Source organism: Alkalibacterium pelagium (genome assembly GCF_900109325.1).
Taxonomy (GTDB): Bacteria; Bacillota; Bacilli; order Lactobacillales; family Carnobacteriaceae_A; genus Alkalibacterium; species Alkalibacterium pelagium.
In genome coordinates, this window is sequence record NZ_FNZU01000002.1 from 57,672 (window position 1) to 115,342 (window position 57,671).

The 57,671-nt window shown below is 42.6% G+C and carries 55 protein-coding genes, 1 tRNA gene and 1 pseudogene (2 of these 57 cut by a window edge); 3 read left to right on the forward strand and 54 right to left on the reverse strand.

All coding sequences use genetic code 11. The annotated features are described in order from the left end of the window. The 10 genes from BMX79_RS01985 to rpsB all read right to left on the reverse strand — a co-directional run. Positions 1 to 3,709: the 5' portion of a PolC-type DNA polymerase III gene (locus BMX79_RS01985; RefSeq protein ID WP_091478680.1), read on the reverse strand. Its footprint begins 623 nt before the window's first position; only the first 3,709 of its 4,332 coding nucleotides appear in the window; its start codon is at positions 3,707 to 3,709; the stop codon falls past the left edge of the window. 91 nt (positions 3,710 to 3,800) lie between these two features. Beyond that, positions 3,801 to 5,513, reverse strand: coding sequence for a proline--tRNA ligase (locus tag BMX79_RS01990; protein WP_091478682.1), 1,713 nt, complete (start codon positions 5,511 to 5,513; stop codon positions 3,801 to 3,803). A gap of 24 nt (positions 5,514 to 5,537) precedes the next feature. After that, positions 5,538 to 6,803, reverse strand: coding sequence for an RIP metalloprotease RseP (gene rseP, locus BMX79_RS01995; RefSeq protein ID WP_281282333.1), 1,266 nt, complete (start codon positions 6,801 to 6,803; stop codon positions 5,538 to 5,540). Between the two features lie 22 nt (positions 6,804 to 6,825). Then, positions 6,826 to 7,605 carry a phosphatidate cytidylyltransferase gene (locus BMX79_RS02000; protein ID WP_091478685.1) on the reverse strand — a complete coding sequence of 260 codons (780 nt, stop codon included), beginning with the start codon at positions 7,603 to 7,605 and terminating at the stop codon, positions 6,826 to 6,828. 24 nt (positions 7,606 to 7,629) lie between these two features. Beyond that, positions 7,630 to 8,355, reverse strand: coding sequence for an undecaprenyl pyrophosphate synthase (gene uppS / locus BMX79_RS02005; RefSeq protein WP_371862053.1), 726 nt, complete (start codon positions 8,353 to 8,355; stop codon positions 7,630 to 7,632). 374 nt (positions 8,356 to 8,729) lie between these two features. Next, positions 8,730 to 9,251: a ribosome recycling factor gene (frr, locus tag BMX79_RS02010; protein ID WP_218025342.1), complete on the reverse strand. Its 522-nt coding sequence runs from the start codon at positions 9,249 to 9,251 to the stop codon at positions 8,730 to 8,732. A 32-nt stretch (positions 9,252 to 9,283) separates the two neighbouring features. Further along, positions 9,284 to 10,012 (reverse strand): UMP kinase, encoded by a 729-nt coding sequence (gene pyrH / locus BMX79_RS02015; RefSeq protein ID WP_091478689.1) that lies wholly within the window; start codon positions 10,010 to 10,012, stop codon positions 9,284 to 9,286. A gap of 116 nt (positions 10,013 to 10,128) precedes the next feature. Beyond that, complete coding sequence (locus tag BMX79_RS02020; RefSeq protein WP_091478691.1) at positions 10,129 to 11,523, reverse strand: flavocytochrome c; 1,395 nt, start codon at positions 11,521 to 11,523, stop codon at positions 10,129 to 10,131. Between the two features lie 97 nt (positions 11,524 to 11,620). Next, positions 11,621 to 12,505: a translation elongation factor Ts gene (gene tsf / locus BMX79_RS02025; RefSeq protein ID WP_091478692.1), complete on the reverse strand. Its 885-nt coding sequence runs from the start codon at positions 12,503 to 12,505 to the stop codon at positions 11,621 to 11,623. A gap of 45 nt (positions 12,506 to 12,550) precedes the next feature. Then, the gene (rpsB, locus tag BMX79_RS02030) at positions 12,551 to 13,309 is read right to left on the reverse strand and encodes a 30S ribosomal protein S2 (RefSeq protein WP_091478694.1); all 759 of its coding nucleotides are present in this window, start codon (positions 13,307 to 13,309) and stop codon (positions 12,551 to 12,553) included. Positions 13,310 to 13,547: 238 nt separating this feature from the next. Between rpsB and BMX79_RS02035 the strand changes: the two genes are divergently transcribed. Continuing rightward, entirely contained in the window at positions 13,548 to 14,144 is a 597-nt protein-coding gene (locus BMX79_RS02035) for a lysophospholipid acyltransferase family protein (RefSeq protein WP_091478695.1), read from the forward strand. 77 nt (positions 14,145 to 14,221) lie between these two features. Here the strand turns inward: BMX79_RS02035 and BMX79_RS02040 are convergent, their stop codons facing one another. The 5 genes from BMX79_RS02040 to BMX79_RS02065 form a co-directional block, all read right to left on the reverse strand. Continuing rightward, entirely contained in the window at positions 14,222 to 16,009 is a 1,788-nt protein-coding gene (locus BMX79_RS02040; RefSeq protein ID WP_091478697.1) for an ABC transporter ATP-binding protein, read from the reverse strand. Next, entirely contained in the window at positions 16,009 to 17,760 is a 1,752-nt protein-coding gene (locus BMX79_RS02045) for an ABC transporter ATP-binding protein (protein ID WP_091478698.1), read from the reverse strand. Before BMX79_RS02045 ends, BMX79_RS02040 begins: the two co-directional genes overlap by 1 nt. 103 nt (positions 17,761 to 17,863) lie before the next feature. Further along, positions 17,864 to 18,106: a YneF family protein gene (locus BMX79_RS02050; RefSeq protein ID WP_091478700.1), complete on the reverse strand. Its 243-nt coding sequence runs from the start codon at positions 18,104 to 18,106 to the stop codon at positions 17,864 to 17,866. Positions 18,107 to 18,487: 381 nt separating this feature from the next. Further along, positions 18,488 to 20,485: a transketolase gene (gene tkt, locus BMX79_RS02060; RefSeq protein WP_091478703.1), complete on the reverse strand. Its 1,998-nt coding sequence runs from the start codon at positions 20,483 to 20,485 to the stop codon at positions 18,488 to 18,490. Between the two features lie 106 nt (positions 20,486 to 20,591). Next, on the reverse strand, positions 20,592 to 20,837 hold the full coding sequence (locus BMX79_RS02065; protein ID WP_091478704.1) for a DUF896 family protein: 246 nt from the start codon (positions 20,835 to 20,837) through the stop codon (positions 20,592 to 20,594). A 200-nt stretch (positions 20,838 to 21,037) separates the two neighbouring features. Between BMX79_RS02065 and lexA the strand changes: the two genes are divergently transcribed. Further along, positions 21,038 to 21,670, forward strand: a complete 633-nt coding sequence (gene lexA / locus BMX79_RS02070) for a transcriptional repressor LexA (protein WP_091478706.1) — start codon at positions 21,038 to 21,040, stop codon at positions 21,668 to 21,670. Positions 21,671 to 21,708: 38 nt separating this feature from the next. Here the strand turns inward: lexA and BMX79_RS02075 are convergent, their stop codons facing one another. The 30 genes and pseudogenes from BMX79_RS02075 to BMX79_RS02215 form a co-directional block, all read right to left on the reverse strand. Continuing rightward, a complete protein-coding gene (locus tag BMX79_RS02075; protein ID WP_091478707.1) occupies positions 21,709 to 22,221 on the reverse strand; it encodes an adenine phosphoribosyltransferase in 513 nt (170 codons plus the stop codon). A 29-nt stretch (positions 22,222 to 22,250) separates the two neighbouring features. After that, complete coding sequence (recJ, locus tag BMX79_RS02080; RefSeq protein ID WP_091478709.1) at positions 22,251 to 24,560, reverse strand: single-stranded-DNA-specific exonuclease RecJ; 2,310 nt, start codon at positions 24,558 to 24,560, stop codon at positions 22,251 to 22,253. A gap of 97 nt (positions 24,561 to 24,657) precedes the next feature. Next, on the reverse strand, positions 24,658 to 25,521 hold the full coding sequence (locus tag BMX79_RS02085; protein ID WP_091478710.1) for a DegV family protein: 864 nt from the start codon (positions 25,519 to 25,521) through the stop codon (positions 24,658 to 24,660). Positions 25,522 to 25,538: 17 nt separating this feature from the next. Beyond that, the gene (locus BMX79_RS02090; protein ID WP_170230948.1) at positions 25,539 to 25,844 is read right to left on the reverse strand and encodes a LapA family protein; all 306 of its coding nucleotides are present in this window, start codon (positions 25,842 to 25,844) and stop codon (positions 25,539 to 25,541) included. Positions 25,845 to 25,922: 78 nt separating this feature from the next. Further along, a complete protein-coding gene (locus tag BMX79_RS02095; RefSeq protein ID WP_091478713.1) occupies positions 25,923 to 26,714 on the reverse strand; it encodes an SDR family NAD(P)-dependent oxidoreductase in 792 nt (263 codons plus the stop codon). Further along, the gene (rnz, locus tag BMX79_RS02100) at positions 26,707 to 27,654 is read right to left on the reverse strand and encodes a ribonuclease Z (RefSeq protein WP_091478715.1); all 948 of its coding nucleotides are present in this window, start codon (positions 27,652 to 27,654) and stop codon (positions 26,707 to 26,709) included. The genes BMX79_RS02095 and rnz overlap by 8 nt, the downstream gene beginning before the upstream one ends. A gap of 19 nt (positions 27,655 to 27,673) precedes the next feature. Further along, complete coding sequence (gene obgE / locus BMX79_RS02105; RefSeq protein WP_091479035.1) at positions 27,674 to 28,969, reverse strand: GTPase ObgE; 1,296 nt, start codon at positions 28,967 to 28,969, stop codon at positions 27,674 to 27,676. Positions 28,970 to 29,160: 191 nt separating this feature from the next. Beyond that, on the reverse strand, positions 29,161 to 30,285 hold the full coding sequence (locus BMX79_RS02110) for a glutamyl-tRNA reductase (protein WP_091478717.1): 1,125 nt from the start codon (positions 30,283 to 30,285) through the stop codon (positions 29,161 to 29,163). Then, positions 30,282 to 30,887: a ribosome biogenesis GTP-binding protein YihA/YsxC gene (yihA, locus tag BMX79_RS02115; RefSeq protein ID WP_091478718.1), complete on the reverse strand. Its 606-nt coding sequence runs from the start codon at positions 30,885 to 30,887 to the stop codon at positions 30,282 to 30,284. The genes BMX79_RS02110 and yihA overlap by 4 nt, the downstream gene beginning before the upstream one ends. A 194-nt stretch (positions 30,888 to 31,081) precedes the next feature. Further along, positions 31,082 to 32,335: an ATP-dependent Clp protease ATP-binding subunit ClpX gene (gene clpX / locus BMX79_RS02120; protein WP_091478720.1), complete on the reverse strand. Its 1,254-nt coding sequence runs from the start codon at positions 32,333 to 32,335 to the stop codon at positions 31,082 to 31,084. A gap of 95 nt (positions 32,336 to 32,430) precedes the next feature. Next, positions 32,431 to 33,741 (reverse strand): trigger factor, encoded by a 1,311-nt coding sequence (gene tig / locus BMX79_RS02125; RefSeq protein ID WP_091478722.1) that lies wholly within the window; start codon positions 33,739 to 33,741, stop codon positions 32,431 to 32,433. A 147-nt stretch (positions 33,742 to 33,888) separates the two neighbouring features. Further along, positions 33,889 to 34,839: a hypothetical protein gene (locus tag BMX79_RS02130; protein WP_091478724.1), complete on the reverse strand. Its 951-nt coding sequence runs from the start codon at positions 34,837 to 34,839 to the stop codon at positions 33,889 to 33,891. Between the two features lie 96 nt (positions 34,840 to 34,935). Then, a complete protein-coding gene (locus tag BMX79_RS02135; RefSeq protein ID WP_091478726.1) occupies positions 34,936 to 35,718 on the reverse strand; it encodes an acetyl-CoA carboxylase carboxyltransferase subunit alpha in 783 nt (260 codons plus the stop codon). Beyond that, the gene (gene accD / locus BMX79_RS02140; RefSeq protein ID WP_091478728.1) at positions 35,715 to 36,584 is read right to left on the reverse strand and encodes an acetyl-CoA carboxylase, carboxyltransferase subunit beta; all 870 of its coding nucleotides are present in this window, start codon (positions 36,582 to 36,584) and stop codon (positions 35,715 to 35,717) included. The genes BMX79_RS02135 and accD overlap by 4 nt, the downstream gene beginning before the upstream one ends. Further along, on the reverse strand, positions 36,571 to 37,956 hold the full coding sequence (accC, locus tag BMX79_RS02145; protein WP_091478730.1) for an acetyl-CoA carboxylase biotin carboxylase subunit: 1,386 nt from the start codon (positions 37,954 to 37,956) through the stop codon (positions 36,571 to 36,573). Before accC ends, accD begins: the two co-directional genes overlap by 14 nt. A gap of 40 nt (positions 37,957 to 37,996) precedes the next feature. Beyond that, positions 37,997 to 38,419: a 3-hydroxyacyl-ACP dehydratase FabZ gene (gene fabZ / locus BMX79_RS02150; RefSeq protein WP_174760381.1), complete on the reverse strand. Its 423-nt coding sequence runs from the start codon at positions 38,417 to 38,419 to the stop codon at positions 37,997 to 37,999. 21 nt (positions 38,420 to 38,440) lie between these two features. Next, the gene (gene accB, locus BMX79_RS02155; RefSeq protein ID WP_091478734.1) at positions 38,441 to 38,932 is read right to left on the reverse strand and encodes an acetyl-CoA carboxylase biotin carboxyl carrier protein; all 492 of its coding nucleotides are present in this window, start codon (positions 38,930 to 38,932) and stop codon (positions 38,441 to 38,443) included. Next, a complete protein-coding gene (gene fabF, locus BMX79_RS02160; RefSeq protein WP_091478736.1) occupies positions 38,929 to 40,173 on the reverse strand; it encodes a beta-ketoacyl-ACP synthase II in 1,245 nt (414 codons plus the stop codon). Before fabF ends, accB begins: the two co-directional genes overlap by 4 nt. A gap of 19 nt (positions 40,174 to 40,192) precedes the next feature. After that, complete coding sequence (gene fabG / locus BMX79_RS02165; RefSeq protein ID WP_091478737.1) at positions 40,193 to 40,924, reverse strand: 3-oxoacyl-[acyl-carrier-protein] reductase; 732 nt, start codon at positions 40,922 to 40,924, stop codon at positions 40,193 to 40,195. Between the two features lie 10 nt (positions 40,925 to 40,934). After that, a complete protein-coding gene (gene fabD / locus BMX79_RS02170; RefSeq protein WP_091478739.1) occupies positions 40,935 to 41,864 on the reverse strand; it encodes an ACP S-malonyltransferase in 930 nt (309 codons plus the stop codon). Between the two features lie 82 nt (positions 41,865 to 41,946). After that, entirely contained in the window at positions 41,947 to 42,900 is a 954-nt protein-coding gene (gene fabK / locus BMX79_RS02175) for an enoyl-[acyl-carrier-protein] reductase FabK (RefSeq protein ID WP_091478741.1), read from the reverse strand. Between the two features lie 22 nt (positions 42,901 to 42,922). Continuing rightward, the gene (locus BMX79_RS02180; protein ID WP_091478742.1) at positions 42,923 to 43,153 is read right to left on the reverse strand and encodes an acyl carrier protein; all 231 of its coding nucleotides are present in this window, start codon (positions 43,151 to 43,153) and stop codon (positions 42,923 to 42,925) included. 51 nt (positions 43,154 to 43,204) lie between these two features. After that, on the reverse strand, positions 43,205 to 44,191 hold the full coding sequence (locus BMX79_RS02185; protein ID WP_091478744.1) for a beta-ketoacyl-ACP synthase III: 987 nt from the start codon (positions 44,189 to 44,191) through the stop codon (positions 43,205 to 43,207). Continuing rightward, positions 44,191 to 44,646 (reverse strand): fatty acid biosynthesis transcriptional regulator FabT, encoded by a 456-nt coding sequence (gene fabT, locus BMX79_RS02190; protein WP_170230946.1) that lies wholly within the window; start codon positions 44,644 to 44,646, stop codon positions 44,191 to 44,193. The genes BMX79_RS02185 and fabT overlap by 1 nt, the downstream gene beginning before the upstream one ends. A 319-nt stretch (positions 44,647 to 44,965) precedes the next feature. Continuing rightward, complete coding sequence (locus BMX79_RS02195) at positions 44,966 to 45,322, reverse strand: DUF2187 family protein (RefSeq protein ID WP_091478745.1); 357 nt, start codon at positions 45,320 to 45,322, stop codon at positions 44,966 to 44,968. A gap of 86 nt (positions 45,323 to 45,408) precedes the next feature. Further along, positions 45,409 to 45,852, reverse strand: a complete 444-nt coding sequence (locus tag BMX79_RS02200) for a MarR family winged helix-turn-helix transcriptional regulator (RefSeq protein WP_091478747.1) — start codon at positions 45,850 to 45,852, stop codon at positions 45,409 to 45,411. Positions 45,853 to 45,902: 50 nt separating this feature from the next. Next, positions 45,903 to 46,118 (reverse strand): hypothetical protein, encoded by a 216-nt coding sequence (locus BMX79_RS12570; protein WP_218025338.1) that lies wholly within the window; start codon positions 46,116 to 46,118, stop codon positions 45,903 to 45,905. Then, positions 46,115 to 46,477 (reverse strand): annotated as a pseudogene (locus BMX79_RS12645) (NADPH-dependent FMN reductase). The gene BMX79_RS12570 and the pseudogene BMX79_RS12645 overlap by 4 nt, the downstream one beginning before the upstream one ends. Before the next feature lie 65 nt (positions 46,478 to 46,542). Continuing rightward, the gene (locus tag BMX79_RS02210; protein WP_091478748.1) at positions 46,543 to 47,100 is read right to left on the reverse strand and encodes a CDP-alcohol phosphatidyltransferase family protein; all 558 of its coding nucleotides are present in this window, start codon (positions 47,098 to 47,100) and stop codon (positions 46,543 to 46,545) included. A 238-nt stretch (positions 47,101 to 47,338) separates the two neighbouring features. Continuing rightward, positions 47,339 to 47,782: a hypothetical protein gene (locus tag BMX79_RS02215; RefSeq protein ID WP_091478750.1), complete on the reverse strand. Its 444-nt coding sequence runs from the start codon at positions 47,780 to 47,782 to the stop codon at positions 47,339 to 47,341. Positions 47,783 to 47,923: 141 nt separating this feature from the next. Between BMX79_RS02215 and BMX79_RS02220 the strand changes: the two genes are divergently transcribed. Continuing rightward, a tRNA-Arg gene (locus BMX79_RS02220) sits at positions 47,924 to 47,997 on the forward strand. Positions 47,998 to 48,130: 133 nt separating this feature from the next. Here the strand turns inward: BMX79_RS02220 and glnA (BMX79_RS02225) are convergent. The 9 genes from glnA (BMX79_RS02225) to BMX79_RS02265 all read right to left on the reverse strand — a co-directional run. Further along, the gene (glnA, locus tag BMX79_RS02225; protein ID WP_091478751.1) at positions 48,131 to 49,474 is read right to left on the reverse strand and encodes a type I glutamate--ammonia ligase; all 1,344 of its coding nucleotides are present in this window, start codon (positions 49,472 to 49,474) and stop codon (positions 48,131 to 48,133) included. A 236-nt stretch (positions 49,475 to 49,710) separates the two neighbouring features. Further along, a complete protein-coding gene (gene glnA, locus BMX79_RS02230; protein ID WP_091478753.1) occupies positions 49,711 to 51,051 on the reverse strand; it encodes a type I glutamate--ammonia ligase in 1,341 nt (446 codons plus the stop codon). Between the two features lie 227 nt (positions 51,052 to 51,278). Further along, positions 51,279 to 51,554 carry a non-specific DNA-binding protein Hbs gene (gene hbs / locus BMX79_RS02235; RefSeq protein WP_091478754.1) on the reverse strand — a complete coding sequence of 92 codons (276 nt, stop codon included), beginning with the start codon at positions 51,552 to 51,554 and terminating at the stop codon, positions 51,279 to 51,281. 216 nt (positions 51,555 to 51,770) lie between these two features. After that, on the reverse strand, positions 51,771 to 53,084 hold the full coding sequence (gene der, locus BMX79_RS02240) for a ribosome biogenesis GTPase Der (RefSeq protein WP_091478756.1): 1,314 nt from the start codon (positions 53,082 to 53,084) through the stop codon (positions 51,771 to 51,773). Positions 53,085 to 53,195: 111 nt separating this feature from the next. Continuing rightward, positions 53,196 to 54,593 (reverse strand): 30S ribosomal protein S1, encoded by a 1,398-nt coding sequence (gene rpsA, locus BMX79_RS02245; protein ID WP_091478758.1) that lies wholly within the window; start codon positions 54,591 to 54,593, stop codon positions 53,196 to 53,198. A 97-nt stretch (positions 54,594 to 54,690) separates the two neighbouring features. Continuing rightward, positions 54,691 to 55,368, reverse strand: a complete 678-nt coding sequence (cmk, locus tag BMX79_RS02250) for a (d)CMP kinase (protein WP_091478759.1) — start codon at positions 55,366 to 55,368, stop codon at positions 54,691 to 54,693. 33 nt (positions 55,369 to 55,401) lie between these two features. Next, positions 55,402 to 56,064 carry an SAG1386/EF1546 family surface-associated protein gene (locus BMX79_RS02255; protein ID WP_091478761.1) on the reverse strand — a complete coding sequence of 221 codons (663 nt, stop codon included), beginning with the start codon at positions 56,062 to 56,064 and terminating at the stop codon, positions 55,402 to 55,404. A 61-nt stretch (positions 56,065 to 56,125) separates the two neighbouring features. Further along, the gene (locus BMX79_RS02260; RefSeq protein WP_091478762.1) at positions 56,126 to 57,571 is read right to left on the reverse strand and encodes a RecQ family ATP-dependent DNA helicase; all 1,446 of its coding nucleotides are present in this window, start codon (positions 57,569 to 57,571) and stop codon (positions 56,126 to 56,128) included. Continuing rightward, a protein-coding gene (locus BMX79_RS02265) for a helix-turn-helix domain-containing protein (RefSeq protein ID WP_143059407.1) crosses the window boundary here: on the reverse strand, positions 57,568 to 57,671 show its end. Its footprint extends 946 nt past the window's final position; only the last 104 of its 1,050 coding nucleotides appear in the window; its start codon lies beyond the right edge, outside the window; it ends in the stop codon at positions 57,568 to 57,570. Before BMX79_RS02265 ends, BMX79_RS02260 begins: the two co-directional genes overlap by 4 nt.

The following is a 57,671-nucleotide window of genomic DNA, read 5'->3' on the forward strand; positions in this document are numbered from 1 at the left end:
CTTTACGCACATGCTCCATTATTTTGAAGGCTATGTCATCTTCTAGCCCCTGGTGCTGAAGGTAGACCATGATGTCATCACGACACCCGATCACTTCAGCCAGAGGGATGTTATGCATTCTGATCAGTTCCTCAGCATTTCCCAGCCAGACATCCGTTCCGTGAGAGAGCCCGGAGATCTGAAGCAGCTCGGCAAAAGTCGTCGGGTTGGTCTGCTCGAGCATCTGTCGAACAAAACGGGTCCCGAACTCCGGAACACCCAAGGTCCCCGTTTTCGAGAAAATCTGTTCTTCAGTGACTCCGAGAACTTCTGTGCCGCTGAAGAGTTTCATGACGCCAGGATCATTGACAGGGATGTCCAGAGGATCGATCCCTGAAAGGTCCTGCAGCTTACGGATCATTGTCGGATCATCGTGTCCCAGGATATCCAGTTTAAGCACGTTATCATGAATGGAATGGAAATCGAAATGCGTCGTTTTCCATTTAGATTCCTGATCATCTGCTGGATACTGTACTGGACTGAAGTCATAGACATCCATATAGTCCGGAATAACAATGATTCCACCAGGGTGCTGTCCGGTTGTCCGTTTGACACCTGTCAGTCCTTTGGACAGACGGTCGATCTCGGCTGATCTATAATGCAGCTGATGATCCCGCTCGAATCCTTTAACGAATCCGAAGGCCGTCCGGTCTGCAATCGTACCGATCGTACCGGCTCTGTAGACATATTCTTCACCAAATAGCTCTTTTGTATAGTGGTGCGCTGTTGCCTGATACTCTCCTGAGAAGTTCAAATCGATATCGGGGACTTTATCCCCTTTAAAGCCAAGGAAAGTTTCAAACGGAATATCCTGTCCGTCTCTGTATAAGTCAGCTTGACAGTTCGGACAGGGTTTCTCTGGTAGATCGAACCCTGATCCAACTTCTCCTTCAGTAAAGAACTCAGAGTACTGACAGCTGTTACATCGGTAATGTGGGGGCATTGGATTAACTTCTGTGATCCCTGTCATCGTTGCCACGAAACTCGAACCGACCGATCCCCTTGAACCAACGAGGTACCCATCTTCGATACTCTTATGCACCAGTTTCTGAGAAATCAGGTAGATCACGGAAAACCCGTTCCCGATGATACTGTCCAGCTCTTTCTCAAGCCGTGCTTCGATGATTTCCGGCAACGGATCTCCGTAGAGACTGTGAGCTTTATCGTAGCTCATCTGTCTGATTTCTTCTTCGGCACCCTCCATTTTAGGAGTGAAGAGATCTTTCTTTACTGGTGTGATGCCCTCTTCGACCTGCAGGTTTAAAAGCTGCGGGTTTTCAATGACTACTTCACGTGCCTTGTCTTCTCCGAGGAAGCGGAACGCGTCCATCATTTCATCTGTTGTCCTGAAGTGAACAGCTGGATTGTTTCCTGGTGACGAAGCAACTGATGACTGTGTCTCCATCAGGATGTCACGGTAAACAGCATCTTCTGGATGGATGTAGTGGACATTCCCCGTCGCAATGACCGGCTTGTCCAGCTCTTCACCCAGTTTGATCATATTTGTCAGGATATCTTCCAGATCAGCATCACTTCTGACCAGCTCACGTTGAATCAGGTCACTGTATACTTCCTTAGGCATGATTTCCAGATAGTCGTAGAATTCTGCAACTTTTCGAGCTTCTTCATAGCCTTTCTGCATCATGGCTTCAAAGACTTCCCCTTTTGCGCAACCCGAACCGACAATAATCCCTTCCCGGTGTTTTTCCAGTACAGAACGAGGCAGTCTCGGAACTCTATAAAAATAGTCCACCAGAGACGTCGAGATCAGTTTGAACAGATTCTTCAATCCGGTCTGGGAACTTGCCCACAAGGTCACATGACTTGGCCGGGAGCGTTTATACGCGTCGCCTTCACCCATGAACTGATTCAGCTCATCATGAAAATGGATATTATGTTCTTCCTGTGCTTTTTTTACAAAGATCCAGAGCAGATTACCGGTCGTCTGTGAATCATAGATTGCACGGTGATGCTGTTCGAGATTGACCTTGAACCGTTTAGCCAGTGTGTTAAGTCGATGACTTTTGAACGTCGGATTGATGAACCGTGAAAATTCAAGTGTATCAATGACAGGAAGAGTCGATACATCCATCTTGTGTTTCTTGTATGCCGTGTTCAGGAAGCCCATATCGAATGAGGCATTGTGAGCAACCAGAATCGTATCTTCAGAGAATGCTCTGAACCGCTCCAGAACATCTTTTTCGGTCTTGGAACCTCGCACCATATCGTCGGTAATCCCTGTCAGCTGAACCGTCGTCTCTGACAGTGGATGACCCGGATCGATGAATTCCTGAAATTCTTCAACTACATTGCCTTTATGCATTTTAACAGCCGCGAGCTCGATGATGCTGTCATAAATAGCTGAAAGTCCAGTGGTCTCTACATCGAATACGACATAGGTCGATTCATTCAGGTTCAAGTGTTTTTCATTGTAGGCAACAGGCACGCCGTCATCGACCAGATTTGCCTCCAGCCCGTAAATAACCTTGATATTGTTTTTCTGCCCTGCAGAATGGGCTTCTGGAAACGACTGGCCGCCCCCGTGGTCCGTGATCGCAATGGCTTCATGTCCCCATTTTGCAGCCTGTTCAATCAGTGAAGACGCTCCGGAAATAGCGTCCATCTGACTCATGTTTGTGTGGGCATGCAGTTCGATACGTTTACTGTCTCCTTCGTACGTATCTTCTCTTTCTGCATGGAAGGTCTGTGTAATATCCTGAACATTCATCACAAGATCTCTCATGAATGTGTCTTCCTGAATACTCCCTCTCACTTTCACCCAGATACCTGGTTTGATCGCATCAAAAAGAGCTTCATCTGCTTCATTGTTTGAAAATCTCTTGCAGGTAAAAGATGAAGAATAATCGGTAATCTTCATTAGAAGCAGTTTTCTGCCAGATCGAAGTTCTCTGACTTCAGAATCGAACACATACCCTTCAAGCGTAATCCGTCTCTCTTCTTCAACAACTTCAATCATCTGTTTGACTTCTTCGTTAGCAGGTATAGCTCGTCCCAGCTTAATCGGTCCGCTATGAGTGTCTTCTCTAGACTGCTCTTTTTTCTTCTCAGCAGTTTCGATCATTTTCGTATACTCCTGAGCCATCAACTGGTCGTTTTCTTCTTTTTTAAGTTTGAATTCGTTGACTTTATCCTGACTGGCCTGTGCATCTACTAAAGCCTTGACTGCAAAGGTTTCTGGGAAGCCCAGTTTATGATAGGCCTTGCTGATCTGAGGCAGGAATTCTTTATCATATTTATCGAAAACAAGCTCCTGGTCAATAATGAACAGCCATTTTTTATCTTTAAAAACGGGAAACCGTTCTGAAAAAACCTGGTTGCAGATCGGAGAGTCAACACCACTTTGCTTGCAGGCTTCATTCCAGTAGTCTCTCACTTTTTCAACCGTGATAGTAGGATCGGTTGTCCGAACAGTCAGGTTCACGTCACAGATCGCTTTAAATGATTCTCTGATGGCGTGGCTGATGGTCAGATAGAGGCGGTAAGGCAGAATATTGGGGAATGTCAGAACAAGATCCCACTTTTTCTCGCTTTTATAGACGGTGACAGACTCAACTTCACCCTTATGTATCCATTCTTTATCTTCATCACTTAGTTCGACTTTTGTCTGTTTAAGAAGTGTCTGAAACAGTTCAGTTTTGTTTAAACTCAAAGTAAATCCTTCTTTCTCCTGTTACTTTCCTACGATTATAGAACAGAAAACTGAGACAGTAAATGCCTCAGTTTTCATTTTAATCATTTAATTAGTTCTGACTGCTCATTAGAATATCGATGGTCTGCTGAACTTCATCCAGTCTAGCTTCGACCATTTCACCCGTCTTACGGATGTTTATTTCTACTATACCTTCAGCTGCTTTTTTACCTACCGTCAGCTGAACCGGAATACCGATCAGTTCTGCATCTGTGAATTTCACACCTGGACGCTCTTTACGGTCGTCCAGAAGTACTCTGTATCCTTTAGACTTGAACTCATCATAAAGACGGAAAGCCAGTTCCTTCTGCTCGTCATTTTTCACTTGTACAGGAATAATGTGCAGATCGAATGGGGCAACAGCAGCTGGCCATACCAGTCCTTTTTCATCTGCATACTGTTCAGCAATAGCTGAAAGCAGGCGGCTGACTCCGATGCCGTAACTTCCCATAATAACTGGTGTCTGTCTGCCGTTACTATCAAGAACGGTAGCATTCATAGCATCGCTGTAGCGTGTTCCCAGTTTAAAGATGTGCCCGATTTCAATTCCCTTGGTAAATTTCAGGCTGCCTTTCCCGTCAGGAGAAGGGTCGCCTTCCTTAACTGTACGGATATCGGCGAACGATTCAACAGAAAAGTCTCGACCTGGATTGACATTGATCAGGTGAACCCCTTCTTTATTCGCTCCTGTCACTCCGTTGACCACATCCTGTACATGCAGGTCTGCGATTATTCGGACTTCTTCAGAGAGGTCGACCGGTCCAACGTATCCCGGTACAGTCTTGAAGACTGACTTGATCTGGTCATCCTCTGCAGGCACGACATCTTCAGCTCCGATGGCGATTCTAAGCTTGATATCGTTAACTTCCTGATCTCCTCTGACGATCGCAAGTACAGGTGTCTCATTATCTGCCATGTAGAGCACACTTTTGATCAGCTGAGCTTTTGGCAAATTAAGGAATTCAGATAGATCCTGAATCGTTGTTGTATCCGGCGTATCTACTTCCTTCATTTCCAGCAAGACATCTGTATTGGGTGACTGCTTGTAAGCACTTGACGCCATTTCCAAGTTGGCTGCATAGTCACTGCCGTCGGAATACACAACAGTATCTTCCCCAGCATCTGCCAGAGCCATAAATTCTACGGAGTCTTTTCCTCCCATAGCCCCTGCATCACCGATAATCGAGCGGAAATTCAGCCCAAGTCTTTCGAAAGCTTTTGTATAGGCCTGGGCAATGTGATCGTAAGCTTCATCCAGACTTTCATAATGATCGTGGAATGTGTAGCCATCTTTCATAATAAATTCTCTTCCGCGCATCAGACCAAAACGGGGACGCTTTTCATCCCTGTATTTAGTCTGGAACTGATAAAGGTGCAGTGGCAGTTTCTTGTAAGATTTGATTTCTTCACTGATCAGTTTGGCAAATGTTTCTTCATGAGTCGGCCCCAGAATGAAGTCACGTTCATGACGGTCTTTGAGCTTAATCAGATCTTCACCGTAAGTTTCATACCGTCCGGATTCCTTCCATAAGTCTGCAGGTAGCAGAGCGGGAAGAAGCATCTCTGATCCATCAATAGCATCCAGTTCTTCACGAATGATTGCTTTGATATTTTCGATGACACGGTATGCCAGTGGCAGATAGCTGTATACCCCTGAAGATACCTGTCTGATGTATCCTGCTCTCAAAAGCAGTTGATGACTGATTACTTCAGCATCATTTGGTACCTCTCTTAATGTAGGTGCAAATAATTTTGACTGTTTCATATAAACGGCTGTCTCCTTTAGTGGTTAATTTAAAAAGAATGTCTGAATATCATTCCATGTGACTAATAGCATGAGGATAAGTAGGAACACGACCCCGATAAGTGTGATATATCCTTCCTTTTCCTGACTTAATGGTTTTTTCCGTACCCCTTCGATAATATTAAGCAGCAGTTTCCCTCCGTCAAGTGCCGGGATGGGAAGCAGGTTCATAATACCTAGATTCACACTTAAAAACCCAATCCAGCTAATCAGACCGAAAATACCTGCTTGAACAACTGCCTCAGTTGTAGCATAAATTGCGACAGGTCCGCCAAGCTGGTCGACGCTGAAGCCCCCAGTAAAGAACGATCCGAGTAATGTGAAAATTTGAGTTACAATAAACCAGGTTTCTGTAAATCCGAAGGTCAGCCTGGCTGTCAGGCTGTCGTCTACATATGTTCCAATGCCAATTCGACCAACTACCTCATTACCCGATTCGAAACTGTAAGGTGTAATTATCTGCTCGACACGTTCTCCCTCGACTGTTTCTATGTCGAAAGTCATAGCTTCTTCAGGACTGTCCTGAATGATCAGGACCATTTCGTTCCACGAGCCGACTTCTTCATTATCGATGGAAATAATACGGTCTCCTTCTTCAAGACCGGCTTCAGCTGCAGGAGAGCCTTCTTCGACTGCTCCAATCAAAGGCTCCTGTGAAGGGACCCCACCCTGCAGAAAAGCGAGGGCTGTAAATGCAATGATTGCCAGTATGAAGTTGTTCATCGGACCGGCAAAGTTGGTCATCATCCGGTTGCCTAATGACGCACTCTGAAACTGACGATCTTTCGGAGCAATCTGGAGCAAGGTCCCGTCTTTTTCTACTAAAAGGGCGTCGCGCTTTACTTCATAGCTTTTGACTTCAGTATCGAAGCCGACGCGTCCAGCTATAAAGAGGTTTTCATCAAAATTGAAGGCGGTCACTTCGAGAGGAACCGTATCAAGGGCCTCGTCTTTCGACTGAAGATCGATTTTTTCGACCATATCCATGTCATCCAGAGATAAACTGACGGTCATGCCGGGTCGAATGTCAGCTTCTTCTTCATAGCCGGCCATCCGCACATATCCGCCTACAGGCAGCAGCCTGATGGTATACGTTGTTTCCCCTTTACGATGATGGAAGATTTTCGGTCCAAACCCGATAGCAAATTCTCTTACTAGAATGCCTGCACGTTTTGCAAAATAAAAATGACCAAATTCATGAATAATGACAATAATTCCAAATACTAGGGCAAACGCAAGAATAGTCTGAATCATAGAAAATCTCCTTTATCTCTCATAGTAATCCGATAATAAATAATACATTCAATACCAGCAGCAGGCTGTCAAACCGATCCAGTATTCCTCCGTGTCCCGGCAGCAGATTGCCTGAATCCTTGACTCCATATTCCCTTTTGATTTTAGACTCAATGAGGTCACCCAGCTGACCGATTGCTGAAATCATGATCATGAACAGCAGGGACAGCAGATAAGACGTAAAGAGCGGGAAAAAATAGAGATATAGTGCACTGACTCCTGCTGATAGCAGCGTGCCGCCCAGTGCACCCTCTACCGTTTTGTTTGGTGAGACATTTGGTGCCAGCTTGGTTTTTCCGATTTGTTTTCCGATCAGATAAGCTCCTGTATCTGTTGCCCAAATGACAAGCAGGACGAGAAACATAAATGTTAGACTGTAGGCTCTTAAAGATACAAAAGTCGTGAAGGCCACTCCTAAATAAGTCGCCATCAGAACGATCGAGCCAATCTGTGTAACTTTGAAGTCAAGTTTGTTGACTGAATAGGTAAATAATGACACAATCAGCAGACTGATCGTCGTCATCATCACATTTTCTCCGAAAATACCCGTCAATCTGCTGCTGAAGGCAAGCATCAGCACTGCTAAGCTTGAAAGAACAGCTGGCACAGAGAAAACGCTGATTTTTTTCATCTGCAGAAATTCACTTAGTCCCAGGACAGCCAGCACCCCCATCAGGAGTTCAAGCGGCCATGATCCGTAAAGAATGATAGGAATAAATAATAACAAGGCAATAACTGCCGTCAATATACGTTTAAACATTGTTGTCCTCGACTTTCTGATAGTCTAGACAGCCCCATATCTCCGCTGCCGGTTCGTATAGCATGATAAAGCTTCATCCAGAATGTCTCCATCAAAATCAGGCCACAAAAGATCTGAAAAGTAGAACTCACTGTATGCATTCTGCCAGAGAAGAAAGTTGCTTAACCTCTGTTCCCCACTGCTGCGGATCAGAAGATCCACATCCTGAAAGGGTGTGATCGATTCGGTCATCAGATGCTGCTCGATCATTTCCTCATTTATTTCACTGATATTTATTTCGCCATTTAAAGCCCGTTCACATAATGATTGAGTCGCTCTAACAATTTCTGCACGACTGCCATAGTTGAATGCAAAATTCAGAATCATTCCATCATTGTCTTTGGTCTGATCCATTGCTTTCTGGATCGCTTTTCGTGTTGAGGAAGGAACTTTTTCTTCGAACCCTATCATATTGACTCTCACATTTTTTTCCTGCAGTTCAGGAACGAACCGATCGAAAAAACGAATCGGCAGCTGCATGAGAAAATGGACTTCCTGAGGAGGACGTTTCCAGTTTTCGGTAGAAAACGCATAAAGTGTGAGCACTTTGATTCCTCGTTCACTGGCTCTGATCGTCACTCGTCTGACTGCTTCCATACCTTCCTGATGTCCGAATTTGCGGGCTTTTCCCTGTTTTTCTGCCCAACGTCCATTTCCATCCATAATCATGGCTACGTGTGCAGGTGTATTTGTTTCTCCATTTTCAACCATATCGATTGGTGCCTGATGCACCATACCCTCCTAGAAATAAATATACATCTCTTCTATTGTAGTAAAAATCTTTTTAAATTGCTATAGAAATCAGTATGTGTTTATGAATATTTTAAAACGTTCTGTTTTCTGTATGTATAGTGATTTGCTATACTATAAGTAAGCTAACAGAAAAGTGTTAATTTAATATTAAGGAGGATGTCCATATGAGACGATTAAGAAAATATATTATCAGCATAGTCATTACTTCAGTTGTTACTAAATTAGTGAACAAATATATTATCAGTAAACTATAAAGCAAAAGGAGAGTCAGCTCTGCTCTTTAAGGATGATGTGGTACATTCCTTAAAGACGCTTCAGCTACTCTCCTTTTTTTATCCTTCTAAAATCTCTTTTTCTTTTTCTACAGATAGCTTGTCGATTGCTTTGACACTGCCATCAGTCAGTTTCTGAACTTCTTCTTCGTAATGGTGAAGGTCATCTTTAGTCAAATCTCCATCTTTTTCAGCCTGTTTCAATGAGTCGATTGCATCACGGCGAATATTTCTTACGGCAATTTTTGCATTTTCAGCTTCTTTGCCTACCTGTTTAGCAATGTCTTTTCTTCTTTCTTCTGTAAGTGCCGGTACGACAAGCCGGATGACGTTCCCATCATTTGCTGGTGGTATGCCGATATCAGACTGATTTAGTGCTTTCTCAATATTACCAAGTGCACTTTTATCGTATGGTGTAATAAGCAGTACACGTGCTTCAGGTACAGATATCTGTGCCACCTGGTTTAAAGGTGTCGGTACGCCATAATATTCAATGTTGATACGATTCAGCAGGCTTGGATTCGCGCGTCCTGCACGAATGCTTCCAAGTTCTCTTACATATGCCTGCTCCGCTTTTTTCATTCTTGCCTGTGTGTCTTTCAAAACTGCTTCAGTCACTGTTTCTTCCTCCTTACAGTAGTCCCAATCGTGTCACCTAGGGCTACACGTTTAATGTTGCCTTTTTTATTCAGATTAAATACGACTAATGGAATATCGTTGTCCATACTCAAAGAGGACGCTGTCGTATCCATTACTTGAAGAGATTTATTTATGATATCCAGGTAAGTCAGTTCTTCGTATTTAACGGCATTGGCATCGATATTCGGATCAGCCGAATAAACACCGTCGACATTATTCTTGGCCATCATGATAACATCTGCCTGCATTTCTGCTGCTCTAAGCGCTGCAGTAGTATCTGTTGAGAAGTACGGGCTGCCCGTTCCACCGGCAAAAATGACGACACGGCCTTTTTCAAGGTGACGCATAGCTTTTCTGCGAATGTATGGTTCAGCAACCTGACGCATTTCGATCGATGTTTGAACGCGTGTCGGTACACCGGCATTTTCAAGTGAATCCTGAAGAGCCAGAGCATTCATGATCGTAGCGATCATACCCATATAATCTGCCTGTGAGCGCTCCATACCCATTTCAGCTCCAACATGACCACGCCAGATATTCCCGCCACCCACAACAATGGCGATTTCAACGCCCAGTTCATGTACATCTTTAATTTCCTGACAGATTTCATGAATAGTTGGCGGCTGTATGCCGAATCCTGCATCTCCAGCAAGTGCTTCTCCACTAAGTTTCAGTACGATTCGCTTGTATTTCGGTTCATCCATATAATCGTTCCCTCCATAATTCATACATTTTTATTCTACCACATAACAAGTACAAGGTCATTAAAAATTAACAGGTATTCGGTGCAGCTATACAACGTTCTGAAATAATTATCAGTCTATTCAGGTATATTTCCTTCGTTTCGTAAAGCGTATTCTGCTGCCTGCTTTCCTGCCTGTCTTCCGAAAACGATAGTTTCAGCAATCGCATTGCCCCCTATCCTGTTTTCACCATGCAGTCCCCCACAGGTTTCCCCGGCGGCATACAAGCCTTTGATCACACCGCCACCCTCTTTGACCACTTCAGTTCTTGTATTGATTTTTATGCCACCCATCGTGTGGTGGATCCCAGGAGCTACTTCTATAGCATAAAATGGACCTGTTCCAATAGGATGATCCATAGCAGTAGATCGGTGGAACCGTTCGTCTGATCCGCAGGTGACTGACTGATTCCACCCTAAGAGTGTCTTTATTAGTTCTACTTTTTTTATGCCGGTCTGTTCAGCGAGATCACGCAAATCATTCGCTTTGTAAACCATATTTTTCGACTCGTAAAACCCAATTGCAGGCACTCTTTTTTTCAGCTGTTCATCAAATATAAGGAAAGCTTTCTGTTCCGGACAGTCCATGATAGCCTGTGACACGACATCTCGACGGTCCATTTCGTTGACAAAGCGGTTACCTGACAGAGAAACCAGTATGGCCCCTTCTCCTCTTATCGCCTCCGTCATCAGGAAGCGACTCTTCTGATGGACGGTTGGATGGATCTGAATCTGATCAAGATCTCTGATTTTTCCTCCGACAGCCTTTACCATATCGATCCCGCTTCCTTGACTCCCCTCATGATTGGTAGTGATGAGCCTGGAAAAATTCGGGGCCACTTCTTCAATTTTTCTGTAATTGCTGCCGAAACCACCAGTGGCTATAACTACAGTTTCAGCTTTTATAAATCGTTCTTTTTGTTGGTCTACCTTTACATAAACCCCGTCGACTTGATCAGACTTTTCTACTGTAGACAGACGTGTGACTTCCGCAGAAGTAAACAGAGGAATGCCTCTCTCTTCAACTATACGCATCAGCCCTTTCATCAAGTAGCCTCCAATAGCAGAGCCATCCGAAGGTCTATGAGTCCGTTTTACAGACATTCCGCCTGTGGTTGTAAGACTGGACAAAGTAATACCCATTGAATCAAGCCAATCGACTGCTCTTGAGGATTCTTTAACAAAAAAGGACAACAGGTCTTCATCATTTGTCCGGTTTCCTCCAGCCAATGTCTCTTCATAAAAAAGAGACTGACTGTCTTCTATCCCCTGAGCTTTCTGAAATTTTGTCTCTGAAGCATTCATTCCCGCAGACGACTTGATACTGTTCCCTCTCACACTAGGCATACATTCAAAAATGACGGGACTGGCACCTGAGTTTTCAGCTTGAATCGCTGCTGACAGACCCGCTGCACCTGCGCCTACAATGATTATGTCGTACTGATTTTTAAGCTGTTCAATATGTGAAGTCATATGGCCCTCCGTTCAGTCATAAACCTTATGTAAATACATGGTCATAATTTGCAAAAAAAGAGCAGGGATCAAACACCCCTGCTCTTTATCTACATACTTATTTATTGCCTAATTGGCTTTGAACTTCTGCTGCGAAGTCTTCAGTACGTTTTTCAATTCCTTCTCCCACTTCGTAGCGGATGAATGATTTGATTGATGCACCTTTTTCGCTCAAGTACTCACCAACAGTTTTGTCTGGATCTTTAACATATGGCTGATCAACAAGACTAACTTCTGCCAACCATTTGTTCAGACGTCCCTGTACCATTTTTTCAACGATATTTGCAGGTTTTCCTTCATTCTTAGCCTGTTCAGTCAACACGTTCAGTTCGTGATCTCTTTCTTCCTGAGAAATTTCTTCACGCGTGATGAATTTAGGATTGATTGCCGCAATGTGCATAGATACGTTACGAGCGACTTCTACATCATCAGTTCCTTCAATAGTAGAAAGAACAGTAATGCGTCCGCCCATGTGCTCGTAGTCGCCGAATACATCATTGTCAGTTTTTTCAACAACAGCAAAACGACGAAGAGTGATTTTCTCACCAATAGTCTGAGTCGCTTCAGTAATTGTATCCTGAATTGAGTCTCCACCCATATCCAAAGCAAGTGCTTCTTCTACAGATGCAGGGTTGTTTGCTGCTACAGTTTTAGTAATACCTTTTACAAGGTTCTGGAATTTGTCGTTTTTAGAAACGAAGTCTGTTTCTGAGTTGATTTCTGCAATAGCTGCAACATTACCTTCGATGTGAACGTTAGCCAGTCCTTCAGCCGCAATACGGTCTGCCTTTTTAGCTGCTTTAGACACACCTTTTTCTCTCAGATAATCAACAGCTGCGTTTAAATCTCCATCAGTTTCCACTAATGCTTTTTTCGCATCCATCATTCCAACGCCAGTTTTATCACGTAACTCTTTTACTTGAGCTGCTTTAATGTTTGCCACAAAAATTCCTCCTTAGTCGTATATCGATCCGGCAAAAAGCGATGATTACTCGTTATCGCCTTCGACGACTTCAACGATTTCATCTAGAGAATCAGATTTAGCTTCTTCTTCAAAGCCTTCTTCTCCCTGGTTTCCTTCGATAACAGCGTCAGCCATAGTTTTAGTCAATAATTTGACTGCACGGATAGCGTCGTCGTTTGAAGGGATAATAACGTCGATCTCATCTGGATCACAGTTAGTATCTACCATTGCTACGATTGGAATATTAAGTTTTTGAGCTTCTTTAACAGCAATGTGCTCTTTTCTTGGGTCAACGATGAATAATACGTCAGGACGCTTAGGCATATCTTTGATTCCGCCTAAGAATTTTTCAAGACGATCGCGTTCCTTGATCAGAATACCCACTTCTTTTTTAGGAAGGACATCGAAAGTTCCGTCTTCTTCCATTTTTTCAATCTGTTTAAGACGCTTGATACGCTTCTGGATTGTATCCCAGTTAGTTAGCGTTCCACCCAACCAACGGTGGTTGATGTAGTAAGCACCAGCTCTTTGAGCTTCTTCTTTAATCGCATCTTGTGCTTGCTTTTTAGTTCCAACAAAAAGAACTGTTCCGCCATCTTCTGCAATATCACGTACATAGTTGTAAGCTTGGTCGATCAGCTTAACAGTCTTCTGCAAGTCGATGATGTAGATGCCGTTTCTTTCTGTAAAGATATATGGTTTCATTTTTGGGTTCCAGCGTCTAGTCTGGTGACCGAAATGAACACCTGATTCTAATAATTGTTTCATTGATACAACTGCCATTTGTCATTCCTCCATTTGGTTTTATATTTTTCCTCCCCGAGCTTCATCTGTTTGAACACTCCATGGCAATAGAGCACCATTCAATCCATCCACTCAGGTGTGAAATGTGGTGCTTTTTGCACCGCTGTTAAGTATACTACATAAGCTCTAAAAACGCAACACCCTGTGAATTTAATCTTGCACATTTTCTCGTTCTATCGCATACTATACTGAGAACATAAAAAGGAAGTGGACCTCAGTGTTTTTTTCATTTATAAGATTAATTGTAAGACTGCTCATACTAACTTTGAATGGACGATATAAAGTCCAGGGCAAAGAAAACCTGCCTAAAGACGATAACTACATTCTTATAGCACCTCACCGCTCGTGGATCGATCCGGTTTATTTAGTCCTTGCCGCCTCGCCTAAACAATTTAGTTTCATGGCTAAGAAAGAACTCTTCAAGAACCCGCTCTTTAAATGGCTGATTATAAAAATGAATGCTTTTCCTGTTGACCGAAAAAATCCTGGCCCAAGTGCCATCAAGACACCGGTTAAAATTCTGAAAGAATCTGATCTGGGACTGGTCATTTTCCCGACAGGTACCCGTCACTCCACTGAACTTAAAGGTGGCGCTGTTACAATAGCTAAAATGAGTAAAAAACCGATCGTGCCTGTTGTCTACCACGGACCATATACATTCAAAGACCTGCTGAAACGTCAGAAAGCAACAGTCCGTTTCGGAGAACCGTTCATGGTTGAACGAAAAATAGAAGGCGTCAAGGATGTCACTGCTTATTACTCCGAAAAAATACAGGATGCGTTCGTCTCTCTAGATTCTGAAGAAAACAAATAAGAAAAAGCCTTATCCAGACATCAACCAATTTACTGGCTGACGTAGATAAGGCTTTTTTTTGCTTTGCTTGTATATTTCTATGACTGCAGACCGATATTCTGCAATTCGTACATATCTCTGTATGAACCGCCACGTTCGATCAGTTCGTCATGAGTTCCGCGTTCCACAATATGTCCTTTATCGAGCACGAGAATCTGATCCGCATCTCGAATGGTTGACAGACGGTGAGCGATCGCCACAGTAGTCCGTCCCTGACGCATACGTTCCAGACCTTCCTGGATGAGCGACTCCGTCTCTGTATCAATATTTGCTGTGGCCTCATCAAGGATAAGGATTTTAGGGTCCCGGACAATTGTGCTGGCAAATGAGATCAGCTGTTTCTGTCCACTGGAGAAGCTGGCCCCTCTCTCAACAACCCGTGCATCATATTGACCTGGAAGTTCTTCGATAAACTGATCGGCTTGAACAAATCGTGCCGCTTCAATTATCTCCCTATCTGTAATAGCCTGATTCATCAAACGGATGTTGTCTTTAATCGTTCCATAGAACAGGAATGAATCCTGCAGGACCAAGCCAGTACGGTGACGCAGCTCCCGCATAGGGAAAGACCTGATGGACTGCCCATCGATCAGCACTTCCCCTTTCTGGAAATCATAGAAACGCATCAATACGTTTATGATTGAAGACTTTCCGCTCCCTGTATGTCCCACCAAAGCGATCGTCTCTCCTGGATTTACAGTGAAAGAGATGTCCTTCAGAACATAGTTCTCATCATCATAAGAGAAGCTTACATTTTTAAACTCTATCTTTCCATTAGTGATCTGTGCTTCAGGATCGTCTTCCTGCTCCGGCACATATTCTTCGTTATCCATAACTGTCAGGATACGGCTGCTTGAAACAACGCCATCCTGGAACAGACTCAGACTGTCCATCAGTCGGGTCAGTGGTCTGAAGAAATCATTTGCGTAGGATGTGAAAGCGTAAATGATTCCTACTTCGATTGGACTGGTCAGTGCATCGATCCCGAACAGTGCCAGAATCAGAACAACAGCAAGAGTATACAGCATGTTAATGACCGGACTCAACAGCAAGGCATTGATTCTTACCATAGAGAAGCGAGAATTGAAATATGACTGGTTTGTCTCTTCAAATTCTTTCTGAAGCCGTTTTTCCTGTCTGAACTGCTGAATAACTGACATTCCGTTAATGGTTTCTGCCAGCTTTGTGTTCAGCAGGCTAAGCTTGGATTTCATTTCATGGTAAGTGCGTGAACTGTAAACCTGATAGAACCGGATAACTAAAAGCAGTACTGGTGCGAAAATTAATATCCACAGGGTGACCGTCACATCGAGCAGGAACATAGCTCCTAGAGAGATGATAACGCCAAAAACCCCTTGTATGATCGTCAGGAATACATGCCAGAAATCTTTCATTGCTTCAGTATCATTTGTTGCACGCGTAATGATCCACCCTGTAGAGGTCTGATCGAAGAATCGCATGCCGAGATTATGAAGTTTGGTAAACAACTGGTGTCTGATATTCTGAACTGTTTTTTCTGAAGCCATATTAAAGATATATAATTCGAAATACCATACAGTCATTCTGACGATCGTCACACCAAAGTGAAGAGATGCGAAGAAGAGAATCGTCTGAATCGTCACACCGCCGACTGTCAGGTGATCATCAATGAAAACCTGTATAATACGCGGGAGTGCTGCATTGGTTACTGCAAGGGCTACACTGAAACAAATAGCCAGGATAAACTGATTTCTATAAGGTGAGGCAAATGTAAGGATGCGTTTCAGTATACGCATCTGTTCGTTAAATGGAATCGTTCGTCTTTTCTGTAGTTCCTGCTGTTCCATTAGACCTCTCCCCCTTCCAGTTCTCTTACCAGCTGCTGCTGTTCATACATGTCCTTATACCATCCGTCCTGCTCAAGCAATGAATTGTGCGTCCCGCGCTCGACAATTTCACCGTCTTCGACAACGATGATCTCTTCAGCGTGCATGACTGAGCTTATACGGTGAGCAGCAATGATTGTCGTTTGTCCTCTGCGCAGTTCTTTAAGGCCTGACAGAATACTTTCCTCAGTCTTCGCATCAACAGCCGACAGTGAATCATCAAGAATCATCAGCTCCGGATTGATAAGAATAGCCCGTGCAATCGAAATACGCTGTTTCTGCCCTCCGGAAAGTGAAACGCCCCGCTCACCTACTTCTGTGTCATAGCCGTTCGGCATGGCAAGAATATCTTCGTGTATATCAGCAAGTTTAGCTGCTGCTTCAACAGCTTCCTGAGACAATGATGGATCTGCAAACCGGATATTCTCTCTGATTGTATCCGAGAATAGATAGTTGTCCTGAGGCACATAGCCGATATGTTTTAACAACGCGTCAAGGGTGTAATCACGGATATCATATCCGCCATACCTGATCCGGCCCTTATACCCATCGTATTCTCTGAGTAAAAGCTTGAGAATCGTTGTCTTCCCTGCTCCGGTTTTACCAACGACACCTAGAGTCCCGCCAGCTTCAAGAGTAAAATGGATGTTTTTAAGGGTGGTTCCTTCTTCATCAGGATAAGAAAAGGAATCGAGTTCAAATGACAGTTCTCCTGTAACAGGTCTGTCTATCGCGCCTTGACGTTCCACTATCGAGGTCTCTTCTCTAAGCAGGTTTTCGATCCGGTCATAACTGGCCGATCCTCTTTCGATAATATTAAACAGACGTCCAATAGCAAACATCGGCCATACAAGCATGCCGATGTAATTTATAAACGTTACAAAATCACCGACAGATATTTCTCCGCCTGAAATCAGCCAGCCTCCTACGAGTATCGTCAGGAAGTATGAAATCCCCATGATAAAGGTAATCGCCGGATCAAATAGTGAGTCGATTTTGTATACTGACCTGTTCTTTTCAACGACATTGTCAGTCTGCTTAGAAAACTGTTCTATGTCCTCTTTTTCCTGTCCAAAAGTCTTGATGACCTTGATTCCCTGAATACTCTCCTGAACCTTATCATTCAGATGCGAGAAAGCGGCCTGAGCGTCTCTGAATCTCAAGTGAAGCTTTTGTCCGAGCACCCGTGAGGTCATGGCTAGTAAAGGAAGCGGAATGATTGCCAGCAGAGTCAGGCGCCAGTCTACAATAAAAATCATAGCCAGTAAAGTTGTCAGACCGACACTGATTGCATCAGCCATCGTAAGGATTCCTCCACCAGCGACCATTCTCAGACCACGGAGGTCATTTGTTGCATGAGCCATCAAGTCTCCAGTGCGGTATTTCTGAAAGAACTCATTGTCCATATTTGTGAAATGGTCGAATAGCTGCTTGCGCACAATCTGTTCGAGTTTTGCTGCGTTTCCCCATATACGCACGCGCCATAAATACCTCAAAACATACTGACCGATTGCAGTGGAAGCCAGAATCAGCAGCCACGTAAGCAGAGATTCCTGTGTAATTATACCCATTTCGATTTCATCGACTACAATACCTATAATTCTTGGTGGAATCAGCTGGAGCAGCGCTACGATGATCAGCGCACCTATTCCTACCAGATAGGATTTTTTCTCCTGTTTGAAAAACCAGCTTAGTCGTTTAAATATCCCCATATTGTCGTCTCCTATTAGCTTAGTCGATTGTGAAAGCAATATGACATATTGTCATATTGTGTTAAATGTTAACGGACAGCATTTCGGTCTGTCCGTCCATTACTTACTTTTTCTTTTTATTTTTTGCGCTCTTCTGTTGAGATTTCATCTGGCTCATCATCTGATTAATCTTCCGTTCGGAAGGTTTCTGACCCATTTGAAGCATCATCATACGCAGCATGTTTTCGTCGATTGGCGGATTTTTTTCAAAGTAGTCCATCATATACTTTCTCGCAATAAAGAATCCTCCGACCAGCCCGGCGATTAGAGCTATAATAATTAGTACAATAGCAAGTCCTGTGCTCATCTTGTTCACTCCTTTCAAATAATCGATACTGTAACCATACAGCAGACATAGACATATCTGCTCACTGAACTATTTTACACAATAAACGTGGAGAAATAAACCTTTATATGTTAAAAACCCATTTTATACTACTAATAGACGGAAACCCTGAAAAACAGATGAAGCCGTCCCTAATACTTTGTCGTGCCAATACACCTGTGCTCTACCTCATGTTCAGTCTAATTCAGCCTGAAACTAAGTTGCAGACTGAATTGAATCACAAGCATATACACTGTATTCATGAATTTAATACACGTACTACGTTCGCTCTATTTCACAGCAGACAAAAAGCCCCTTGTAATCCAGCAGGAATACAGGGGCTATTAGGAATATTTGTTTAGATTACTTCATTGAAAGATACGTATTGACAACATTTTCAGGAGTAAATCCGTAAGCTTCAACAACAGCTTCACCATTACCACTTGCTCCGAATTTGTCGATCGCAAGAATCTTACCTTCAGGTCCAGCATATCGGTGCCAGCCGAATGGAGATCCCATTTCGATAGCCACTCTGTTTTTAACAGCAGCTGGAAGAACTGATTCCTTGTACTCATCAGACTGAAGTTCGAACAGATCAAAACTTGGCATAGAGACAACTGATACATCGTGTCCCTGTGCTTTCAGCTCTTTCTGTGCTTCAACAGCTAATGTTACTTCAGATCCAGTAGCAATCAGGATACCATCAGGTGTGTCGTTCTCAGACGGAGAAAGGACATACGCACCTTTCTTGACATTCTGTCTCGCTGATTCCTTAGTTCCAGGAAGAACAGGAAGATTCTGACGAGTCAGCACAAGCATAGTTGGACGGTTAGTTGATGTAACAGCCACTTCCCATGCTGCAGCTACTTCGTTACCGTCAGCCGGACGAAGAACAGTCAGATTGTGCATTCCTCTGAAGCTGGACAGCTGCTCTACAGGTTCGTGAGTCGGTCCGTCTTCACCTACAGCAATTGAGTCATGTGTCATGACATAGATAGCCGGGATTTCAGAAAGTGCAGCCAGACGTACAGCTGGTCTCAGATAATCCGTGAATACGAAGAAAGTAGCAACATAAGATTTCGTTCCACCATGAAGCAGAATACCGTTTAATGCAGCTGTCATGGCAAATTCTCTTACGCCGTACCAGATGTTGCGTCCATCATACTGACCAGCCTGGAAGTCTTCAACACCACTGATCATGGTTTTGTTCGATCCTGACAAGTCGGCAGATCCACCCCAGAAGTTAGGGACAGCTTTAGCAATAGCATTCAGCACTTTTCCGCTGTAGTTACGTGTTGCATCTGCTCCGTCTTCTTCAGAGAATGAAGGCAGTTCAGCATCCCAGCCTTCTGGAAGCTCTCCAGATAAAGCCTGGTCGAACTGGTTCGCAAGTTCACCATTAGCACTGCGGTATTCATCAAGTAGACTGTTCCACTTGTCTTCTAGCTCCTGACCTTTATCGATCATGTGTTCTTTGAATCGCTTAGTGACTTCTTCAGGTACGTAGAAATCTTCGCCTTCCCAGCCATATGCTTTCTTGGCAGCTTCTACCCCTTCAGGTCCAAGTGGTGCACCGTGTACATTGTGCGTACCGGCATTTGTTGCTCCGAATCCGATGACCGTTTTGATTTCGATAAGTGTTGGTTTATCGGTAGACTCTTTAGCTTTAGTTATTGCAGCATCGATGGCTTCTAAATCGTTTCCATCTTCTACTAGAATATGTTCCCATCCGTAAGCCTCAAAACGCATGCCTACATTTTCAGTAAATGCTTTTGAAGTCGGTCCATCAAGCTGGATATCGTTGGAATCGTAAAGCATGATCAGTTTACCTAATTTCAAGTGACCAGCCAGCGAAGCAGCTTCCTGAGAAACACCTTCCTGAAGGTCTCCGTCTCCACATAGTGCATAAGTATAGTGGTCAACGATGTTGTAGTCACCTTTATTGTAGGTTGCGGACAGGTGTGCTTCTGCCATTGCCATTCCTACTGCATTAGCTACGCCCTGACCTAGAGGACCAGTAGTTGCTTCGACACCATCTGTGATATGCACTTCAGGGTGTCCCGGTGTATTCCCTTCCAATTGACGGAAGTTTTTAAGGTCATCAATAGACACGTTATAGCCTGATAGATGAAGGAGGCTGTATAATAGCATAGATCCGTGTCCTGCTGAAAGGACAAAACGGTCTCTATTGAACCATCTCGAATTTTTCGGATTAGCATTTAGGTGACGGGTCCATAATGTATATGCCATAGGAGCTGCTCCCATAGGTAACCCTGGGTGACCTGAATTGGCTGCCTGTACTCCATCAATACTTAATGTACGGATCGTATCGACGGCCATTTGATCTGTTTTATCGAACAATGAACTTCAACCCTTTCGTTTGTTTAAAATTTAAACTTACTATGTTATTGTACTATTTTTAGCGCTTTATTTCAATCAATTCTGCAGTTATTACGAATGAGTCTGTTTATTTATCCCGGCCATGCAAGCCTTTTTCTTTCTGAATCTCTTTCACTTTATCTGGTGTGACATCATTTCCGTCGGGATCCACAACTTTCATCCCTTCGATCTGATTCTTCATGCCGGACCTGAAAGCTTGGATATACTCTTCTCTCAATGATTTCTGTTCATCTTTTTCTTCCTGAGACAGACCCTCACTTCTTTCTTTTCTTACGAGTTCGTTAATTCTGTCCAGTTTTTTCTTTTCTAACATAGAATCCTCCTCAGTTCTCTATTCTTGCAAGTCCTACACCTTATATCATAACATTCCTGGATAAAAAGTGGTAGATAAGATTCGGTTGGAACATGCTTCCTTTATTCGAACATCCGTTTGAATTAGCGCCTGCCCTATGCTATACTGATAACAATAGAACAGTTGTTCATTTAAATAATTTCGAAAGTGAGGGTGAGTAAATGACCACTAGAGGCCGTAAAGGTGAAAAACAAATTGAAATTTTACAATATATATATAACCAGGTGAAAAAGAAAGGGTATCCTCCCACTGTAAGAGAAATTGGGATGGCGACAGCTCTCTCTTCAACATCTACAGTTCATGGACATTTAGCACGTCTTGAAAAAAATGGATTCATCCTTAGAGACCCCTCAAAACCAAGAGCGATTGAGTTCACTAAAGCCGGATTGGATAAACTGGGAATAGATGAACAAGACAAAATACCGCTTTTAGGAGTAGTCACTGCCGGAGAACCCATCCTTGCCATCGAGGAAGCCACAGATTACTTCCCTATTCCAAATGATTTGGAACTGGACAGAGGCAATCTATTCATGCTGACTATTCGTGGAGATAGTATGATGAATGTTGGTATTCTAGACGGCGATCAGGTCATAGTCAGAAAACAGGAAAGTGCAAGTAATGGAGATATCGTCATCGCCATGACCGAAGATGATGAAGCAACATGTAAACGATTCTTTAAAGAAAAGAATCATATCAGACTTCAGCCTGAAAATGATGCTCTTGACCCTATCATCCTCAATGATGTAAAAATTCTTGGAAAAGTTATTTCTTTATATAGAAGCCATATATTCTAAAAAAACCCCCTTCTCACTCGAGAGGGGGTTTTCAGTATTTAGTAAGTCATTAATTTAAAGATATCATAACCTTCTATTTTATCTCGACCTTTTAAATCAGCCAGTTCAATAAAGAATGCTGCGCCGACAACTTCTCCACCAAGCTTTTCTACAAGCTCGATTGTTGCAGCTATAGTTCCTCCTGTGGCAAGCAAGTCGTCTGTGATCAGCACTTTCTGACCTGGTTTGATTGCATCTTTATGAAGCTGCAGGATATCATTGCCGTATTCAAGTCCGTAACTCACTTCGACGGTTTCTCTTGGCAACTTCCCTTTTTTACGGCAGGGAGCAAATCCGATTCCCAGTTCGTTGGCCACAGGGCAGCCTACGATGAAGCCTCTAGCTTCAGGGCCAACAATCATTTCGACCCCTTTTCCTTTTGCATATTCAACGATCTGTCTGGTTGCTTCTTTATACGCTTCGCCATCTGCCATTAGTGGAGAAATATCTCTAAATACAATCCCCTCTTCAGGAAAGTCAGGCACATCAGCAATATATTGTTTAAAATCCATTTATAATCCTCCGTTATGTTTGCACATACTTAGTCTATTTCGTTTAAGGTAGCCATCAATTCGATAAAAGAACTGTAGACCAGCTTTTCTTCAACTGCGATCTGTTCCAGCCGTCTTTTATACGTCTTGGTGTCTTCCAATTTTTTCGGGGCCGGATCGGCAACGACACTCACCTTCCCATCCTCTATTGTAACAAATTCATTCTCTAAAAACACCATTAACATGAATTTAGCGACTTCTTTATCGATTTTAAGCTTAGTCACCAGTTCCCTGGTGTCTTTTGACAAATCGATCGTTTCCTTGATTCGCAGCCATTTATACAAAGCCGAGAACGTTGAATGTTTTGGCATACCTTTAAAATAATACTCATTCGGAGAATAAAGATACAAGTAGAAACACTGCTTCACGTAATTCCTGTACACAGTCCGGAAAAGTTCAAACTGGTCTGGCATATCAACAACAATAATTTTATTAGTGCTGCTGACCGAATATAACTCAGTGTTCGTGTCCACCAACTGACAGGTCGCATCTGGATGAACCTGTTCCTTCCACTTAGTATATACTGCTTTCTGGAAAAATAAATAATGACCCTTGGGATCCTGGAACACTTCCGGCTTTAAAACGGACTGACGTTTGTCGATGACGATTTTTTCTCTGGACTTAAAGTCGACAGCCTGAATCTGAACTTTTCTGTTTCCATTCCATTCATTGATCGACACATATCCAGCAACATCTATTTCCGGCTGGGATTTGAACACATCAAACCAGTCTGAGGCTCCAAATGCGATCAGATCCATTTTAGTGTTATTTTTAGTAACGAGAGACTTCAAGTGATCCTGATTCGCCCCTATTAAGCGAGCTCCTTCAGGAATGACAGAAGAAATATTAAATAGAGGTTTTCTGTTATCCTGTCCGAAAGGTCTGAGCTGATCAAGTTCTGTGATCAGCTCAACGGATAGATCTTCCCATTCTGCCTTTACATCAATGGTCAGTTCAGTCTTCAGTTCCTTGTCTCCCGCCAGATTCTTCGCACTTTTCTGGAGTTCGACATGGAAGGCTTCCAGATTGGTCAACTCAAGACTGACGCCACAGGCCATTTCATGTCCACCAAAACTGCTCAGCAGATGACTGGTCTGCTGCATGCAGTCAAACAGATTGAAACCGGACACGCTTCTCCCAGAACCTTTCATCATCCCGGTATCTTCTTCTACAGAAAATATAAGAGCCGGCTTTCCTGTTTTCTCAGTCACTTTACTGGCAACGATACCCAGCACACCTTGATGCCATTTTTCATCTTTTAACACAATGACTTGATCATTTTGTTGTGCATCTACTCTAGATAATGCTTCTTCAGTAATCTGACTGACTATACTTTTTCTCTCGCTATTTTTTTCCAGGACTTTCCCGCTAAGCTCTTCTGCTTTTTCCTCATCAAATGTAGTAAGAAGATCAACAACCATGGTCGCATCACCCAAACGTCCCACAGCATTGATAGGGGGAGCAAGCTTGAAACCGATCGTTTCTTCATCGATATCTTCTCTGGTTATTTCAGCTTGTTTTAATAAGCTCAGCAGTCCAACTCTTTGGGTCTGCTTGATCAGTTTCAAGCCGAAATAAGCAAGCGCTCTGTTTTCATCGGTAAGAGACACTACATCTGCAATCGTACCGATCATAGCCAGTTCGATCATTTCTTCAGGCAGTTCTCCAAGAAGGGCTTGAGCTACTTTCAGACTGACTCCGGCCCCTGCAAGTTCCTTAAAAGGGTAACTGCCTTCAGGATGCTTAGGGTGGACGATACTGTATGCTTCTGGAAGGGTATCCGGGCATTCATGGTGGTCAGTCACAATCACATCGATTCCCAGATCATTCGCTCGGTTAATGGCATCATGTCCGGCGATTCCATTATCTACAGTCACGATCAGTTCCGTTCCCTGGTCAATGAGTCGTTCAAATGCACTGACATTCGGTCCATACCCTTCTATAAAGCGGTTGGGAATAAAATAGTCGACGTGTCCGCCGAGCATTTCAATCGCTTCATATAAAATAGTTGTACTCGTGACTCCGTCTGCGTCATAGTCGCCATATACTGTTATTTTCTGATGGAGCTCAATTGCTTTCTGGATCCGTTCGATTGTTTTATCCATATCTTTCAGTTCAAAAGGATCATGAAACCATTCCTCTGAAGGCGTCATAAAGTTAACGATATCTTCTTTAGTCGTCAGTCCTCTAGTCATACATAAGCGTATAAATGTTTTTGACTGGTTCATTTCATCAGCGAGATCCGCTATTGTCTGATCATCACCAATAGTATTACTTCGCCACACTGTTTCTGCTAGCACTCGATTCACTCCTAGTCTGATTCACGTTCCTACATTATAACAAAAAAACAGACACAATAAAGAAAGTCTTTACTGTGTCTGTTTCCTGATATTTCTGTTAGTCTAAAATCTGAACACCAATACCGATCAGACCAGGCCCAGTGTGGACACCCAGTGCAGGACTAACCTGATCGAAGAAGAACTGTTCATAATCAGGAAGCTTGGATTTCAGCTCCTGTCTGATTGCCTCAGCTTCTTTAAGAGCGGTTCTGCCACCGTAAGCAACGGCCAGATTGTACTTTTTGGCTGTAGAAGCAAATTCTTCAACTAATTGAATAGTTTTATTCACAGACTTTGCTTTACCTCTAACTTTTGCTACAGTGTGATAGATTCCATCTTCATTACACGTAATGATCGGTTTAAGGTTCATCATGCTTCCGAGAACTGATTGAACCAGACCGATTCTTCCGCCTTTCTGAAGGTACTCTAGTGTAGGCACATGGAAGAAAACTTTCGCTTTTTCTATACCCTTCTGAAGGTTTGCCTTGATTGTATCCCATTCAATATCTTTTGAGGCCTGAAGTGCTGCTTCCACAACAGAAAAACCTGCACCGATACCGATATTTTTAGTATCAAGAACAAAGATATCCAGCCCTTCGTACTGCTCAGCCACGATACGGACCATATTGTTCGTCCCACTGAGTCCGCTGGAAATTGTTACAGCCAGTACTTTCTCATATCCTTCAGCCTTAATTTCGTCGAACATTCCTTTAATCATTTCACCATCAGGAAGAGATGTTTTAGGAATTTCTTCACTCATGCGATCGTAAACTTCTTCTGCTGTAATATTTACTTTATCCACATATTCGCCGTCTTCAAAAATAATTTTCAACGGAATGACCTTGACATCATATGTCGTACGAATTTTTTCAGGTACATCTGAACCCGAGTCGGTTAAAATAGCAATTTTTTGTTTATTCATTTTTTCCCCTACCTTATCTATAATTCGTCAGATTCATCTACAGTACTGTCGGATGCCCGCCTGCCTGATCGTGTTTTTTTGTCTGGCCGGGTCTGACTGTCTCTGGTTTTATCTTTTCTCTGATCTCTATAAACCTTTACAGTTGACAATAATGTAGCAATCAACGCTCCAAGCAGTACTGATCCGAATATGACAATAATGAGTGGCCATTCTACGGTAGCAAAGCCGAAGTTTATAGGAACTGGGTCAACATTAAGCACTGAAAGAAAAGCGATTGCAAGGAAGAGAACAATTGCCCCCACCATGCTCCATTGCCTTTTCATAAAGCTGATCTCCTTTCGGTTACCTCTTCTTATTTTCTTAAGAATACCATAACTTCGAGAGATTTTCATTACAGGTGTTTATTTCCTGTTAAACATCGTACGGACGATCTTGTCTCCAGTTTCAGGAAAAAGAGTGTAGACTTTAGATGCAGCATTTAATAACCTTGGCATGTTCACTTCTCTTTTTTGTTTGCCGATAGCATTAATCGTCTTTGAAGCGACATAGTCAACTGGCAGGACAACTGTACTGACATTCTTCAAATACTCTCCTTCAGGATCAAACTCATCAAAGAATTCAGTATCTACTGGCCCAGGATTGACAGTTGTCACGATAATATTGTGATCTTTTAATTCAAGACGAAGGGTATTGCTGAATCCAATTACCGCGAACTTAGTTGCTGAATAGACAGCTGATTTAGGTGTTGCCACTTTGCCGGCAATCGAAGCAACGTTGATAATCTGACCGGACCTGTACTTAGCCATGTGTTTCCCAACGAGCTGAGACATGAGCATGAGACCCAGAACATTGACCTTAAACATGCGCTCAACTCTGGAAAAATCATAATCCAGAAATGTTTCTGTATGACCAAATCCTGCATTATTGATCAGTACATCGATCTGTCCGATTTTGTCCGTGACATGCGCCACGGCACGTTCAACTGCATCAGTATCTGAGACATCAAGTGGGTAGACAAGTGCCTGAGCACCATACTTATTTTTGATGTCTTCTTTGATCTGCTTCAATTTGTCCGTTCGTCTCGCGCTGAGGATGAGAACGGCACCTTTTTCAGCTAGCTGATAGGCTAGTTCTTGTCCTATGCCTGAAGATGCGCCCGTAATCCATATCACTTTATCTTTAACTCTATCCATCGATCTCCACTTCTCTCTTTATAGGAATAGATACTTCTGCCAGATCATTCATGACGTAAGATTCCGGGAAGCAGCGGCGCGCTTCCTTTTCCATCTCCTTGCTGTCAGCATAAAGATAGCGTGCACTGATATGGGTAAGGAGCAGCTTTTTAGCCCCTGCTTCAAGCGCAGTTCGGGCCGCATCAATATTGGTAGAGTGGTTGTAGCTTCTAGCAAGTCCCTGGTCGTCACCTTTGAATGTACTTTCGTGAACAAGTACATCCGCATCACGGGCGAGCTCAACACTATTGTGTGTTTTCAGGGTATCACCCAGAATTGTAACCACTCTTCCTTTTTGACTTGGGCCAATAAATGCTTTTCCATCCAGGACACGACCGTCATCTAATGTAACTGTTTTTCCTTGTTTGAGCTGACCGAACAAGGGGCCAAAGGGGACCCCAATTTCTTTCAGCTCTTCCGCCATCAGTTCACCTTCACGGTCTTTTTCCTGAATCCTGAATCCGAACGATGGAATCCCATGGCGCAACCTTTTAACAGTAACGATGAACTGGTTGTTTTCAAACAGCTTTCCTTCTTCAGCAAATTCTACATAGTCGATCGGGTACTTCACATGAGATTGAGACAATTTCATAGACATGGAAACATATTGTCTGATCCCCGGCGGGCCATAAATGGTTAGAGGCGTATCGCCTCCTTGAAACGCTCTGCTGCTCAAAAGTCCAGGCAGACCAAAAATATGATCCCCATGCATATGAGTGATGAAAATCTTATCGATTTTTCTCGGTTTAACAGAGGTCTTCAGTATCTGATGCTGAGTTGCCTCACCACAGTCAAACAGCCAGATACTATTGAGTTCATCTAACAGTTTCAAAGCGATGCTGGAAACATTTCGGTGTTTGGCCGGTACTCCAGATCCTGTACCTAAAAATACTAAATCCATATAACTATCCTTTACAGTTTTATTCTACAAATTCAAACTCAAAGTTATCAAGTCTGACTGTGTCTCCATTTTTAGCTCCCTTATCTCTTAAAGCTTCATCGATTCCCATACCTCTAAGCTGTCTTGAGAATCTCATGACCGACTCATCGAACTGGAAGTTAGTCATTTGATACAGTTTTACAACCTTGTCTCCTGAAATGACCCATGTGCCATCCGGATCTCTTGTAATCATAAACTCTCTGTTTTCTGGAGTGAATTTATAGAGTACACGTTCTTCTTCACCTGTCTCCTCTTCATAAAGAGGGAATTCAGGAGCTGTTTCAAGCAGGTCAGCTGTACGACTCATCACCTGATTGAGTCCTTTACGGGTGAGGGCTGAAATCTCAAAAATTTCCACTTCTTCCCCGGACTTTTCCATTTCTTCTCTGAACGTCTTCAGATTCTCTTCAGAATCAGGCATGTCCATTTTATTGGCTACAACTAACTGAGGTCTTTCTCTTAATTTCAAGTCATACTGCTCGAGTTCTTTATTTATCGTAAAGTAGTCATCGACCGGGTCACGCCCTTCAACGCCACTCATATCTATCACATGAAGCAGGACTCGTGTTCTTTCGATATGTCTCAAGAATTCAATCCCTAAGCCCACTCCTTGAGAAGCCCCTTCGATGAGTCCTGGCATATCTGCCAATACAAAACTGCGTCCGTCATCTGTCTGTACCATCCCAAGATTAGGGACTAGTGTTGTAAAATGATAGGCTCCGATTTTTGGACGAGCTTGAGATACAACACTTAACAAAGTGGATTTACCTACAGAAGGAAAGCCAACTAGACCGACATCGGCCAGTACTTTCAGCTCGAGTTCGATTTCTTTTTCATCACCAGGTTCACCATTTTCGGCAATCTCCGGTGCAGGGTTTCTCGGAGAAGCAAAACGTATATTTCCACGTCCTCCACGTCCGCCTTTTGCTACCACTGCTTCCTGACCGTGGTCGACCAGATCTGCGAGCATCTGCCCAGTTTCGGCATCTTTAACAACCGTCCCAGGTGGAACTTTAACAAACAAAGCCTTTGCTCCTCGGCCGTGCATGCCTTTCGACATACCGTTTTCACCGTGCTCAGCTCTGAAATGACGATTGTATCGGAAATCCATCAGGGTTCTTAAACCCTCATCTACTACGAAAATGACATCTCCACCGATGCCTCCGTCTCCACCAGCGGGGCCCCCATCGGGCACATACTTTTCTCTACGGAATGCCACCATTCCATTTCCACCGTTTCCAGCTTTTACATTAACTTTAACTTGATCTAAAAACATTGACACGCTTAACCCTTCTTTCTCCATTACGCACTGGCTTATCTCTTTTATTTTACACTAATTTTAATATGATATCTAATGACATGGCGACTATTTAATAATTTCAGAAAAAAAAACAGAGTAGATATATCTACTCTGAAAAAATGTCTCACTGTATAAGGTCTCAATATTGAATCTTTAGACCTGCTGATTTATTTTTCTGCTGACGCCATTTCTTTGATCGGCTGCAACTTTTTTACGGCAGGAAACTGCTGGCATTCCTGTATTTCATTGTATCTGTTCATATACTGTCCTGTCGCAACGGATATAAGCTCGTCGAAAGCTGTCTGTGCTGCCTCCATCGTCTCAGTATCGTACTGTTTTTTACTCTCATCCGAGATATGCTTGTAAGTAAGTGACGCATACCTCGAAAACACTGTCTCATCCTGAGCAGTACTGAAGTCGAAGATCAGCTGTTTCTTTGCGGTAGGACGCATTTCAAACATGTCCTGCAGCAGCTCTTCAGAAATGCAGTTGTGGTGTTCACAGGTACCAATAAGGAGAGCATCTGCCTTAGCCAGTCTGTAAAGGAACTGACTGGCATCAACGAGATGAATCAGTTTCGTCAGGTTCTGCTGATTTGTAATAGTCAACCATCTTTTTAATTCTTCGACAGATCGTTCAGTCTGTTCATTTCGGTAAAGAACAGTAAGGGAGCCGAATTCTGAACCTGAAAAATGCTTGATGATCTGATTTGTAAGGTCTTCACTGCCAATGACACAATAGTGATGATCCTTAGAAGGTTCAAGCGAACAGCGGATCGAACGGACGGCTCGGGCAACGTGGCCTTGAAGCAAAGGTCTGATCGACTCTTTTTCACACAATTCTAGAGAAAAGTCAACAGCAATTTTAAACAGCATCTGCAGGACAGGTCCGGCAGTCTGTTCTTCAACTGCATCCATGAGCGCCTGATCGATGATATCTACTGGTTCATAGGAATGATGTTCAGCCGTTTCTACGTTGCTGGATAAATTCAGGAGATGCCTGACGACATCTTCATTAAACTTGCTGTATGTTTCGAGAATAACTTCTTCCAGCATTTTATCTGTATAGTGAGACAGATAACGGAGAAGATCTCCATGTTTGAAATCTTTCTCATCTACATACAAATAGTATTCATTCCTGTTTTCCGTAACAAGCAGCACAACTTCACTTACTCCATCGAATGCATGAATATCGTGTAGATGTTCTCTTCTGGATGCACGGGTCAGACTGTACTTGTGAATATCGTCAGAAGAGACGGTATCTCTATTTACCCCATACATTAAAAGTTTCATTCTGTCTCATCCCTTACATACGTCAAAATCTCATCCCAGATTTCCTTCCGCCCTTCTCGAGTCATAGAAGAAAACGTGAACAGCTTGTCGCCAGGTTCGATTTCAAGTGTTTTTCTGATAATGCTTGAATGCTTGTTGTATTTTGATTTCTTTATTTTATCCGCTTTTGTAGCGACAATCAGTACAGGGATATCATAATACTTATATAAATCATACATTTGAATATCCTGCTCAGTCGGTTCGTGTCTGAAGTCGACTAAAAGGATTCCTAGTGCCAGTTCTTTTCTGGTAGCAAAATAATCAGTCATCATTCTGCCCCATTTGTTCTGTTCTGCATTAGATACTTTAGCGTATCCATATCCAGGTACATCAACGAAAAAAAGTTCATTTTCTATATTAAAAAAGTTAAGCGTGCGGGTCTTCCCGGGTTTACCCGATGTTCTAGCTAGTTTTTTTCGATTGACCATAGTATTGATGAATGTCGATTTACCTACGTTAGAGCGTCCCGCGAGGACTATTTCAGTTAAACCATCATCCGGATATTGAGAAGGAGATACGGCACTTATGGTGATGTCAGCATGTTGGATCTTATCACTATTCATTTTTTTCTCCTCCAGTTACATAATTAATCAATTGTTAGTATATCATACTTATTTGATTTTTAAAGTCTTTTGTTATAAACAGGTAACAAATGACAAGTTAATGTTACAAAAAAATGACTGACCATTAGCTGTCATCCAAATAAAAAGACCTCCAAAAACAGCTCAAGCTGTTTTGAAGGTCTTTGCTAGTTTAATTAACTTACTTTCTGCCCGTCTTCATCATAAAAGATAGGATTCATCTGCGTTTCTACCGTTTCTTCAGTAATAACGACTTTCTTGATGTCCGGTCTGCTTGGCACTTCAAACATAATGTCCATCATGATGCTTTCAATGATTGATCTCAGACCACGTGCACCAGTGTCTCGTTCGATTGCCTTTTTACCGATTCCACGAAGAGCCTGCTCCTCAAAATCAAGTTCTACCTCATCAATCTGCAGCAGTTTTTTATACTGCTTGACCAGAGAATTTTTAGGCTTCGTCAGAATTTCGACCAGATCGTCTTCATTCAGCTTTTCAAGTACAGCTGTAATCGGGAGACGACCGATAAACTCAGGAATCAGACCATATTTCAGTAAGTCTTCAGGAATGATCTGCTGCATGATGCTCTGCTTCTCGTCCGCTTCTTTACGCTTGCTTGCTGCACCAAATCCGATCACTTTATCCCCAAGACGATTTTTCACGATTGTTTCTATACCGTCAAAAGCTCCTCCTACAATAAAGAGGATATTAGTCGTATCGATCTGGATCAGTTCCTGATGCGGGTGCTTTCTGCCTCCTTGAGGGGGAACACTTGCAGTCGTTCCTTCGAGTATTTTCAGCAATGCCTGCTGAACACCTTCACCACTGACATCTCTGGTAATTGAGACATTTTCCGACTTGCGGGCGATTTTATCGATTTCATCGACATAAATGATTCCGCGTTGTGCCAGCTCTACATCGTAATCGGCTGACTGGAGCAGTTTCAGTAGAATGTTTTCAACATCTTCTCCAACATAGCCCGCTTCAGTCAGATTCGTTGCATCAGCTATTGCAAAGGGAACATTCAATATACGCGCAAGTGTCTGTGCCAGGTACGTTTTACCTGAACCAGTAGGACCGATCAGACAGATGTTACTTTTCTGAAGTTCGATGTCATCTTCTGTGTCTTCATCTAGACTATTGATACGTTTGTAATGATTGTATACCGCTACAGAAAGAGCCTTTTTAGCTGCTTCCTGACCGATAATATACTCATTCAGTATTTCTCGAATCTCATGAGGCTTAGGAACGTTCATTTCACCGTCGAATGACTGCTTGCTGAACTCTTCTTCCATAATTTCCTGGCATAAGTCCACACATTCATTACAGATATAAACGCCAGGACCTGCCACGATTTTTTTTACCTGCTCCTGTGATTTCCCGCAGAATGAACATGAGATATTTCCTTTTTGATCGTCATCGTTAAACATAGGCACGGTCACCTCTCTCATAGCCTAATAAGATTTTATGAATTTATGAAAAACGGGAATGCACGTTAGGCATTCCCATTTACATTTAAGAAGTTTTACGCTTCGTCTGACTCTTCTGCTGCTTCAAGTGTTTCTTTAGCAGTTGAAGTGATCAGGTCAATTGCTTTTTTCAATGAGATGTCTCTGTTAAGAAGGTCTGGAGACAGTACGCTACGTACCTGGTCTTCAGGCATGTTGTACTGCCCAGCCAGATCAGAGATTTCTTTTTCCATATCTTCTTCAGTTGCATCAAGGTTCTCAGCTGCAACAATCGCTTCAAGTACCAAGTTAGTGCGTACGTTGAATTCTGCATCGCCTTCGAACTGTTTGTGAAGATCCTCTTCTGTAGAGTTTGTCATCTGATAGTACATTTCAGGAGAGATGCCCTGCTGTTTAAGATTATTCAGGAACATATCCATCTGACGGTGTACTTCTTCATGAGCCATCTCATGAGGGATTTCTTCAATTTTCGCATTTTCTACTGCTTTTCTGATTGCTTCATCGTCTCTGGCATCGTCAGCAGCAGTAGTTTTGCTTTCTTCAAGCTCTTTGCGGATTTTCTCTTTCAATTCATCCACTGTTTCTACGTCTTCATCAAGATCTTTAACGAACTCATCGTCAAGTTCAGGCAATTCTTTCACTTTAACTTCGTGAACCTTGACCTTAAATACAGCTTCTTTTCCAGCAAGCTCGTCTGAGTGATACTCTTCAGGGAAAGTAACTGTAACGTCTTTCTCGTCTCCTGCTTTAACGCCAACTAGCTGATCTTCGAAACCAGGGATGAATGAGTTAGATCCAAGAACTAGTGAGTGGTTCTCACCTTTTCCACCTTCAAATGCTTCATCGCCAACGAATCCTTCGTAATCGATGACAACAGTATCTCCTTCTTCTGCTGCATCTTCTTTAATAGTCAGTTCAGCAAGGCTCTCACGACGGCGATTCAGCGCTGCATCTACGTCTTCTTCAGAAACGTTACGGTCCTGTTTAGCCACTTCGATTTCTTTGTACTGTCCAAGCTCAACTTCAGGTTTAAGAGTGACTTCAGCAATCAGTTCCCAATCCTGGTTCTTTTCAACTGATTTGATATCAATATTGGGTTGAGCTACAGGTTCGATGTCAGCTTCCTGAACAGCTTTAGAATAAGCTGCAGGCAGCAAGTCGTTAAGCGTATCTTCGTAAAGTGCAGCTTCACCATACATCTGGTTGAAGATACGGCGTGGCACACGTCCTTTACGGAAGCCTGGTACGTTCAAGCTTTTCTGAACTTTCTTGAATGTTTTATCCAGTCCTTTTTGTACTGTTTCCTGATCGATCGTGAATTCCAGACGGCCTGTTGTAGCACCAGTTTTTTCAAAAGTTGTTTCCATGTATAATTACCCTCCGAATTGATTAGTCTGCTAGCAATCGTCATTATTTCCAACTCTGTGAAAATAACCCTGTTCACTATTTTTTATTTAAACATACTTAATTATCATACAATATTTAATGGCTAATGTAAACCGCGGAAGCTTAATTCACAGCAACTCCTGATAGACTCTGCTGACCCAACTTTTTATATAAGCTTGTTTTTCCTCAGAGACTTGTACAACTGCATCCTGCTCGGGCTGTATCCCCTCTGCTATTGTATAAATCCATGCTGAAATATCTTCTTTTTGAATGACTTCATCGATAAATGGAAACAGCATGAGAAGAACAGCCTTCACTTCCTGTTCGACCAGCACCTTTAATGAAGGATTACTGATGAAGGATTCTTCGATTTCAGAATACGTGTCAAGTACGACCGGATGATCTTCAAATGTGCTCATAGATGCGGGTATGACCTCTCTATCCTCATTCAGCCAGGTATATGAAAAAGACTGATTTACTTTTCTGTCGATAAGTACAGACAGAAGACCCGACCGGGCAAACGGATGAACATATGGGTTCTGAAAAACAGACGGTGCAGCCTGGATCAGATTGTCCGTCTTCATCTCATCAGCTTCCTGAATCATGGCAAACTGCTCATCAGGTGTAAGAGAAGCTAGAGAAAACAGTTTTTTCATGCGCTCAATTTCTGTCTGCTGTCGTTCTTTTTCTGCTTCTAGCTTTTTCTGTTCTAAAGTGTCCTTAAGAGTCTCCCAGCTGGCCAAGTTTTCCGAAGTAGCTGACTTGACTTCATCGTCCAGCAATTTTTGAGCCAATAAAAACTGGTAATTGTAGATAAGCAGCTCGATATAAACGAGTAGTCTCTTTTCGTTTGTAAGGTAAAATGATTCTTTCTCTTCTGCATAGTCAAGTGCTTCATTGACCTGCCCATTCTGAAATAAAGTTGACACAAGCAGAATGTTCAGGCTGTTTTCATCTTTTATCACATAGGCCTTTTTCATATACATGATCGCTCGTTCATAATCTGAGTCCTGCAGCGCACTCAATGCATGGTGCATATATGTCCCATAGTTCTTGGGGAATTCTATCTGATCTCCCATATTACAACACTCCTCAGCTATATTGTACCATAAGCAATCTGCTGCTAAACAGGAAATAAATAAAAGCAACAGGATCATTACATCCCATTGCTTCACCTAAAATTGTCTGAATCGATCATAGCGTTTGCGTATCAACTCGTCCTTCGGAACGTTGACGAGTTCAGACAGCTTTTCATCGATTGCTTTTTTCATATTGGAGATAATGTAACCTTTTTCAAGCACTTCTTTCTCTTCAGTCTCAGGTATCACTTTTTCAATGATTCCCAGTTTTAACAAGTCAGCGGAAGTTAATTTCATCAGTTCAGCGGCATCGCTGGCCTTCTTCGCATCTTTCCATAAGATAGAAGCAAACCCTTCAGGTGACAGGATAGAATAAATGGAAAATTCCATCATCCATACTTCATCTGATAAAGCCAGAGCCAATGCTCCCCCGCTTCCGCCTTCTCCTATAATAACTGAGAGGACAGGTACGGAAAGATCGCTCATCTCCATCAGATTACGTGCGATAGCTTCACCCTGACCCCGTTCTTCGGCTTCAACTCCACAGTAGGCTCCAGACGTATTGATAAAGTTCAGAACAGGTCTATTGAACTTCTCAGCTTGTTTCATCAGTCTAAGAGATTTACGGTACCCTTCCGGATGTGCCGAACCAAAGTTGGTCTGGACATTTTCCTCAACTGTCGTGCCTTTCTGGTTACCAATTACAGTAACTGCCCGGCCGTTCAGTTTTCCGATCCCACCCATGATAGCCGGATCATCTTTAAACACCCGGTCTCCATGCAGTTCTATGAAGTCATCAATCATTAAACTCGTGATGTCTTTCATATTGATTCGATCGGTTTTTCTGGCAGAGGAGACGATAGACATGACATCCTTCATTTAGACTCCTCCTTTACTGTTCCTTCTGGATCGACATGAAGTTCCAGAAGCTGACCAATCACAGATTTAAGTTTCTCACGTTCAACAATCTGATCTATAAATCCATTTTTCAGTACCGTCTCAGCCATCTGGAAGTCGTCAGGCAGTGACGCTTTGATTGTCTGTTCAATCACCCTCTTGCCGGCAAAACCGATTAGTGCACCAGGTTCAGCCAGTATGATGTCTCCAAGCATGGCGAAACTTGCCGTCACCCCACCTGTAGTAGGATCAGTGATCACTGTCAGATAAAAGAGTCCTTTTTCTGAATGTCGTTTTATCGCCGCACTGGTTTTGGCCATCTGCATCAGAGAGAATATCCCTTCCTGCATTCTAGCTCCACCGGATGCGGTAAAAAGTACAACAGGTAGATTCTTCTCAGTCGCTCTTTCAAATAACCTGGTTATTTTTTCTCCGACAGCCTGTCCCATGCTTCCCATAATGAAGTGTGAATCCATAATGCCTATAGCCGATTCAATTGAATTAAATCGTGCCTGCCCGGTCAGAACAGCCTCCCTTAATCCGGTATTTATTTGGACATTCTGAATTTTTTCTTCATACCCTGGAAATTGAAGTGGATCTGACGGATGAACCTCTCCGTCCCATTCTGAAAAACTATTTGGATCAACAGTAAGTGCCAGTCTTTCCTGAGCACGGATCCGAAAAGCGTAGTGACAGTTAGGACATATTCTTTCCTGTCCTAAACTCTTTACGTACACGGACTGTTTACATTGAGGACATTTTTCAAACATCCCATCAGGTACAGATGGGCCATTTTGCGAGGTACTTTTCTGTATAGAAATATAGGGCCTTTTTTTAAATAGCCTCATTCTCCGCCTCCTTCTCGTTCAACCAGTCAGGAATGATCTGCTGGGACAAGGTTTCCGTCGTGTACTCCCCAGATTCAAACGCTTTATGACTTAGAAGATCATGCTGGAAATCAAGATTAGTCTGGATGCCTTCGACAACCATTTCGTCGAGCGCCCGGATCATCTTACGAACAGCATCTTCTCTAGTCTGACCATGAGTAATGATCTTTGCAATCATCGAGTCATAATGAGGGGGGATCATCCCTCCCGCAAACATTGCAGTATCTACACGCAGACCTAGCCCGCCTGATGGCATGTTCAGATACGTGACTTCTCCTGGAGAAGGTGCAAAATTGAAAGCCGGATTTTCTGCATTGATCCGACATTCTATGGCGTGACCTTTAATTTCAATATCTTCTTGTCTTACTGTCAACGACAGTCCGGCAGCAATACGGATCTGTTCCTTGACAATATCTACTTGAGTGATCATTTCAGTAATAGGATGCTCTACTTGTATACGTGTATTCATTTCCATGAAGTAGTACTGCTCGTTCTGATCGACTAAAAATTCGATCGTCCCCGCATTTTTATACCCTACACCCTGAGCAGCTCTCACTGCACTCATGCAGATGTTTTTCCTGGCTTCATCAGTTAAAGAGAAGCTGGGTGCTTCTTCTACAATCTTCTGATGGTTTCTTTGAAGAGAACAGTCTCTTTCGCCTAAATGGATGACATTCCCGTGATGGTCAGCCAGAATCTGCACTTCGATATGCTTGGCCGGCGTAATGATCTTCTCTACATACATACGGTTATCATTAAATGCTGCTTTTGATTCAGACTGCGCCTGAAGAAAGCTGGCTTCCAGCTGCTCTGAGTCGAATACCATACGCATTCCTTTACCACCGCCACCTGCTACTGCCTTTATAATCACAGGAAGGCCAATAGACTGGACGTGTTCATGCAGATCATCTATGGTCGTAATCGACGAATTGCTTCCAGGAATAACAGGTACGTCAGCTTTCTGCATCATTTCTCTTGCGTTAGACTTATTCCCCATCTGTTCGATCGTTTCTTTATCGGGTCCGATAAATGTAATATTCACTTCTTCACACATCGCAGCAAATAGACTATTTTCGGAAAGAAAACCAAAACCAGGGTGAATAGCTTCCGCACCTGTCAGTACCGCTGCACTCAGAATATTATGTATATTCAGGTACGAATCTGACGCTTTCGGAGGACCAATACAAACCGCTTCGTCTGCCAGCTGCATATGAAGGGCATCTTCATCAGCAGTAGAATAGACAGCTACCGTTTTTATGCCCAGTTCTTTGCAGGCACGAATAATACGTACAGCTATTTCACCTCTGTTGGCTACTAATATTTTTTCAAACATGCCTAACCCTTCCTTAATAGATACAAATTTTGGTGATCTGCTATCTTCCGATAATGAATGTCATTTCTACTTCACAGACCTTTTTGCCGTCCACATATGCTACACCTTTACCGATTCCAGCATACTCTTTCAGCTTGACAATATCTACTTTTAATTCAAGTACATCGCCAGGAACAACTTTTTTCCTGAATTTCACTTTGTTCAGCCCACCCAGGTAGGCAGTCTGAGACTTGAACTGATCCAGTTTTAAAAGCGGGATCGATCCAGCCTGAGCCAGACTTTCAACAATAAGTACACCTGGCATAACTGGTTCTCCAGGGAAGTGTCCTTGGAAAAACTCTTCATTGATCGTTACGTTTTTAATTGCTGTAACATGTTCCCCTGGGATCATCTCTGTCACTTTGTCAATAAAGTAAATGGGGTAACGATTGGGAATCAGTTCCTGAATTTCTTTGATGTTCATAGTAGTCATAAGTAGTCTCCTTTAATTTGGCTTGATTTTGATCAGTGACTGATTGAATTCGACAGGCTGTCCGTCTTCGATCATAATTTGGCTGACCGTTCCATCTACGTCACTCTTGATTTCATTCATAACTTTCATCGCTTCGATGATACAGATCGTCTGACCTTTTGATACTGCATCGCCTTCACTAACGAATGGTGGCGCATCAGGTGAAGAAGACAGGTACCCTGTCCCCACTATGGGTGCTTTCAGTTCATGAAGATCTTCATCTGGTGCTGTGTCTAGTGGTGCAGACTCCTCTAAAGTCTTCTCGTCTGATAAGACCGAGTATTTCTTTGAAGGTTCTGCATGATTGTTTGACTCCACCGGCTCTGATGTCTGAACGACACCCGCAGCACCATACGTTTTTCTTTTACTCAATTTCAAGGAGATGTCGTCATTTTCCATCTCGAACTCATAAAGAGATGACCGGTCGATGTGATCGATCAGCTCTTTCAACTGTTCAAAATTCATTCCTTATCCTCCCATTTCTTGAAGCAGGTAACGGCGTTATGTCCACCAAACCCTAGAGAGTTATTTAGTGCATACTGAATTGCTTTTTCTCTTGGCTGATTGCTGACATAATCCAGATCACAGTCTTCGTCAGGTGTACTCAGATTGATCGTTGGAGGAAGAATCCCTTCCTGAAGTGCTTTGATGGATGCGATCGCTTCAATTGCCCCTGCACCTCCAAGTAGATGCCCTGTCATGCTTTTAGTACTTGATACAGCGACATTAGCAGCTGCTTCCTCGCCTAATGCCAATTTAATGGCTTCGGTTTCTGAAGAGTCATTGGCCGGTGTAGATGTCCCGTGTGCGTTGATATAGCCAATATCTGCTGGTTTGATTCCAGCCTCGTTCATGGCCTGCTTCATAGCTCTTGCAGCGCCAGATCCGTCTGGAGAAGGAGCAGTCATGTGGAAACTGTCACCTGTCGCACCGTAACCGGTGATCTCCGCATATATTTTCGCCTTACGCTTCAATGCAGAAGACAGGCTTTCAAGTACAAGAACGCCTGCTCCTTCTCCCATAACAAAACCATGACGGTTCTTGTCGAAAGGTGTAGAAGCTGCATTAGGATCTTCATTAGTTGACAAAGCGTTCAGTGCAGCAAAACCGGACATACCGATTTCATTGATACTCGCCTCAGCTCCACCAGCCAGCATGATGGCTGCATAGCCGTGCTTAATATTTCTATATGCTTCCCCTATTGAATTGTTTCCGGATGCACAGGCTGTGACAATTGAGAGATTCGGTCCTTTTGCTCCAGTTGCTATAGAGATGTTTCCTGCAACCATGTTTCCAATTGCCATAGGAACGAAAAATGGAGCGACACGGTCCAGTCCTTTTTCATGCATCTTGATGATCTGGTCCTGCATGGCATTTAATCCACCAATTCCTGAACCAACTATGACTCCCATACGATCTGCATTAATTGCATCCATATCGATTTCACTATCTCTTACTGCTTCAAGAGCAGCAGCTACGCCATACTGCGAAAATGGATCCATACGCTTAGCCAGTTTTCTGTCCATGACTTTTTTAGCTTCAAAGTCTCTGACTTCTCCGGCAACATGAACATTGATTGCCGTTCCATCGAATCTGGTCAGCGGTCCTATGCCGTTTCTCCCATTTTTCAGTCCATCCCAAAATTCTGCTACTGAATTACCAAGTGGCGTAATTGCCCCAAGACCAGTAATTACTACTCTTTCCATTCTCAGCCTCCTAAACTATTTACCCGTTCATTACCATTCCACCATCAACGTGGAAAACTTGTCCGGTAATATACTTCTGATTACTTAAAAAACCTGCCAGTTCCGCTACCTCTTCAACTTTACCAAGACGGTTGAGAGGAATAGTCGTCAGAGCTTTTTCTTTTACTTCATCGGTCAGCTGGTCTGTCATATCTGATTCAATGAAGCCAGGTGCAATGGCATTAACCAGCACGCCTCTTGGAGCCAGCTCCTTGGCCAATGACTTGGTCAATCCGATTACACCGGCTTTACTTGCAGCATAGTTCGCCTGTCCGACGTTTCCAGCTACACCGACAACACTCGACATATTGATGATATGTCCTGAGCGCTGCTTGAGCATGACTTTAGCAGCTTCTTTTGATGTATAGAATGTGCCCTTTAAGTTGACATCAAGCGTGGCATCAAAATCTTCGTCAGATAATCTGATGGCCAGATTATCACGTGTGATCCCGGCATTATTCACTAGAACATCGACAGATCCAAAGTGTTTTCTAGTGTCCTTAATCAGCTTTTTAGCAAATGCCGAATCGCTGATGTCCCCATTGATGACATGGACAGTCCCGTCGAAAGCATTGAAGTAATCCATCAGATCATCTGACAGGTCTTTTCGTCCATTAATAACGACATTATGCCCTTCATCAAGAAAGAAAGCTGCGATTGCTTTACCGATCCCTCTGGTACTTCCTGTTACTATGATTGTTTTTTTATCCATTTTACCCCTACTATCCACTCGATTTTTCCAGTAATTTATTCAACTGACTAGGTTTTTCAACATTCGATGGTTTAAAGCTTCTATCAATTGCCTTGATAAATGACTTTAAAGTTTTTCCGGGTCCGACTTCAATAAATCTTTCTACCCCGTCTTCAGCCATGGTCCGAATCATCTGTTCAAAACGGACAGATGAAGTCATCTGTTCGGTCAGAAGATGAGAAATTGCCCCTGAATCAGGATAAGCACTGGCTGTCACGTTAGAATAGACCGGGATAGTTAACGGGTTGAATGTCTGCTGAAACAGGACTTCAGAAAATTCCTGAGCTGCTGGTTCAAGCAGTTTAGAATGAAAAGGTCCACTGACATTCAGTTCAACTACACGTTTCGCTCCACGTTCTTCGGCTAGCTTCATCGCCTGCTCAACACCTTCTGCTGTTCCAGAAAGAACCAGCTGACTTGGCGTATTATAATTTGCCACAGCCACATAGTTACTTTCTGTGACTGTGGTACAGATTGATTCAACTGCTTCTGCATCCAGTCCTATGACCGCAGCCATTTTTCCTTCACCGTCAGGAACAGCTTCTTCCATAAGACTCCCCCTCTTGTGGACAAGTCTGACTGCTTCTTTGAAACCTATGGCTCCTGAAGCGACAAGCGCACTGTATTCTCCCAGACTAAGTCCTGCTGAACAGTCCGGATGAATGCCTTCTTCTCCCATTACCGTAGCAATGGCATGGCTGACTGTCAGAATAGCCGGCTGAGTATACGGGGTGAAATGTATCTTCTTTTCATCGTTAAAGCAAATTTCAGCAAGATCTAGCGCCAATGACTCGCTGGCTTCATCAAATATAGAGCGGGCCGATGCATAAGTGTCGTAGAATTCTTTCCCCATGCCCAGATACTGCGCACCCTGCCCACTAAAGACAAATGCAGTTTTCACGAAAAACTTCCTTTCATATAGCTGATAAATGAGTAAGCCGCCATTTATTTGAATATCAAAGTATTAGCCTGAACTTTACACATCAATTAAAGACGACTGGGTGAGCTGTCAGCTCCTTGTATTCCCTCATCAGCTCCTGAATGATTTCCTCACAACTCTGTTCTTTCGAGACCAGTCCGGCAATCTGACCGGACATAAATGATCCACCATCCTTATCACCTTCAATAACCGCTTTTCTCAAAGCACCTTTACCAAGCTCTTCAAGACGTGAAAAATCCGGATTTTCATCACTTGTAATTTCTTTCTCTACTTTCAGGTATTCTTTTGTGAGTTTGTTTCTAAGTACACGAACAGGATGACCTGTAATCATACCAGTTACGACGGTATCAATATCTCTGGCTTTGATAATGCGCTCCTTGAATTTTTCATGAGCAATGCTTTCATAAGCGACTACAAACCGTGTACCCAGTTGTACTGCGGACGCACCCAGCATAAATGCGGCAGCCATACCTCGACCATCTGCTATGCCTCCAGCTGCGATAACTGGAATATCAACAGCATCAACGACCTGAGGTACGAGAGTCATTGTTGTCAATTTCCCGATATGACCTCCAGCTTCCATTCCTTCACAAATGATTGCATCTGCACCTTCTTTTTCCATGCGTCTGGCCAGTGCTACTGAAGCGACTACTGGGATTACCGTAATCCCTGCATCCTTGAACTTTTTCATATAACGTCCCGGACTGCCCGCTCCAGTTGTCACGACTTTTATGCCTTCTTCACACACAACATCAACGACTTCATCAACATAGGGGGACAGCAGCAGGACATTCACACCAAATGGTTCGTCTGTCATCTTCTTAGTTTCTTGGATGATTTTTCTGACATACTCACCCGGTTCATGCCCGGCTCCAAGCATGCCCAGTCCGCCTGCATTTGAGACGGCTGCTGCCAGGCTTGGAGTGGCAACCCATGACATCGCTCCTTGTATGATGGGATATTTAATTCCAATTTGCTCTAATAAAGGCTGATTCATCTAGGAGCTCCTTCCTATTAAATTAAGATTCTATTTGACCTTCAACATATTTCACTAAATCTTCTACTGTTGTCAGACCTTCTTCAGATTCAATCTTGATATCAAATTCGTCTTCAATGTCATTGATGATCTGGAACAGATCCAAGCTGTCCGCTTCAAGTTCTTCTCTGAAGTTCGTTGAGCGTTGTACTTCGCTTTCTTCTTTGTCCAGCTGATCTACAATAATTTCCTGAATTTTTTCAAAAGTTGTCATTTTATAATTCCTCCGATTAGTTAATTTGTTTTATTTTGAGTGTTTACTACATTAATTTATTTCCAAGAGCAGCGTTCCCCAGGTTAACCCCCCGCCGAATGCACTCAAGATGATTTTCTGTTTCTTACCATTCAATACTGTTCTATCTTTTGCAAGCTCGTCCAATAGGATTGGCAGACTGGCTGCAGATGTGTTTCCATAATTCTGAATGTTCATCGGAAATGCCTCGATAGGACGCTTCAGTTTCTTGGCAACAATTTCAATGATTCGTGCATTTGCCTGATGAAGAAGAAAATAATCAATATCTTCTATCTCAGTCTCACCGTCTTCAATAACCTTTTGGATACTGTCCGGAATCGAACGGGTGACGAAGTTGAAGATCTCTCTTCCATCCATAGTCAGGTAACTGACTGACTTGTCTGACTGTATGAGAGGATTATCCACCTTTCTGTTACCAGATGTCAATGCCTCTCCTTTATCTCCATTTGCATGAAGGTCTTCAGATATAAACTGATCAGATTCATCTGTCTTACCTATCAGTACTCCTGCTGCACCATCACCGAATAGGACTGCCGTCTTCCTGTCTGTCCAGTCAATCTCTTTTGACATGACCTCTCCGCCAAGCACTAAGGCATAGCTGTATGGAGCATGGCGGAGTATTTTTTCTGCTGTAGACAACGCATAGACAAAGCCTGAGCAGGCTGCGTTCATATCGAATGCCATTGCCTGACCCGCTTGAATCGCTGACTGCACTTTACTGGCAACAGATGGTGACTGCCCGTCAGGTGACATCGTCGCGACTATGATCAATCCAATTTCATCAGCATTTACATGACTGCCTTCAAGCACATTATGTGCGGCCTTGATACATAAGTCACTCGTGTTATCTCCACGAGATAAATAACGGGATCGTATACCTGTCCGTTTGACGATCCATTCGTCAGACGTATCCATCCAGCTCGTTAAATCGTGGTTGGACACACGATTAGGCGGGATATATCTCCCAGTAGAATAGATTTTCACATGGTTCTTGTCCATCACTCCGGTAACTGCTCCTTTGTCCGCTCAAGAAAGCTGTGTAAATTCAACAAGCCTTTCATCAGCACTTCAGCTTCTTCTTCGCTCATTTCCGTTAGCGTTTCTCTGACCATATCTCTATGAAACTTGTCATGAAGACGATAGAGCAGGCGGCCTTGCTTTGTCAGTGCAAGCTTGACGACTCTTCGGTCTTTCTCGCTTCGGACCCGGTTCACATAGCCTTTACGGACTAAGTTGTTGACCGAAACTGTAAGCGTGCCTACAGTAATCCCAAGCTTCTTGGCTACTTCACTCGTTGTGTGCTCCTGATACATGCCAATCGCATCGATTGTATGCATTTCCTTGATTGATACATCCTTGAACTGACTGGTCTGTAGTGTCCGTTCTTCAATCATAAGCACATCGTTGAAAATAGATACCAGATATCCGTTTATTTCATTGATTTTTGGATCCACATCATCTCCTCCTATTCGTTTAGTCGATATTGTTTGATTATCAAACTATTTGACAATCAAAATATTAACTTAGTTTATAATGGGTGTCAAGGTTAAAATAATGATTTAAACGTGAAGGTGGTTTAATAATTCCTTACTGACAGCGCTAACATTATTGGCTGAAAAGGTTTATGTACGCCTGAACTTTATCTGATTATTTTTAACTGTATAATTAACTTGCTGGGTTAACCCTTTTCTGTACACCCCTGTTCTCCTCTTTATAAACACTACTTTTAAACTCAAAAAAAGACCTTCCTGAGAGGGTCTTTTCTTTAGTGGCTCATTCTTCGTCCACTTGATTTTTAAATCCTTCAATATCTTTAAAGTTGACGACCGTTTTTTCTTCAACCAGATCATGCATTCTTTCAGCAGAATGATTCCAGTTGATACGGACGATGGCACTGTTCGTAAGAAGTTTTTCAATAATCCCTTCCATTGGTTCATCTCTAAATGAAAAAATAATTTCATCCCCAACATCCGGTCTTAAATCTTCTTTGATTGTTTCAATAATGTCGACTGCTTCTTTATAAGGTAAATCTAATAAATTAGCAATTCGGGAGTTGCTGGCACCTTTACGAAGTTCCGTTTCAACCAATTGCTGGACTTCCGCAGTGATCTCTTCTTTAGCCACTTTCATCCCCTCAATTCTTCATTAAGATTTTATACTCCTTTAATCATTATACCATAAGAGTATCATGAAAGCGAATAAAGGTTGATTCCGGCTTAATTATCCTGCAGGCTCACCGCTTTATACCCGACTTTTTTCAAGGTATTCTGTAGAGTTTTTATTTCTTCAGGTGTACATTCTTCAAAAATTTCAGCTATTTTATCGGCATGCTTAGGAAATATTTCCTTCATCAGACTATGACCTTCCTGCGTGAGCTCGCAGAAAGTAACTCTTCTGTCAAATTTGTCCGCTACTCTATCGACAAATCCCTTCTCCTCAAGTCTGTCGACAACATACGTGATACTACTTGAAGCAAGTAAAATCTGTTTGCCTATCATCTGTATGGGCTGTCGTCCTTTGTTGAAAAGCAGTTCAAGTACTGAAAACTCAGTTGCATTCAGTCCATACGAGGCCATATCATTTTTTACTACTTTTTCTACACTTGACGATGCTTTAAGCAGTATTGTCAAGGCTTTAAGCTGGTCTCTATTATCATTCATCTTTCTCACCACCTAATAAGGTAAATACTTGTTTAGTGAGTATGGCAGGTTCAGTCTTTTTCAGCTTTTTTCTTCCTGACCATCATCATTGCCTCAGTCCATGGCAGCAGCTGACCTAACAATGTTTCCACTGTTTCCTTCTTCTTATCGGAAGCTTTCAGTTCAGGGTAATCGAAATCATGAAATATAGATAAGGCCGGATGCGTTCGGACATTTACTACCTGAATCTCTGATAAGACTGTCCTAAGCTGTTCAGCTGCCCTCACACCTTCAGCAGACCCATAACTGACAATTCCTGCTGCTTCTCAGTTAATTCGTGATACACAAAATCTAGAGCATTCTTCAATGCACTGGTCATCCCGTGACTGTACTCCGGGTTGATGAGAATGTATCCGTCCATTTCAATCATTTTTTCTGACCAAAGTTTTTGTTTCACTTTCTCAATAAGATCATCCGTTTATGCTGGCGCTACGGGTTTCTCAAAAAGAGGCAAATCAAAAGATTTAATGTCGATGAGCCCGTAATCAACTCCACCATACTCCTCTGCAATAGTCAGCACCCAGTCTGCAACACCCTTATTCACACGATTCGGTCGGATCGATCCTGTTACCACTCCAATTTTCATGACATTCCTCCTCTTGCTTTTCACCAGTTTATCATATGTGAATCATATCTTTATAATAACACACCTTATTTAACTTCTTTGCCCTGCAGGTGCCGGAATAACTTACTATAATGATAAAATGCACTGATTTGAAAAATACTCGCTACACCTACTAGAAGAATAACGATCCCCTCGCTAAGGGTAGGGAAAAAAACAGCAATAAACATAGTGAAATAAAAGACGATCGTAGCAATTTTACCTGGCCATATTGACCCATCCAGAGTTTTCTGTTTTTTATACAAGCGGATGTTTTCTACGAACATGTATGTCTCCTTCACGAGAAAGAGTATAAAAACAAAAATAAAAGCAGGCCACCTTAGCATCAGAACGGCAACGACTGCAACCTGTGTCAGTTTATCTGCAACAGGATCGAGAAGCTGTCCTATCTTAGTCCCCTGATTGAAACGTCTTGCAATAAATCCGTCAACAGCATCAGTCAGTCCAGAAAGGATTAGAACACCCGTCGCATACACAAATTCACTTTGGGATTCAGCAGACATATATGCGATCACAAAAAATGGAATAAGTATTAACCTGAAATACGACAATATATTTGGAATAGTGAACCAGTCTCTTGCATTCATCTGTCTTCATCCTCCCGTTAAATATAAGTATCCTCCATGTATCCTTTGTCCCAGATTCTCATGGCCAACGTGAAATGGAATAATATTCACTGAATTGACGCCTGTCCATTCACTTGTCAGATCAAATGACCCGATTTGTACTATATTAGTATACTTAATTTGATCAGCAATAGCAATTTAGAATGAGAAAAAGCCAGCATGTTTGTTTATACAAACATGCTGGCTCCTTCACGTTCACTTATTGTTTATCTCCTTGTGGATTAGGATTTTCCGGATTGAAGTTGTCTTCGTGATTCGATTCATCTGAATCCGGTTCTTCGAGGTCCACTCCAAATCCAGGGGCATGAAACTCGATATCTTCTGCTTCATTATCTTCTTCCTTCACTATTTTCTTATTTTCTTTATCTTTTTCAAACAAGACATAGCCTCCTCTTCTCAAAATATCATCATATAAGCTGACTTCCTTCTCATCGAGATCATGGCCGTCAAGCGGGTTGGTATTCTTAAAGTCTTCCTCTTTAACCGTTTCGATTTCAATTGGTACCATCGATTCAATCTCAGAAGCGTGTTCTTCCAGAGTGACGACTAACAGGGCATTAGCATGATAGGCACCACTCTGAATCAGATTCTCAACTTCGGTAGCAAAGTCCTCGAGGCTTTGCTGTGCTGTGATAAACTTCATTAGTTATCCTCCTCATTTCAGTGTACACCCCCATTTTACCAAAGGAGGAAAAAAGTAACCAATTTTAACTACAGGAAAGTTTACTTTTTCCTGTTGACTTTTATTCCTAAAGGTTATATAATAAATTCTGTTGTTGAAAAAGTTTCGGTAGCTCAGCTGGATAGAGCATTCGCCTTCTAAGCGAACGGTCGGGGGTTCGAATCCCTCCCGAAACGTATGACAAAGAGCAAGTGATCTTATTGATCACCTGCTCTTTTTTTTGCTCTCCCTATACAAGACAAATAAAACCGGCAATCTGTGTATTGACTGCCGGTTCTATTTGTTACTGATTCTTAAGCATACTACTAATTAATACAGGTGCAGGTAGTTATCTTTCTCCCACTGACTGACCGCTGCTTTATAAGAATCCCATTCCACCATTTTAGCTTTGACGAAATTCGTATAGATATGATTACCTAAAGACTCCTTGATCACATCATTTTTCTTCAGAGCTTTAAGTGCGCTATGAAGGCTGGTAGGTAGAGATTTGATTCCCTGCTGTTCCAGCTGAGCTTCATCCATATCGTAAATGTTGTCATTTGTTTCTTCAGGTGGTGTCATTTCATTAGTGATTCCGTCCAGTCCAGCTTTCAGCATCGCTGCTAATGCCAGATACGGGTTGGCCATCGGATCAACTGAACGTACTTCCAGTCTAGTAGACATACCTCTTGATGCAGGTATTCTGATCATCGGTGTACGGTTGCTTCCAGACCAGGCGATATATACTGGAGCCTCATAGCCAGGTACCAGGCGTTTGTATGAGTTCACAGTCGGATTTGTAACTGCTGTAAAGGCTGGAGCATGATGGAGCAGTCCCGCAAGAAACTGGTACGCTTCTGTACTTAACTGTCTTTCATCAGACTCATCATAAAATACATTCTCATTATTTTTGAACAAGGACATGTTACTGTGCATACCTGAACCGTTGATACCAAAGACAGGTTTAGCCATAAATGTCGCATGTAGACCATATTTGCGGGCGACCGTCTTAACAACTAATTTAAATGTCTGGATATTATCACAAGCTTCAACTGCATCCGCATACTTCCAGTCGATTTCGTGCTGTCCAGGGGCCACTTCATGGTGGCTTGCCTCTATTTCGAATCCAAGATCTTCCAGTTCAAGAACGATATCCCGACGGCAGTTTTCAGCCAGATCTGTTGGAGCCAGATCAAAGTACCCACCATTATCATTAGGTCTTTCGGTTATTTCGTCGTTTTCATCCAGTTTAAGTAAAAAGAATTCAGGTTCCGGCCCAAGGTTGAAAGACGAATAGCCCAAATCTTTAGCTTCTTTAAGTACACGTTTCAAATTGGTTCTCGGATCACCCAAAAATGGCGTCCCATCAGGATTCACGATATCACAAATCAATCGTGCCACACGGCTTTTTTTAGTTGATTCCGTTTCCCATGTAAATACCAGCCAAGTATCAAAGTCGGGTTTCAGATACATATCCGATTCCTGTATACGAACAAATCCTTCGATAGAAGACCCATCAAACATCATTTTGCCGTCCAGAACTTTATCAAGCTGACTGACTGGCACCTCTACATTTTTTACTGTGCCCAGTATATCTGTAAACATCAAACGCAGAAAACGTACATTGCTTTCTTTTACGTCTTTTATGATCGCATCTCTTGTCACCTTCGTCATAATTTTACTCTCCCCTATCTATACCACTTGTTATATTGCTGATATTTTTATTGCTATTAAAAGCACTTTTGAATAGTACCACTAGATGATGCAGCGTGCAATAGGAGGTAAAGATGTAAATGATTTACGGCTAATTACAGAAGATTATTAAGTTCGAGGCGATTAAACTTTCGATAATTAATAACCCACCTGACTGCCTGCTACTTTTCAGTAACAGGCAGTCAGGTGGGTTTTTTTTAATAGAGTTCGAAGTATCGATCAGTTTCCCACTGCGTCACTGCCTTGGCAAAATTATGCCAGTCTGCAGATTTCGCTGCGACAAAACGGTCAAAAATATGTTCACCTAAACCGTCAATAATAGTTTCATCTTCTTTAAGAGATTCAAGTGCTTCATACAGATTCTGTGGAAGAGACTGAATATTATTCTCGTCCCGCTCGATCTGATCCATATTATAGATATTTTTGTTAACTGGACTAGGTGCGCTTTTTGCTTCAGCTATTCCTTTCAGTCCTGCTTTAAGCAGAACCGCTAGTGCCAGATAAGGGTTAGCTGTCGGGTCTACGCTTCGCAATTCAACACGAGTAGAATTGCCTCTGGATGCCGGTACTCTAACGAGGGGGGTTCTATTAGTTCCTGACCAGGCAACATAGACAGGTGCTTCATATCCAGGAGTCAGACGCTTATATGAGTTGACTATCGGATTACATACCGCAGTATAGGCTTGAGCATGATCCAAAAGGCCTGCGATGAACTGGTAAGCTGTACCACTTAATCCATCTTCAGATTCTGAGTCGTAAAATGCGTTACCATCTTCATTGAAAAGAGACATATTGAAATGCATACCGGATCCACTGATGTTTTCAATCGGTTTAGGCATGAATGTGGCATGAAGGCCGTGCTTCCTGGCCACTGTCTTGACAATAAGCTTGAATGTCTGGATATTATCACATGCTTCTACAGCATCTGCATATTTCCAGTCAATTTCATGCTGTCCGGGAGCAACTTCATGGTGGCTTGCTTCTATTTCAAATCCGAGAGCTTCCAGCTCCAGCACAATGTCTCTGCGACAGTTTTCAGCCAGATCTGTAGGCGCCAGATCAAAATATCCGCCATTATCATTTAATGTTTTACTTGGTTTGCCATTCTCATCCAGTTTAAACAAGAAAAATTCAGGCTCTGGTCCCAGATTAAAGGACTTGAAGCCAAACTCCTTCATTTCCTTCACAACACGCTTGAGATTGTTTCTAGGGTCTCCTGCGAAAGGCTGGCCATCAGGCATGTGGACATCACAAATAAAACGGGCAATCTTGCCATCGCCATTTTCTAATTTCCACGGGAATATCAGCCACGTATCAAGATCGGGATGCAGTTTCATATCACTTTGATCTATTTCTACAAATCCATCGATTGATGAGCCGTCAAATGCCATTTCGTTATCCATGACTTTTCCAAGCTGACTGATTGGGACCTCCACATTTTTGATTACTCCATCGATATCTGTAAACATCAATCGGAGAAACCTCACATTCTTTTCTTTTGCTTCTTTTCGAATCGTCTCTTTTATCTCGGCGGACATAGTCCAGTCATCATTCCTTTCACCACTTTGCAATGGCTCTTTTTATTAACATATATTAGGGTACTAGTAAGACAGAACAATGTCAAACGTGAGGTCTTGAGGCGTACGAAATTTCAGATAAGATATTCTTCTTAACGATTCTTATTAACAGTTCATGCATTATTCTCTGATCAAAGCAAAAAAAAGCCGAGATCAGCTGATCTCGACATAATAAAAGTATTTACTTTTTATTTTACTGCGTCTTTCAATGCTTTACCAGCTTTGAATGCAGGGACTTTGCTTGCAGGGATCTGGATTTCTTCCCCAGTTTGAGGGTTACGTCCTTTACGTGCAGCACGATCACGTACTTCAAAGTTACCAAAGCCAATTACTTGAACTTTTTCACCTTCAGCTAGTGAATCTTTGATTGTTTCGAAAACCGCTTCTACTGCTGCAGTAGCGTCTTTTTTAGTAAGGTCAGCTGATGCTGCTACTTTTTCGATTAATTCTGCTTTATTTGCCATTGTATTCTTTCACCTCCTCAAAAGAAGATCGATGCATGTAGACTAATAAGTCGACTTGCGATCTTGCAACATTCCTTTGTTTTGAATGTAATGGGTGAAATAGTCTATTCTTGACATTTCATTTAAAAAGATACCATAGAATCGTTGATACTGCAATGGTTTTGTCAAATTCTCTTGCAATCTTCACTTAGGATAACTCGATTATTTTGCAAGAAACTACTTTCGTCGTCTCGGTATAATCCGAATGGGTGTTCCTTCAAATCTGAATGTATCACGGAATTTGTTTTCCAGATACCTTGCATATGAAAAGTGCAAAAGCTCCGGATCGTTCACAAATATAACGAATGTCGGAGGTGAAACAGCAACTTGAGTCGTATAATAGATCTTCAGACGACGACCTTTATCGGTAGGAGTCGGATTTGTTGCGACGGCATCCATCACGACATCGTTCAAGATTGAAGACTGAATGCGAAGATTTCGGTTCATAAACACTTCTTCAATTTTATCTGGCAGCAGGTGGAGACGCTTTTTAGTCATAGCGGAAACGAAAACAATCGGAGCATAAGCTAAGTACTGAAACTCATCTCTGACATCCAGTTCAAATTCCTTCATCGTATTCGTTTCTTTTTCGATCGTGTCCCATTTATTAACGACCAGGATGATTCCTTTACCCGCTTCATGAGCATAGCCGAACACACGCTTATCCTGCTCTCTGATGCCTTCTTCAGCATTGATGACACACAAGACCACATCAGAACGTTCAATTGCTCTCATCGCTCTCAGAACACTGTATTTCTCTGTATCTTCGTATACTTTCCCTTTTTTACGCATGCCTGCAGTATCAATCATGACAAAGTCACGGCCATCTTTCGTTTCAAAACGCGTATCGACCGCTTCTCTTGTCGTTCCTGCTATATCAGAGACAATAACTCTTTCCTCTCCAATAATGGCATTGACCAGGCTTGATTTCCCTACGTTGGGTCTTCCAATCAGACTGAACTTGATTGTTGATTCATCGTATTCTTCTTCGATGTCTTCAGGGAATTCCTTGATCACTGCATCCAGAACATCTCCAAGTCCGAGTCCATGAGACCCTGAAATAGGATACGGTGTGCCTAGGCCTAGTGAGTAGAACTCATAGATTTCTGTACGTAATTCCGGATTGTCTGCTTTATTGACAGCCAGTATAATCGGCTTTCCGGACTTGAATAATATAGGCGCAACTTGTTCGTCTGCATTAGTGACACCTTCTCTGACACTGGTCAGCATGATGATCACGTCAGCTTCTTCGATAGCGATTTGAGCCTGATTTCTAATCTGAATATTCAGCGGTTCATCTTCCATAGTGATTCCACCGGTATCTATTAGAGAGAATTCTCTACCAAGCCACTCGGCATCAGCATAGATTCTGTCTCTTGTGACTCCAGATGAATCTTCTACTATAGAGATACGTTCGCCAACTATTCGATTAAAAATAGTGGATTTCCCCACATTTGGTCTTCCAACGATCGCTACTGTTGGTTTAGTCATTCAAACACCTTCTTTCATAACTCTTTGCTTTAAATAGCCACACCCAACTAAAGCAGGCACTATACCTGCTTTAGTTGGGTGCGGTAATGATATACCGATTTGTTTAGCTGACTAGTCTTCGTCGCTGTCGTTATCCATAAAACCTGATAACTGATCGCCGATCTGGTCACCTAGAGTAAATGCACCTTCATCATCTTCATCACGAAGTGAAGGCTGTTTAACTGAAGGTCTATCGTTCTGTGAAGATTGCTTAGGTGTCTCTTTAGCAGGAGCACTTTCAGTGTTTTCCGTTAAAGCTTTAATACTTAGAGAAACACGTTCTTCTTGAGGATTGACACTCAGAACTTTCACTTCAATTTCTTCGTCTTTAGCTACGATTTCATGAGGCGTTTCCACATGTTTATGAGCCATTTCGGAAATATGAACTAATCCTTCAACACCAGGTTTCACTTCAACAAAGGCACCGAAGTCAGTTACACGCTTGACTTTACCTGTTACAACTGTTCCAGGTGCAAGCTCTTCTTCAACATTATCCCAAGGTCCAGCTAGTGTTTCCTTGATAGATAGGGAGATACGTCCCTGTTCTTTATCCACTTTAAGGACTTTAACATCGACTTGATCACCGATAGACAGTTTGTCTTTAGGGTGATCGATACGTTCATGAGCAATTTCCGAGATGTGAACCAGGCCATCTGCCCCACCGACATTGACGAATGCGCCAAAGTTGGTCAGACGAACGACTTCACCAGAAACTACAGATCCTTCTTCAAGGTTTTCTAGTGCTTTCTCTTTTTCAGCAGCCTGTTCTTTTTCAAGCAGAACTTTACGAGATAAAATCAGCTGGCGCTCATTCGGATCGATTTCAAGAATCTTGAATGTGTAGGTTTGTCCTTCAAACTGACTTAAATCGCTGACAAATGATGTATCCATCTGAGACGCAGGTACAAATCCTCTAACGCCCAGATCAACTGTCAATCCACCCTTAACAACTTTAGATACAGGTGCTTCAACTGTTTCATCATTATTATATTTTTCCTGAAGCTCTTCCCAGACTTTACGCTGGTCGACACGCTTCTTGGATAGAATAAAACTTCCTTGTTCTTTATCTTTGATATCTCTTAGTACGACTACATCGATAACATCTCCGACAGAGACGATATCTGATGGATGATCAAAGCGTTCAGAAGCAAGCTCTCTAGGAGGGATGTGTCCTTCCTGTCCTCCACCAAGACCGACAATAACTTGTTTCTCATTATCGATGGCTAGAACTTCGCCTTTGACTAAATCACCCGGTGTAATGTCGACAACGTCTTTCATAACGTCTGACATTGACTCGGAATTTGTGTCATCTGTTTCAACAGCAGGCTGAACTTGAGCCTCTTCGTTTTCTGCAATCACATCTTCAGGAGATGTCTCAGCAGGCGAATTTACTTCAACTTGTTCATTCGCTGTTTCCACCGCTTCTTCGTTTGTCACTTCTTCTTCATTTCTGTTTTCTTTTTCTGTCATCTTTGTATGCCTCCAATACCAATAATTCCTACACTATTAATTGTACCGAATATGCTTTTTAAATTCCAGTAAAACATTTTCAGTTAAAAATCACCGTTTAGTTTAACTTAGTGCTAATTAATGACTTGATTTTTTCAACTACTTCTTCAATAGACAATTTGGTCGTATCGATTCGCACCGCATCCTCTGCCTGCTTAAGCGGTGATGTGTCTCGGGTTGAGTCCTTATAGTCGCGTTCAGCTATATCTTTCTTCAACTGTTCAAGGTCAGAATAGATCCCTTTGCTTCTGTTTTCCTTGTGACGACGTTCGGCCCGTTCCATTACGCTGGCGACCAGAAAAATTTTAACATCCGAATCTGGAAGAACAACTGTACCAATATCTCTTCCGTCCATGACCACTCCATTATTTTCAGCTAGTTTCTTCTGACGGGTCACCATTTCTTCTCTTACCAGCGGGTGAGCCGCTACGATTGAAACGGTATTGGTCACATTGTTCTGACGGATATCTTCAGTGACATCTTCGTCATTCAGATATACAGACTGGGCCATGTTTCTCTTTTTTAAACTGATTTCTGTATTTTCAAGGAGCTTTAACAGTGCATTCTCATCTTTTATGTTAACATTCTTTCTTAAAGCTTCAAAAGTCAGTGCTCTGTACATTGCACCTGTATCGACATAAATCAGTCCAAGATCGTCTGCAATGCGTCTGGCCACCGTACTTTTTCCAGAAGAAGCCGGTCCATCAATAGCAATTGTCACATTATGAGTTTCCATTCACTTTACACATCCAATATTAATTATTATCATTTATTTAACTCGGAGTTCCTGGCCTACGTAAACTGTTTCTACCGTCAACCCGTTGAGCTGCATCAGTTCTTCAGTACTCATCCCGTGATTCAGAGCGATCCGGTACATATTATCTCCTGCCTTAACCGTATAGTATTCTCCCTGACCAGAAGATTCTTGTTCTGGTTCGGTTTCAGGTTCCGGCTCGGGTTCCGGCTCGGGTTCGGGTTGAGGTTGAGGCGCTGCTGGCTGTTCAGTTGCCGGGGGTGTCTGCACACTTTCCGGTTCTTCTTCCGGTTCAGGCTCCACTTCAGGTTCAACTTCTTGCTCTGGTTCATCCTCTTCCTCAGCTGGATCTTCAAGCTCTTCAGCTTCCGGTTCTTCCTCTTCCGGCTCTTCTTCATCCGCTTCTTCTTCATCATTGACAGCTAATGACTGTTCAACTGAGGGGGATGAAGGATCCTCGGACATATCTTCTCTATTTGAAAACCATGCATACGCAGATATAGGTAAAATAATCAATAATGCCAAAAAAATTACGGTTACTGTTAAAATTGGAGAAATACTCTGTTCTCTTTCTCGCTTCGCTTTTCTGGACATGGGTTCATCATCAGTGTAATCCACTTCTTCATCAAAACGTTTGGACCAGAGTTCTTCCATCGATTCACGATCTTTTTTGCTCATTCTTATACTCCTCTCACACTAATCGTGTCTCATTATATCATAGAATCCTTATTCTTTGAGTCTAGCTTTGCAAATTAAATAAGAATTTTAGCTTGTCCTGCCACAGATCTTCACTATTTTGTAAAAAATTGGGCCATTCTACTGGATCATATGGAAGTGAGAGTGTCCGGCTACATCCACTGCAGCAGCCATTGCGTCTGACTTCAGGCTTTTCAGCAAAATAATCTAGAAGGACGTCACGCTTACACCCCTTGCGTCTAGCATAATCGACCATGGTGCTGAGCTGGACTGATTTATGTGTCTGATAACGCTCAACTATTTCAGCAGCCTGTTCGAAAGGAATGCTCTGTTCAATAAAGTGCCGACTTATATTTATCTTGGTATCATCTTTCAGGCTTTCAAGTTTATCCGCGTGTCTATAAGCATAAACCAGCTCATCCCTGTCGGGAAGAGTATTTTCCTGCAATCTCATCTGAATCGCCTCATCCCCATTTTCATATAGAAGCAGAGCGACCCCTCCTTTTCTGTCTCTGGAACACCTGCCAATTTCCTGCAGGTACATTTCCGGACTGCCGGGAAGATGGTAATGGATAATGAATCTGATATCCGGCTTATCGATCCCCATCCCGAAAGCACTTGTAGCACAGATGACGGGCAATGTATCTGATAAAAACTGAGACTGTATCTTACGTTTGTCTTCTTTATCCAGATCACTATGATAACTTTCACAGGGAATGCCCAGCTGTGATCGTAACAGTTCAGCCATTTCATCTGCGAGTTTCTTACTGGAAAAGTATACGATTCCCGGCCCTTTGAACTCACTGACTGCTTGAAGCAGCTGATCCTTCTTGTCTCCGACAGACTCCGCCACTCTCAATTGAATCGACGGCCGGTCCACTGGATAAATAATCTGGTCAACTTCTGAACTGATGTTAAGTACTGATAGAATATCTTTTCTCACCTGCTCAACTGCTGTAGCAGTCAGTGCCAGTGTAAGTGGGTTATTCAGTTCATGTCTGACTTTTCCCAATTTAAGATAGTCTGCTCTGAAGTCCATCCCCCACTGAGAAATACAATGGGCTTCATCAATTACAAGAAGAGACAAGTCGATTTTTTTAAGCTGGTCGATCATCCCTTGCTGCTGAAGCATTTCAGGAGACACGAAAATAAATTTATATGCTGATAAATTCCGAAGTATCGTCTGCTTTTCCGAATAGGAGAGAAAACTGTTCAGTGCGACAACCGACTTTTCGCCGCTGCTTTTCATTTTTTCTACCTGATCTTCCATAAGTGAAAGCAGTGGAGATATGATGACAGTCGATCCTCCAAGCAGATATGACGGGAGCTGGTAACAGAGCGTTTTACCTGTGCCTGTCGGTAGCATCACAAGCGCATGTCGCTCTTCAAGAACACTACTTATTGCTTCTTCCTGTCCAGCACGAAAATTTTCAAATCCGAATCTGTCGTTCAATAGTTTTTTTGCCTGAATGCTCCTGTCATTTGTCATATATTTCCACGTATCCTTTCAATTTCAACTAACCGATACCAGAAAAATTCAAGCTGATGGATATCCTGTTGTGCCTGAGCATAAGTTAGAGAGGGCTCGT

What these genes read in the sequence shown, in the direction of transcription:
- BMX79_RS01990 (WP_091478682.1), bottom strand. Translation starts at nt 5,513, where the DNA reads ATGAAACAGTCAAAATTATTTGCACCTACATTAAGAGAGGTACCAAAT.
- BMX79_RS02000 (WP_091478685.1), bottom strand. Translation starts at nt 7,605, where the DNA reads ATGTTTAAACGTATATTGACGGCAGTTATTGCCTTGTTATTATTTATT.
- uppS (WP_371862053.1), bottom strand. Translation starts at nt 8,355, where the DNA reads ATGGTTGAAAATGGAGAAACAAATACACCTGCACACGTAGCCATGATT.
- frr (WP_218025342.1), bottom strand. Translation starts at nt 9,251, where the DNA reads ATGAAAAAAGCGGAGCAGGCATATGTAAGAGAACTTGGAAGCATTCGT.
- pyrH (WP_091478689.1), bottom strand. Translation starts at nt 10,012, where the DNA reads ATGGATGAACCGAAATACAAGCGAATCGTACTGAAACTTAGTGGAGAA.
- BMX79_RS02020 (WP_091478691.1), bottom strand. Translation starts at nt 11,523, where the DNA reads ATGACTTCACATATTGAACAGCTTAAAAATCAGTACGACATAATCATT.
- rpsB (WP_091478694.1), bottom strand. Translation starts at nt 13,309, where the DNA reads ATGGCAGTTGTATCAATGAAACAATTATTAGAATCAGGTGTTCATTTC.
- BMX79_RS02040 (WP_091478697.1), bottom strand. Translation starts at nt 16,009, where the DNA reads ATGGAACAGCAGGAACTACAGAAAAGACGAACGATTCCATTTAACGAA.
- BMX79_RS02045 (WP_091478698.1), bottom strand. Translation starts at nt 17,760, where the DNA reads ATGGGGATATTTAAACGACTAAGCTGGTTTTTCAAACAGGAGAAAAAA.
- BMX79_RS02050 (WP_091478700.1), bottom strand. Translation starts at nt 18,106, where the DNA reads ATGAGCACAGGACTTGCTATTGTACTAATTATTATAGCTCTAATCGCC.
- BMX79_RS02065 (WP_091478704.1), bottom strand. Translation starts at nt 20,837, where the DNA reads ATGTTAGAAAAGAAAAAACTGGACAGAATTAACGAACTCGTAAGAAAA.
- lexA (WP_091478706.1), top strand. Translation starts at nt 21,038, where the DNA reads ATGACCACTAGAGGCCGTAAAGGTGAAAAACAAATTGAAATTTTACAA.
- BMX79_RS02075 (WP_091478707.1), bottom strand. Translation starts at nt 22,221, where the DNA reads ATGGATTTTAAACAATATATTGCTGATGTGCCTGACTTTCCTGAAGAG.
- BMX79_RS02085 (WP_091478710.1), bottom strand. Translation starts at nt 25,521, where the DNA reads ATGAATAAACAAAAAATTGCTATTTTAACCGACTCGGGTTCAGATGTA.
- BMX79_RS02090 (WP_170230948.1), bottom strand. Translation starts at nt 25,844, where the DNA reads ATGAAAAGGCAATGGAGCATGGTGGGGGCAATTGTTCTCTTCCTTGCA.
- BMX79_RS02095 (WP_091478713.1), bottom strand. Translation starts at nt 26,714, where the DNA reads ATGGATAGAGTTAAAGATAAAGTGATATGGATTACGGGCGCATCTTCA.
- rnz (WP_091478715.1), bottom strand. Translation starts at nt 27,654, where the DNA reads ATGGATTTAGTATTTTTAGGTACAGGATCTGGAGTACCGGCCAAACAC.
- obgE (WP_091479035.1), bottom strand. Translation starts at nt 28,969, where the DNA reads ATGTTTTTAGATCAAGTTAAAGTTAATGTAAAAGCTGGAAACGGTGGA.
- BMX79_RS02110 (WP_091478717.1), bottom strand. Translation starts at nt 30,285, where the DNA reads ATGAAACTTTTAATGTATGGGGTAAATAGAGATACCGTCTCTTCTGAC.
- yihA (WP_091478718.1), bottom strand. Translation starts at nt 30,887, where the DNA reads ATGAATAGTGATAAGATCCAACATGCTGACATCACCATAAGTGCCGTA.
- clpX (WP_091478720.1), bottom strand. Translation starts at nt 32,335, where the DNA reads ATGTTTAACGATGACGATCAAAAAGGAAATATCTCATGTTCATTCTGC.
- tig (WP_091478722.1), bottom strand. Translation starts at nt 33,741, where the DNA reads ATGGAAACAACTTTTGAAAAAACTGGTGCTACAACAGGCCGTCTGGAA.
- BMX79_RS02130 (WP_091478724.1), bottom strand. Translation starts at nt 34,839, where the DNA reads ATGGGAGATCAGATAGAATTCCCCAAGAACTATGGGACATATATGCAC.
- BMX79_RS02135 (WP_091478726.1), bottom strand. Translation starts at nt 35,718, where the DNA reads ATGAAGGATGTCATGTCTATCGTCTCCTCTGCCAGAAAAACCGATCGA.
- accD (WP_091478728.1), bottom strand. Translation starts at nt 36,584, where the DNA reads ATGAGGCTATTTAAAAAAAGGCCCTATATTTCTATACAGAAAAGTACC.
- accC (WP_091478730.1), bottom strand. Translation starts at nt 37,956, where the DNA reads ATGTTTGAAAAAATATTAGTAGCCAACAGAGGTGAAATAGCTGTACGT.
- fabZ (WP_174760381.1), bottom strand. Translation starts at nt 38,419, where the DNA reads ATGAACATCAAAGAAATTCAGGAACTGATTCCCAATCGTTACCCCATT.
- accB (WP_091478734.1), bottom strand. Translation starts at nt 38,932, where the DNA reads ATGAATTTTGAACAGTTGAAAGAGCTGATCGATCACATCGACCGGTCA.
- fabF (WP_091478736.1), bottom strand. Translation starts at nt 40,173, where the DNA reads ATGGAAAGAGTAGTAATTACTGGTCTTGGGGCAATTACGCCACTTGGT.
- fabG (WP_091478737.1), bottom strand. Translation starts at nt 40,924, where the DNA reads ATGGATAAAAAAACAATCATAGTAACAGGAAGTACCAGAGGGATCGGT.
- fabK (WP_091478741.1), bottom strand. Translation starts at nt 42,900, where the DNA reads ATGAATCAGCCTTTATTAGAGCAAATTGGAATTAAATATCCCATCATA.
- BMX79_RS02180 (WP_091478742.1), bottom strand. Translation starts at nt 43,153, where the DNA reads ATGACAACTTTTGAAAAAATTCAGGAAATTATTGTAGATCAGCTGGAC.
- BMX79_RS02185 (WP_091478744.1), bottom strand. Translation starts at nt 44,191, where the DNA reads ATGGACAAGAACCATGTGAAAATCTATTCTACTGGGAGATATATCCCG.
- BMX79_RS02195 (WP_091478745.1), bottom strand. Translation starts at nt 45,322, where the DNA reads ATGAAAGTGGCTAAAGAAGAGATCACTGCGGAAGTCCAGCAATTGGTT.
- BMX79_RS02200 (WP_091478747.1), bottom strand. Translation starts at nt 45,852, where the DNA reads ATGAATGATAATAGAGACCAGCTTAAAGCCTTGACAATACTGCTTAAA.
- BMX79_RS02210 (WP_091478748.1), bottom strand. Translation starts at nt 47,100, where the DNA reads ATGAATGCAAGAGACTGGTTCACTATTCCAAATATATTGTCGTATTTC.
- BMX79_RS02215 (WP_091478750.1), bottom strand. Translation starts at nt 47,782, where the DNA reads ATGAAGTTTATCACAGCACAGCAAAGCCTCGAGGACTTTGCTACCGAA.
- glnA (WP_091478751.1), bottom strand. Translation starts at nt 49,474, where the DNA reads ATGACGAAGGTGACAAGAGATGCGATCATAAAAGACGTAAAAGAAAGC.
- glnA (WP_091478753.1), bottom strand. Translation starts at nt 51,051, where the DNA reads ATGTCCGCCGAGATAAAAGAGACGATTCGAAAAGAAGCAAAAGAAAAG.
- hbs (WP_091478754.1), bottom strand. Translation starts at nt 51,554, where the DNA reads ATGGCAAATAAAGCAGAATTAATCGAAAAAGTAGCAGCATCAGCTGAC.
- der (WP_091478756.1), bottom strand. Translation starts at nt 53,084, where the DNA reads ATGACTAAACCAACAGTAGCGATCGTTGGAAGACCAAATGTGGGGAAA.
- rpsA (WP_091478758.1), bottom strand. Translation starts at nt 54,593, where the DNA reads ATGACAGAAAAAGAAAACAGAAATGAAGAAGAAGTGACAAACGAAGAA.
- cmk (WP_091478759.1), bottom strand. Translation starts at nt 55,368, where the DNA reads ATGGAAACTCATAATGTGACAATTGCTATTGATGGACCGGCTTCTTCT.
- BMX79_RS02255 (WP_091478761.1), bottom strand. Translation starts at nt 56,064, where the DNA reads ATGAGCAAAAAAGATCGTGAATCGATGGAAGAACTCTGGTCCAAACGT.
- BMX79_RS02260 (WP_091478762.1), bottom strand. Translation starts at nt 57,571, where the DNA reads ATGACAAATGACAGGAGCATTCAGGCAAAAAAACTATTGAACGACAGA.